Source organism: Methanobrevibacter oralis (assembly GCF_001639275.1).
GTDB classification, from domain to species: domain Archaea; phylum Methanobacteriota; class Methanobacteria; order Methanobacteriales; family Methanobacteriaceae; genus Methanocatella; species Methanocatella oralis.
This window is the reverse complement of the sequence record NZ_LWMU01000059.1, coordinates 57,672-115,342: the sequence shown is the minus strand read 5'-3', so window position 1 is coordinate 115,342 and position 57,671 is coordinate 57,672. Positions and strand designations below refer to the sequence as shown.

The window sequence follows — 57,671 nt, the reverse complement described above, 5'->3', positions numbered from 1 at the left end:
ATTTTTTCAACTACCTCAAGTATATGCCTTATTTATACCAATTCATATGTACACTCCTATTCACTTAAATCTTTTAATTCTATTTCTTCAAAAAGTCTAAATCCTTTATCCAAATTGACTACATAATCCAAATTATAATGATTAAATATTATGACTTGTGAGCAATCTATAAAACCTAATTTAAATTTATTTTTGTTGTATTTTTCAAAAATAGTAAATACATTGTCATTGTACATGTTGATTTCACTTTCATGAAGAATGGTGAAATTGTCCTTTAGATAATTGTAAATTATTCTAACCAATACAATATCTTTAGTTTTTTGCCCAATAATTGTTATTACTTCAGCCAATATCCCGTCAGTAATGTAGCATTCATGGTTATTTAGTATGTCCTTGTTTTCAATTGCCTTTTGGTGAAGCCCATCATTTCTTCTAAACAATGCAATGATAAATGATGAATCGATTAACAGTTTGCTCATTTGTACAAGCTCCTTTTTAGTTCAACTGCGTTTCTTGGATCATCATCTTCAATTATTCCTATTACATCTTCTAAACTTACCCTTTTTCTTGGTTTTATTACGATTTCATTGTTTTCATTGATGGACCAATCAATAACTGCATCAGTACTGTTCAATTCTTTAAATTGGTTGCGAATAACTTTTGGTATGGCCAATTGATAGTTTTTATATAATGTTGTTGTAGCTAGTATATTATCCATGATTTTCAGACTCCTTTATTCTAGTTGATTAAACATGTATTTTCAGAGAATATAAAATTATCTGAAATTTTAATTATACTAATTTTATTTAAGTAATATGTTAACCTATAATTTAAAAAGACAGTGCAAAACTATAAATTATTGAGTATTTAAAATTATTTATTATTCCATTTAAAGCTTTAAAATGAATTATAATTAAGTTTAAAGAATGAATACAATCTCATAAACCAAAAATAATATTATATACTCTGAGTTAAATAACAAAAAATGATTATATTAACCGCCTAAAAAATAAAATTTAAATCAATTTTTGTTGTGCATCAATATAGTTAGACTCTAAAAATTCTTTTACAACTTCTGCTTCTTTAACATCTCAAATAATAAAATGAGAATCAAGATTATGGAATTTCTGATTTTTTTAACCAGTTTCATGTTGTTGTTTGCATTACAATATAGAAAATGCCAAATACTTACCAAATATGATGCCAATAAATTTAAATTTATGAAAAAATGTTTAGCATTTATTTGATTAACATATTATCAACTATATAAATAGCCGAAACAATTCCTGAATCTCAAAAATAATTAACATCAATTGATATTTGATAATTGAAAAGACAAAATAGTTAAATAAATAAATTTGGCAACTTTATACAAAATCAGCTGTCCAATTTTCATAAAACTAAAAAATCTAAAAATTAAAGCAATTTAGTTTGTGTATCAATGTAGATAGGTTAGCTAACTTCTTTTACAGTATCACCAATTAAAAGTGGAGAATCGAGATTATGCAATTTATGATTCCTCTTGACCAACCCATGCCGAAATTCACATTGTACCACTGAAACTGACAAATACATACAGAAAAAACATTAAATTATATTATTATCAATTAAAAAATCAATCAAATTCAAATGTTCGATTCCATCATGGGACATATTAACCTCATCCATAGTTATAACATATTTCGGATAATTATCAGAAATATTCATTAATGGTTTAAGTTCCCTTTCAATTGTTTCTTCACTCGACAATAAATAAGAAACCTGAATATAAATTGGCTTATTTTGCTTTTTGCAGACAAAATCAACTTCCAGGTTATCAACTTTACCAATTGTAATTTCATAACCTCTTCTCAAAAGTTCCAAATAAACGATATTTTCAATCACACGAGTGATATCTCTCTGATTATTTCCGATTATTGCTTGTCTAAAACCTAAATCGCATAAATAATACTTTTCATCATATTTTAAAATTTTTTTGCCTTTTAAATCTTCACGTCTAACCTGATATATCAGGCAGGCATTTTCAAAGAAATTCAGATAATTGTAAATTGTATTTACAGATAAACTTACCATATCCTGCTTTAATCTTTTATGGATTTTATTTGCAGAAAAGGCTTGGCCAATATTATACATTACAAATCGCATTATCCTATCCAACAAATCAACATTTTTGACGTTGTTTCTCTGAATTATATCCTTAAGGACAATGGAGTTGTATAAATCCATTAAAACTAATTTTTTATTATTTCCCATGTAATCGAATGTTGAAGGCATTCCCCCATCTTCCAGGTATCTGTAAAAATGAGTTTTAAAGTCATGTGTAATTTTATAGTATTCAAGATATTCTCTAAAAGAAAAAGGATAAATGTTTATTTCAACATATCGACCAGACAAATATGTGGCAAATTCCCCAGACAATAATTTTGAGTTTGATCCAGTTATATAAATATCATATTTTTCTTTTGCAAAATAGGAATTGATTAGTTTTTCCCATTGGGGAATTATTTGTATTTCATCAAAAAACAGATAGATTTTACCATCAACATTTTCGGTTTTATTAGATATAAACACTTCAAGCTTTTCGATATTGTCTATTTCAAAAAAATCACTTAACTCAAAGTTCATCCAAACAATATTATTCTTTGGAATTCCTTCATTTATTAATGAATCTATAATCTGTTTTAATATTGTTGACTTTCCAGAACGTCTTGGTCCTATTAAAACTTTAATTATATGTTTATTTATAAAAGGAGATATTTTATCAATATACTCTTTTCTTTCAATAATCATAAAATCACCTTTTTTTATAATATTTATTATCAAAACTACAATATAAAGTTTTCAGTATACTGAAAAGTAAATAATAAAATTAATATTATTTTCAATTAAATGAAAAGTATAATGAATATTGAAAATAGATTTCATGCAAATGAAAATTAATAATATACAAATTTTATTTAATTAAATATTCCCCAATAAAATTATTGGTAAAAATAGAATTAAACTAATTTTTGTTGATAATTGATATAGCTAGGCTCATCAACTTCCCTTACAGAATCACCATAATTAACCTTACCAATTAAAAGCGGAGAATTGGAATTATGCAATTTCTGATTCCTTTTGACCAGATTCATATTGCGTTTGCATAATAGTATGGATATTATCTACTACAAATACGAATCTTGTTTCATATATTAAGAACAAAAATGATTAAAAAGCAGCGAAATTATCCGCTACTTTTTAGTGAAATCAACGTAAACATCCTATTGGAATTACTTTTACATCATCTTCTGTTGTATAGGCAAATTTACCTCCAGTAATAACTGCTAAAAATTTAGGTTCATTGAAATTTTTCTCCCTTAGCAAATTCTTTAATTTTAATAGATTTTTAGCTCCTTTTTTTATTTCATCATTACCTAATTTAAATTCAATTAATGCATAATCACCATTCTCTAAATGTATTACACAATCAGCTTCCAGACCATTTCTATCCCTATAATAAGAAATTTCCCCCAACTTTTTACTTGTATAAACTCTTAAATCTCGGATGCATAATGTTTCAAAAATAAAACCAAATGTTTTTAAATCATCCATTAAACTTTGTGGAGACAAACCCAATGCCGCAACTGCAATTGATGGATCAATTAATTCCTTTTTAGGAGTTGATCTAATGGAACTTTTGGAACGAATATTTGGTGACCATGCTGGAACCTCTTCTATGACAAATAATCTTTTTAAGGCATTAATATAATTATAATAAGTGTTTTTACTAATATTTTGAAACTCAGCGTTAATATCTGCTAGAATTGTTGAGTTTGATGCTAAAGTAGAAATATTTCGGGAATATGATTTTAATATGTTCCTTACTTTTTGAGGGTCACGTTTGACATCATCAAAAGAAGATACATTAATCTCACAAATATTTTTCACATATGATTTTGCAACAAACAATTGTGCCTTTTCGGATTTTTTATTTAGACTTTCAGGCCAACCCCCTCTACAAGCAGCAAATATCAAATCTTTAACACTTAAACTAGAATCAATACCATCAATGTTCATATCTGGGTTTTCAAACAGGTCTAGAATTGAAATTTTACCGTTAGATTCACCGCTTTCAAAAAGACTCATTGTTCTCATGAAAATCCTATGGATTCTACCTGTTCCTGTATGCATCACTTCCACCTCATCGATAGTGGTTGAACCTGTTAGAATATACAAACCGTCTTCGTGAAGTTCATCAACACTATTTCTCACTGCATCCCATAGAATCGGCGCCATCTGCCATTCATCAATAAGTCTTGGTTTTTCACCTTCAAGAAGTATGGATGGCTGAACTTTAGCCCATCTCAAATAGTTTTCTGACTGATCAGTATCTTGTAATTTAATACTGCTTTTTGCATGCTGTTCTGCTGTTGTTGTCTTGCCACACCATTTTGGACCCTCAATAAGAATTGCACCAATCATTTCCAAGTATTCATCAATTTCACTGTCAATAAGTCTAGGCTTATATTTAAAAGCCATAAGAACACACCTGTATTTATATATTAATTTTTATCACATATAAACTATTAGGCAACTTTGCATAAAATTACATGACTACTTTGCATTAAATTATTGGGCAACTTTGCAAAAAATCAAATTAATTTTTGTTGTGTATCAATATAGCTAGGCTCATTGACTTCCTTTACAACATCACTATCTTTAACTTCCCCAATTAAAAGTGGAGAATTAGGATTATGGAATTTTTGATTCCTTTTAACTAGCTTCATATTGCTGTCTGTATGGCTCCAAGCTCATATGCATCCTTTTGTGTGAAGGTTGATTCTTCTACTATTTTTTTGAGAGTTATTTCAACTCTTGCGCTGATGTTGGTTTTTTCAGGTAACATAATATATTATTTTATTATATATTATATATAAAATTATATTATGAAAAAAATATAAAAGTAATAATAAAATTATTATTACCTTTGACAATTAAAATAGTTTTTCTATAAGAGCTTATACAGGAGATATATATTTTAAAGTTTTTATTCTTCCATTTTGTCAAGTTCCTTTTGAAGGTCATGAATCTGCATTTCCTTGTAGAACCTTTCGAACTTTCCTACTTCTATAAGATATGCTGAAACTTCAAGAGCATCTCTATAGGTATAATTGGACTCTTTTATAATTTGCTTTTTATCTTCATCCATATAGGATGATGTATTATTAACGTTGGCCATAACTAATACAACCTGTATATAATGATTAATATAATATTTTATTATTTATTTTATATAAATTTTTCATATGTTTCAGGTCATGAAGTTTATCCGAAAACTCCAACGTTTTCAACATTATGTTTTCTCGAAGATATGGCCAACATTATCAATAGCTACTTTATTACTTTTAATTTAATGAATCCACATTAACATTAACGGAAGAGGTTTTGAAAATCAAATCTTATTTTAAATCCGGATATATATATGAAACTGTTTTTAAACATTGCTGTCAAGCTAAGTTTTTCAATATCTTATTTTTTTTAATTTTTGCCTTGTTTTATTTAAATTTTTTGTTTAATATTTTTGTTTCTTTTATATAAATTTTTAATTTACTTATATCTAATTTTAAGTATTTTTAATAGTTAGTTTTATTAATTAGTAATTATAAATATTTATTTAACAATATTAGTTTATTTTAACTGATTATAGTTGAATTAAAGGGTTGTTCTGTCATGGTTTTTGAAAATTTAGTTTGTGGAAAATTAGGAAATTTTAATAATTTTGTAAACAGAAAATATTTATTAAGTGGATGTTGCAATTTACTCGGAAAGGAAAATTAAGTTTATCTTCAGTGATTAAATTTCCTTTATGTAATCATAAAAAAAACGACTTCTTTGGAGTATAAAATCGTTTTTTAAGAACGGAAACAAAAGATAGGGGTGTTAGAATTAGTAAACAAGCAGGTTTCGGAAAAAAGGCAATTCATAGATCCACAAGTTTATATTGACATGAATGATGATTTAGTTTCGAGTATTTATGATCAAAATTAGATGAAATGCCTTCATTTAAAGGATTGCACGTAATGTGCAATTGATTCATCGATTATTGAAATACCAAATACGAAATTAACATAGAGATGATTTTGGAATACCTGAAAAAACTCAAACATACAAAGATACTTCTGTAGCTAGAATTTCATGCACGGGGTTAGATGCTCATTGGGACTTCATAATATCCTCAAATTTAACATCGAAGAATGTAGATGAAATAACAAATGCATTAATATCATTTAGATGATGCAAAAAACAAATTGGACTTAACAAAAACAATAACACTATACGATAGAGGATATAATTCCGTAGAATTAATGTTTAAAACCGATATTATTAAATTCATTCTACATAATACGTGGAAAAACATCCAACATTTAAAAAGAAACAACAAAAAATGGAAAAACATAAAAAAACAGATAAAACATTTCTTCATTAGTCTAGATTCATTAAAACGTAGAAATTTCAAAAACGAAGAACTAAAAGAAATGGCAAGATTAAAAGCAAATATAAAAGTAAGAATTGTAAAAGTAAAACTAAAAAATGGAAAAACATAAAATACTATTTTACCAATATCCCAAAAGAAATAGCAACACCATGAAGAATTAAAGCAACTATACGGCGATAGATGGACAATAGAAACAAATTACGACAGATTAAAAAACAAATTAAAAATCGAAAAATTCACAGGAAAAAAGAAAATAATAATAGAACAAGGACTTCTATAAGCCACACATACCTATTCAACATACTAATAGGACTCAAACACGACGCAGAAGAACAAATAACAAGAAAACCTAAAGAAACAACAAAATACAAATACATATACAAAACCAACATCAACACATTAATTGGAAACATAAAAGAAGAACTACCCAGACTACTAACAGACAACCAAGAAGAAATACAAATAATAGTTAAAGAAATAATTGACATGGCCAAAAAAGATTTGGTTTACACAAAAACTAAACCACCAACAAACGAAGAAAGAGATAAAAAGAATTTTTATCATAAAAAATGCAAATCAAACATACAAGATAGTTTTTAAAAAAATTAAAAAACCATTAGCTTGACAGCAATGTTTTTAAATGTAAGTTTTGAATAAGCAATTGTCGATGTTAATGTTAAAAAAAGAAAAAAGAGTTAACAAAATTGTTAACTAGAATACAAATCTGTGAAAATCCAGCTTGGATCATATGCTATAACGTTTCCATCTTCACACCAAATAGATCGTACATTTCCGGAAGTTGTATCTGCTACAGCTGCAGGATCTCTATTAATCCAGTTTCCTGATGTATGTTTTTTATGCCTTAACCTTAATCTGATATGGCCAGTACCACTAACACGACATTTAATATGAACAAACTGCACATCATAACCTAAGCTTTTAGCTATTCTGTAATATACCTGTCCCCAGTCAACACAATTGGAACCTTTACCTGCTTTGGCATCAGTTATTGTTTTCTTGTCTGTTTTTTGTGAATCAAAGTATTTCAAGTACAATTTTACTTTGGATATGATAGCTAAAGCCTCATCGATTGTATTTCCTTTGAAATTAAATGTTTTTATAAATAGCTTCATTGTTGAGTCATTGTAGGTCCGGCAATGTTGATTTCCTGTAGACTATTGTAGGTAGCCTTCCGTTTGCCCTGATGTATGCTTCAACTCTTATGGCCATGTCAACATATTCTGCCTTGTCAATTTGTTCACCATTCTTTAGTGTTACATAGTTTGGAAAGAAATTTAAAGAGATATTATCTTTAATTAAGGCAATTGTATACATTGACACTAGTTTATCGTTTCCTAATTTCTTTGCTTTCTTTTCTATATCGTTACAATTACCTTTTAATGTTAATATCTGGTAATGGTCACGTTTCTTATAATTCTTTTTGTTTTGGAGTAGCCAGTATGCTATGGAGTTCATAGCTTGGCAAAAACTTGTCCAACTAATATAATCTTCTGACATATATTATAATTTATATTATCTTATTTATTATATTTTTTATATATCATGGCAATTATATTTATTGCAACATCATCAACTGAAAAATTTTGTAATTATGAAACCAATCTTAAGTTAATATGCCATTTTACAGACATGCAGCTGATGTAAATGAATATTATCTATTACATGTTTTAGAAACAAGAAAATTATAGATTAAAAAATAAAATTTGTCAAACTTAATTATTTTAATGATGCCACCCATTCATTTAACCTAAATGCATCATTGGAACCATTTTTAATTAAAAAATCTAAAATTAACGAAAGATCATTCTGAATTTTAATATCTTTCATTATATTTTCTGAATTTAAACTAACATATTTTTTAACAAAATGGTCTAAGTTACTAATAGTTCCTTTTTCTATATCATTAAAATCATTTTTACCTAATATGATTATTATCCAAGTTAAACCAGATAAAATGAACTTATTTTTAATTACTATCTTTGAAATCGAATTTAAAATAAACTCATATTTTCCAAGTTCATTACAAACTCTTCTGTAAAATTGTTTTTCTATCTCAATAATATCTTCACTCAAATCAAAATCATTTTCTAATTGATAATTTATGACAAATTTAGTTAATACTTTTTCTAAATAATATTTTCCTATATTCTCATGATTTTTTAATATCTTTTCTAAAAATATCCACCAAATATCCCAGAATTCAACAATAACCTCATTTCTAACAACATTGACAAATGCATTAAACAATTCATATGCGCCTTCACTTATTCTAAACTGATTTAAAAAAAGCGAAATATATTCTTTCAAATTCGATTTATTCATTAAGGTTACATTGCAGAATCTCATTAAAAAGACATACCTAACAAAATAGTATTTAGAACTATTTAACTGAGAATCATTATCAAACAAATCATTTGCAAAAAGTTGGAAAACAAACTTAAACAACTCCAAATGCAATTCATCATTTGAGTTTTCAGGAATTGTTTGAAAAATTACATTTGCTGAAATTAAATTTAAACTTTCGAAATTAAATTCATTATAATCAGTGATGTGTTCCAATTCCGTCTTATATTTATCTAAAAATTTTTCTACAGCCCAAGCAAAAAGGTTATTTATATTTGAATTTCTATTTTCCTTTATAATTTTACCATAAATATCATCAAAATCTTGTTTAAACTTAGAATAACAACATAAAATATTGTTAACATAATTTGGGTGTTGAATATATAATTTTCTCAAAGCAATAATTGAAAAAGATGAAAAATAATTAGTTGCATCAATTTTCGCATCATTGAATAAAATCAACAACAAAATAACCATTAAATCTAATCTATCCTCAGGGAATAAATAAAATAAATAAAATAATGTGCTAACTCCAATATCTAATCTATCTGAAGTTTGGTAAAAATAATTTTCGTAAAATAATGGAACACAAATATTTTCTATTATTATATTTTTGCATAAATCTTTATCATCATCTTTTAGAGAATCAGAATAAAATTTCAACAAACAAAATGAAACCCTTACTGGAAGATTATCCGCATAAATATTCAATTTTAAATTATTTTCATTTAAATCAATTATAAATTGATTCAATTCATTTAAAACATTATTAATATCTTTGTCATATTTTAAAAGATTTTTAGGAACAGGTTTATTTTCTATTTTTGCATCCGCCCATTTGCTTAAATCAACATACTTAAAAATATCATTTAATTCCTTGAAAAAATTTTCTGAATCTTCTTTTAAATCATCATCATTAACATTCTCAAATGCTATTTGAACTCCTTCATCAGTTTCTTGTACTATTGGTTTAAGATTTCTTCGATCGATTCTAGACAATAATCTTCTATAATTTAAAATAGTTTCTTGGGTTATATTTTCAGAATTTAAATTCTCCATATACATATCAAGTAATTTTTGTATAGATTCCACCCTACATTTTGAAATTTCTTCAGGAATATTCTCATTTCTAAAATATTGATAATTAATAATCAATCCTTCCAAATTCATTTTTCTAAATTCTTGATTGCATGTATCCAGTCTTTCTTGAATTAAAAACCTTCTATTAATAGGTGCAATTGTATATAATGATTTAGCTTCAGATTCTTGATTCCATCTAACATTATCATACATAAATAAATCAAGTGTTTTAAATAAAATTAACGCAATATCAAAAAAATTATCCGGGTATGCTAATACTATACTGGTTACAACTGCAGTTAATGAAGCTGACTTTGATTTGAGTAAAACCTTCTTCAATATTTTTTCAACATCACCAAAATTATCATTTTCACATTCTTCAAGCAAAAATTTCTCTAATGCCATATGCATGATTTTTAACAATGTAGGAATTACTGGAAAACCAGATCCCCTATAACATTGCCATAACGAGTTTGAGATGTATTGTTTATTTTTTATTCCTTCAATTTCTAATTCAATTTCGTTGATACGATAAAAATCATCCTTTTCAGCAGGATAGTTTTCAACATGATGAATAATGGATGTATTCACAAAATTTATTATAAAATCTACTGTTTTTTCGGGATTATACATTAATAAATATAAGATAGGAGTTTCAAAAGGACTTGCATAAAAATACCTAGAAGTAGTATTTTGATCTATTAAAAAACTTTCTTCATATTCTGAAAAATAATATTTGGATTCATCATTACCCGTCCAAAATAGGTGAGCTAACTTCAATATTTCATTGGGTAAAACTTCGCATATGTGCCCATAATTTTCCATACTTAATATTCGAGTTGACAGCAGATAATAAGGATTTTGACTTTTTTTCCAATTATTTAATACTACATTATTTAAAATATCTTCAAGTTCATTTTTTATTTCTTTTGAACCTAAAAGGATAATAGAAATACAATCATTTTTAAGTTTATCCACATTGTAGTATCCCTTTTCTTCCAAATTTTCATAAAACTTTAATCCGATTAATGAAGATGTTTGGGTCGTATTTCCTTTATAATAATGATGATTCCAGTTTAATAAATAAGGTACAATTATTTCGATTTGAGATTTGTTCCATTTTTCCAAATTATCATATAAAAATGAAATAACTTTTTCCCAATAAGCTCCATAAGGTTTGTAAATAATATTATTAGTATGTTCTTTTATCAATTTTAAAAATTCAGAATCACTTTCTTTTCTAAAAATTGTTTGTAACCAGTACAATATTCTTTTTAGAATATAGTCATCAGTTACTATTTGAAATTTATATTTTTTCAAAAATAATTCAAATTTGTTTGAAATCATGACTGCAAAGATAGTTTCATCAATCCATAATTCTTCACATTGCCCATCCAGAATAACAAAATCTAAAAATTCAACAATACTTTCATAATTATTATTTAAATGATAAAGTAACCATTTTCTATAACCTACTTTAAATTTAATCGAATCATTAATTTGTTTAAAAAATATCTCATAATTTCCATTAGATTCATTAAAAGTTTTATTAATTATTCTATCCATGCCCCAATCTTCATAGATATCATGGCAAAAATGATACCTATCAGAAATGTTACTAATAATCCCTTCCCTTTGAAAATCATTTAATATTTCTTGACAAGTACTGTCAATGTCAAATTTAAAGTAAGGATTGATAGATCTTTTTTCAATGAATTTTAGAAAACACTCCTCTCTTTTATTAGGCGCATTTCCATATTCATAATGTGATTTTTTAATTATCAACTCCCATAATACATCTTTAATTTCGTTTTCATTATCTAAATCAATATTATCAATATTAGACAAATATGCATTTAAATAAAACAAATTTTGAAGTGAATTTTTAAATTTAAAATTATCTGGCAACTTTAAATTATTCTCTTCAAATAAATTACTTAACTCTTCTATTGATAATTCTTTTAAATTTATTTCATCTACTTTAAAGTTAAAATTTACTTTTAGATTCAATTTTAAACTATTAGAATAATTTATCCTAGAAGTGAAAATAATTTTCCAAGAATCTTGAATCATCAATTTTAAAAACTCATTAATGACTATCTGATTTTTTAAAGTACCTATTAATTCAGCAGAATCTATTAAAATAAATTTTTCATCATAATCATTAAAAAACTCCCTAAAGTCATTTAAAGACAAATTAAATCTATTAAAAAAGAATTGGATATGATCTACATCAAAATCATCTGGTTTGAACATCAAAATAGGACAATCTTCTTGTTTTAAGAATTCTTTTGCTAAAGCAGATTTACCGCATCCTGGATTTCCATTAATCAACAAACAATCATTTTTAGATATTTTTTCATCGATTTCATTTATATATGAATCCCTACTAATTTTAATTATATCTTCATTAAGATTTATATCATCTTTAATATAATCAAACAAAGAATTTGAATAAATAATCAACTCTTCAATATAATCCAAAAACGATTTTTCCTTACCAAAAAATTTATCATGAATTCGTTGGTTTTCAGGTTGGAATAAAATCACATCCAATTGGCCCTTTAAATACCATTTAATTTTTATACCTCTTTCATTTGCATATTTTTCTACTTTAATTTGTTCAAGAGGTTTATTACTACCATTTTTACGGCCTTGGCCATATTCAACATTTATATAAAATTCGATTTTAGAAATATTAGGATAATCTCTTTTTGCACATCTAATTGATTTTTTTAAATCTGGTGTGTGTTCTGACAATTTTGTTTTATAAAATTTTGCTTGAAAACCAATACATTCATCATTCACTTTAATGGGTCTTTTTTCAATACCTCTTTGATTAAAATAGCCAAAAATTCCTTCTTTTCTATCATATTTTGCACAAAATAAAAGATAAATCATTTCTTCAAAAGCTTTAGATTCATTACCTTCATTTTTTACATTAAATTGAGCCCAGTCAACCATTAAACCACCTTGATAAAAAAAATTGGAAATATAATAATAGTATATTAATTATTTTATTTAAAATACAACATTGAGTAATTTAATAATCTCAAATAAAGTTTTTAAATTCAATGAAAATAAATATTTATAAATCGAAAAAAAAATATATTGATAAATTATTCGAACAGATTTTGTTATCGAATTGAATAAAATTAGGCATGAATCTTTTATTAATTAATATTTCTATTATGAATCCATTCACGGTGTTTTCCAATAGCTACTCTAACAATAACATCAATAAGATCCACTTCATCTGTCTGTTTGAAATAATAATATGCTGGCCCTTCCAACATTTGTCTTAAATCATAGAATGGTCTTGGCTTAACTGCATCTGGATGCATCAACCCATAATTTTTTAATAGTTTAATGTTTTCTGTTTCGTATTTTTCTAATTTGGATTTCTACACTTTAGTAGCTACTGTCTTTTCTTTCTTGTCGAACAGCTTAGCTATTTGTGATGAATCAATTAAGATACTGGATTCTATTAACAGTAATGTTATTTCTTTTCTTTTAACTGTTATTGTTGTTGAATGTGAATTTTCATTATCTAGAATTAATTTCATTTTATAGCCTCATTTATATAATATGGCCATTTCTTAAATAAATAGTTGAAGTTGGGAGAGGGTCAATCCCAGCTTGTTAAGGAATTTAGAGTTATTAAACTCTTAGCAGAAGATGTTAGTGAAGAAAAAGCAATTGTAAAACTTCACTACCAATCCTTTTAGAGATTTAATATTCTTTAATCCCTACACGCTCTCCTTACGAAAGGGTCAAATATTTAGGAGATTAAATTATGGTTCTATGCTCTAAATTCACCTTTAATAATCCTATTTGGTGCGTTCATTAACACCCATACGCTTGAAAGTATGAATAGCTTTGTGTACATTGGCAATCCATCACGAATGTCTTTTCTCATGAATTCAATCAATGGATAGAAATCATACATCTCGCCGTCAGGTCCTAAAGGAGCAACAGTTGTTCCTGTAGTCCTTGAGTATAACAATTTCATTCCAGGATTGATGTAGTTCATACCGATGTAAGTTTTGTCACCCATTTCAGAACCACCATCACAGACAGCAGTACCTAAGATATCAATGTTGTCTACAACGTAATAGCTTTTGATTAATTCTACCGGTTCGACTTGTCTGTTGCTTGAGAATATATCTGATTTCAAGGTTGTTAATGATTTATAACTAACAGCCATTGAGTTTAAGTTGGTAAAGCTTCCTGCTGATTCTTTGAATTTTTCCTGAGCTTTAAGTATGGTCATACCAGTATCATCACCAGATTCAAAGTCATAGGTAGCTACTTTGGATGAATTCATTATCATGTCAATAGCTGCCCTTTCAATGCTTCTGCCTATAAGAATTCCCACGTCCTGTAACATGTCATTAACGGAGATTAAATTAGAATCCAACATTTGAGCAGAAACATTCAATACCCCACCAATAGTATCAATGGAGATAGTTTCACTGATTGGTTTTCTGATGTTTAATTCCTGAAGGGTTGCGCCAGGAGCAATATCTTTGGCCTCACCAAGCACGCCAGATTGAATAGCTTCCTCGATATTGACTCTTTGAGACATGTAAGTGTAATACTGACTATTTTCTTCAATTTCTTGCTTTGGAAGCAATCTGGTGAATTTCATCCATTTTGCTGAAGTGTCTGCAACAATCTGTGCCATTACTTCATTTTGTACTTTAGAATCATTTCCTTTGGTTAACATTAACATTTCCTCCTATGGTCTGCAAGTACCTTTCAAAGCAAGTCCAGGTTTATTTAATAATATTCCGACTTTACTTTGGATGAACAATTTTGTATATTGAGGTAACTCATCGTAAATGCCTTTTCTCATGATTTCAATGATTGGATAGAAATCTGCAATGTTTTCATCAGATGTAATTGGTGCAACGGTAGTTCCTGAACTTTTGGAGTATAGAACGGTTAATGGAGCGTTTCTTAAATCGAAACCGATGTATTGTTTTTCACCTATTAATGATCCGCCGTCAGCTTGGGTTGTTCCTAATAAATCGATATTGTCAATGCCATAGTATTCCTTAATGTCTTCTACAGGCTGAACCTATTTGTTGGATGAGTAAGCTAACTGTTTAACATATGATAATGTTTTGTAAGACTCTGCCATTATTGTTAAGTCTGCTCCTGAATCAGCATTGCCTTTGAAAGCTTCCTGTGCTTTAAGGATGAACTGGCCGTATGCTTCCATAGTATCTTCAGTTTGGGTAGTATTGTATACTTGAACATTTGGTGAGCTTAATAATGTATCGTGAATGTTATATTCAATACGATTTGCAATAACAGTAGCTACATCACCTAACAAATCTTCAAATGAAACAATATCGCTGTCAAAAATGTCTTTATTAACATTTAAGACTCCACCAACAGAATCAATAGAAATTGTGTCTGTTACCGGTTTTCTAATGTTTAACTCTTGCAAAGATGCACCTGGAGCAATATCTTTAGCTTCCTGAATACGGGGTCGGCTTCGTTGACGACCAGCGGGCTTGCAAAGATGCACCTGGAGCAATATCTTTAGCTTCTCCAAGCAAACCTTTTTTGATAGCTTCATCAAGATTAATGTTCTGTCTGAAGTAGGTATAATAATCTGAGTTCTCTTTGATTTCTTGTTTAGGAAACAATCTAGCTAACTTTAATCTTTTTGCGGTTTCATCAGTAATAGTTTGAGCTATTACTTCGTTTTGAACTTTAGTATCATTTCCTTTTGTAATCATTTTAAGCATCACCTATATCGTATGGTCTGAATACTTCAATGTAATTGTAATCATTTGAGTTGGTTACAGGATGCATTGCGATATATTCGCCGTCTTGGGATTTGATGGCTCCAGTGCTGCTTAAAGCTATTCTGTCATTAACGGCAATATTTGATAATCCACTAGCTAATTTTAATCTGAATAAATGTCCTAATACTAGTATTGCAGTTTTTCTTCTACCTCCAGTCATGGTAACTGGATCGTTGACTGCAATGCCTAAAATGATTTCACCTTCAGCTGCAGTGTATTTTTTAACTGTTGGTTTTCCAATGTCTGAGTTATCTGATAAGGTTACGGCATCATCAACTTTAACTTTGTCTCCAGCATACTCATATCCTGGAGTCTCTCCGGTTGGAATTGTTACAGTAGTTGCAGTGATAGTACCTTCATCCAATAAGAAAGTTGTAACTTCTTTTCTTTCTTCAAGTAAAATAATTGAATCTGCCATTAAATATATCCTCCAATTAATTCTTTATTATGTAATTTATTACTTATAATATATAAATATTTATATATAATGGCTACTTTTTAAAAATTTAATGAAAGTTGACATTAACATTATGGATTTATAGAAGATTCTTAAAAATAAGAAAAAATATTTAAAGTTGTATTAAGGAAGTAATTAAACTAATTATTTGATCAATATGTTGTGTCAATACATTTGCAGTAGCTGAAATTGCAATATCTTTAATAACAGATTTTATCGTATTGCTCGCATATTGTATTTTGCTTAAATCAAAGTTTTCCTTTTCTAATTCTTCTTTAATCACAACAACATTGTTTTGAATATTTATTTTTATGTCTTCATCAATATTCTCAGAATTTAGTATGTCTAATATGCCATTTAAATTATCCTGAATGTCTCCTTTTATTGAAATAATATTAGTAATCTGAGCATTATCCCCCATAATATTAAAATTATCAACATGATTAATTATAACATGAGAATCATTTCTTATTGCATCCAATTTTTCATCATTTGTAAATACATCTTGATTTTCTAATTCTATACACCATTCTAAAATAATATTTTTTACATTAGAGACTATTGCTTTAAGTTTATGCATTGGACATGTCCTATATATGTTAACTAACTCATTATTACTTTCTAAAATAGGTTTTTGTATCCTATAATCTAATGTTTTAATGAAAAAAGGATAATTTGAATTAATTAAATCAATTATTTGTGGAATTGATTCATATAAATGTATTGTATGTAATGAGTCATCAGGCAACCCATCCACTACTGTTGGAATATATTTTTCATATTTTGTATCTCCCATTAAAGTACATTCGAATATTCTATAATCCGGTAGTTCTTCAAATTCATCATAACCATCAAGTTCATTGCTAATAAAGATAGTAAAATCATCTAAATTTGATTGTTTTGATAAGATTAGTGCTTTACGTAAGATTTGTAAATCATCTTCTCCGTTAATTATATCATTTTGCAAATCGGATATTAACTTTGTCATATAATCACACAAAATCAATCTTTAAAATAAAATTGTCTAATCTATTAATTTTCAATAGACTAAACAATTCAAAGTATTTTTATTAAATAATTTAATTAAATTAATATTTGTAAGATATATTATTTATTCTCTCACTTAATGATAGATTACTTATCTCCATCCTTTCAGTCATGTTAATAGTTAATTCAAATTCATCGTAAGTTCTTATTTTTTTCATCAATCAATTTAATCACTGGTAATATTTAATCATGTAAGTAACTATTGTCTTCAACTTGTAATTCTACAAGTTCATAACAACATTCTTACAGGGCAAACATTATAACTTGTGTTTAATAAAGATAATTAATATAAGGTGATATCTCATGTATTTTAATGAATCTTTGTTAGAAGAATCATTTAAAACATTATTTGAAAATGAAGGGTATATTTGTAATCTTGGTGAAGAAATTGAATCAAGAAGTATAAAAGAAGTTATTATTAAAGAAGATTTAATTAAATTTATCAAATCAAAATATACGGAGTTATCAGATGAAGAAATTAATTTAATTGCAAATACTATTGAAAATATTTCTGATGATACACTATATGATTTAAATAAAAAATTTAACAAGTATCTAACTGAAGGAATGCTGTTTAAAAGAATGAATGCAGATGATAAAGATTTAATGATAGATTTAGTTGATATTAATGATATTAACTCAAATATTTTTAGATTTGTAAATCAAGTTGAAATTAAAGGATATGAATTCCGCATCCCTGATGGAATTATTTTTGTTAATGGTTTGCCATTAGTTGTATTAGAATTTAAAAGTGCGATTAGGGAAGAAGCTACAATTTACAATGCATATGAACAAATAACTATAAGATACATGAGAGATATTCCGGATTTATTTAAATATAATTCTTTTGTTGTTATTAGCGATGGAGTGAATAATAAATACGGATCCGTATTTGCTGATTATGATTACTATTATAGTTGGAGAAGACAAGATGATAATTTTGAAGAAGTTGATGGAATAGATTCAGCATTCAGTATGGTAATGGGCCTATTTAAAAAAGAAAGATTCATTGACATAGTCAAAAATTTTGTTTACTTTCCAGATAAAGCAAATATTGAAACAAAGATGATTTCAAGATATTCACAATATTTCGCTGCAACAAAATTACATGACAGCATTAAAAGGAATATGAAACCTCATGGCAATGGTAAAGGAGGAACATATTTTGGAGCAACAGGATGTGGAAAAAGTTTAACAATGCTTTTTTTAACAAGATTGCTGATGAGAGATATTGATTTAAAAAATCCTACAATCTTATTAATAACTGATAGAACAGATCTTGACAAACAACTATCAGAATTATTTATCAACTCTAAAAAATTCATTGGAGACGATAATGTTGTAAAAATCAAATCTCGTGAAGATTTAAAAGAAAAATTATATAAAAATGAAAGTGGATCAGTTTATTTAACTACCATACAAAAATTCACAGAAGATTTAGATTTATTAAGTGATAGAAGTAATATTATTTGCATTTCTGATGAAGCACATAGAACCCAAATAAATTTAGAATCAAAACAAGTAATCACAGATAAAGGTGTTAAAAAGAAATATGGATTTGCTAAATTTTTACATGACTCACTGCCTAATGCAACCTATGTAGGATTTACAGGAACACCAGTTGATAAAACTTTAGATGTATTTGGTCCTGTTGTAGATAAATACACTATGAAAGAATCAATAGAAGATGGCGTGACAGTTAATCTAATTTATAATGGAAGGGCAGCAGATATTATATTAAATCAAATCAAAGTTAATGATATAGAAGAATATTATCAGAAATGTGAAGAGGAAGGAGCAAATGAGTATCAAATTGAAGCTAGTAAAAAAGAAGTAGCAAAAATGAACTCATTAATTGGTGATGAAGATAGATTAAGACAAATAGCTAAAGATTTTATTAAATTATATGAGACAAGAGTTGAGGAAAATGCGACTGTTAAAGGTAAGGCATTATTTGTATGTGCAACAAGACCTATAGCTTATAAATTTTATAAGATTATTTTAGATTTAAGACCAGAATGGGGAGAACTTGCTTATTCTGATGAAGAAATTACAGATTATGAAAAAAGATTACTTAAGAAAATGCCTAAAGTCAAAATGGTCATGACACGAAACCAAGATGATGATAAAGAAATGTATGAATTATTAGGCAATGATGCTGATCGTGATGAAGCTGCAAGACAATTCAAAAATGAAAAATCTAATTTTAAAATAGCAATTGTAAGAGATAAATGGTTAACTGGTTTTGATGCGCCTTGTTTAGATACAATATTCATAGATAAACCTATAAAAGAACATAATTTAATTCAAACAATATCCAGAGTTAATAGAACATATGAAGGAAAAGAAAAAGGATTGATTGTTGATTACATTGGAATTAAAAAATATATGAATCAAGCTTTAGGTAAATATACAAATTTTGACTCAGAAGAATTTGAAGAAGTCGAAGAAGCTGTAAAAATAGTTAAAAATGAATTGAACATTTTACATAATATGTTTCACAATTTCAATGATAAAATGTTCTTCACAGGAACTCCATTAGAAAAACTAGAATGTTTAAATAATGCAGTAGAATATATACAAGCTACAGAAGAATTAGAAAAACGATTCATGAAATCCGTAAAAAGATTAAAATCATCATATAATCTTTGTATCAATCACAAAGATATAACTAATAAAGAAAGAGAATATATTCATTTTTACACTGGCATTAAAGCAGTACTATTTAAATTAACTAAAGGGGAAGCTCCAGATATTCATCAAATGAATAGGGCTGCAATGCAATTAATGGAACAAGCCATAGAATCAACTGGTGTTGAAGAAGTTGTTAATATTGAAGGTAACATTCAAGACATTGATATATTATCTGATGAGTATTTAGATAGGATTATGAAAATAAAACAACCAAATACCCGTATTAAAATATTAGAAAGATTATTAAAACAAACTTTAAATGAGTATGGTAAAACAAATAAAATAAAAGCATTATCATTCACTGAAAGATTAAATAATCTTATTGATGAGTATAATAATCGTATTGATGACAAAAAATTAGTTGAAGAAGTTATTGATGATGTAATGGAAGGATTAATAGATTTGATAAAAGATATCGAAAAAGACAAGAAATCCTATAAAGAAAAAAACATTGATTTTGAAGAAAAAGCTTTTTATGATATATTAGATTTAATTGCTAAAAAACATGATTTTGAATATCCTGAAGAAAAATTAATTAAATTAGCAAAAGAAGTTAAACAATTAGTATCTGATGTTACTAAGTATGTTGATTGGGACATCCGAAAAGATATAAATGCTCAATTTAAGGTAGACTTAATCATATTATTAGGTAAAAATAAATATCCCCCACAATTGAATAATGAAGTATTTGATGAAGTATTTGAACAAGCAAAAAATTTTAGAAGGAATATATAGGTGGAAAAATGGCTAAAGAAGTAAGTTTTGAAGAAAAATTATGGAAATCTGCAATAAAACTTAGGGGCGGTGTTGAAACTGCAGAATATAAACATGTTGTATTAAGTTTAATATTTTTAAAATATGTTAATGATCGCTTTGATAAACAGTTAAATAAGATTACAAAAGAGTTTGGTGAAGAATATATAGATATCCCTGAGTTTTATATTAAGGATAATGCCTTTTACATACCTGAAACCTCTCGTTGGTCTTATATAATGGAAAATGCCAAACAGAGCGACATTACTATTAAAATTGATACTGCATTACATGACATTGAATTAAATAATGAAGGATTGAAAGGTGCATTACCTAATAATTATTATTCCAGATTAGAAATAGATCATACAAAACTTGCATCATTATTGGATGTAATAAATACAATTAAAATTAAAGATGATGAAGAAGACAGTATTGGTAGAATATATGAATATTTTTTAGGTCAATTTGCAGGTAAAGAAGGACAAGGAAAAGGAGAATTTTATACACCAAAATCTGTTGTAAAATTAATAGCTGAATTAATTGAACCTTATGATGGTAAAATTTACGACCCTTGCTGTGGTTCTGGAGGAATGTTTGTTCAATCAATGGAATTTATTAAACAACATGAAGGAAATAGTAAAAATGTTTCAATTTATGGACAAGAAGCAATAGCCACAACCAGAAAATTAGGTATGATGAATTTAGCAATAAGAGGAATCTCATATAATCTTGGTGAAAAAAATGCAGATACATTTTTGAATGATCTACATAAGGATTTAAAAGCAGATTATATCATGGCAAATCCCCCATTCAATTTAGATAGTTGGAGAGAAGATAACCAATTAATAAATGATTATAGATGGTCAGGATATGAGATTCCACCAGTTGGAAATGCAAATTATGCATGGATTTTACATATGGTATCTAAATTATCTGAAAATGGAGTAGCAGGGTTCATTTTATCAAATGGCGCGTTAAATTCTGGCGGTGTTGAATATAACATTAGAAAAAAATTAATCGAAAATGGATTAATTGAATCAATAATGGTTTTACCTATGAAATTATTCTATTCCACTAATATCTCAGTAACATTATGGGTTATCAATAAAAATAAAATTGAAACATCAATTAAAAAGAATGATGAACTTAAAACATATAGAAACAGAAAAGATGAAGTCATATTTTTTGATTTAAGAAATATGGGTTCTCCATATAATAAAAAATATGTTGAATTAACTGATGATGATAGAAATAAAGTTGTGGAGACTTTTCATAGATGGCAATTAGATATTTCTGATTATGGAGATGTTCCTGAATTTTGTTATTCTGCATCTCTTGATGAAATTAAAGAAAATGATTATGATTTATCTCCTAGTCAATATATAGAATTTGTAAATAAAGATGAAACTATGGATTATGATTCTGAAATGACTAGATTAAGTAGAGAACTTGAAGAGTTACTTAAAGAAGAATCAAACTCTACAGATATTTTGATTAAATTGATGAAGGAGTTAGATTATGAAATTCGATTATAAAAAGTTAGGAAATTTGATTGAAATATCGGAAACAAAAAATAAAGATTTAACTGTAACAAAACTTGTTGGAATGAATATACATAAAGAATTTATACCCTCTGTCGCAAATACGATTGGAACAAATCTGGCAAGATATAAATTAATTAATGAGAATCAATTTGCTTGTAATTTAATGCACGTAGGTAGAGATAAATCAGTAGTTATATCTTTATTCACCTCGAAAAAACCAACTATTATTTCTCCAGCATATAAAGTTTTTGAAATAAAAAATAAAGAGATGATACTTCCAAAATTTTTGATGATGTATTTTCGAAGATCTGAATTTGACCGGTTAGGATGGTTTTATACTGATAGTAGTATTAGGGGTAGTTTAGATTGGGCAAAATTTTGCGATATTAAGATTCCAATTCCAACATTAGAAATACAAGAAAAAATTGTTAAAATTTATGAATTTTTAAATTATAGGATAAAATTAAAAGAAAGAATAAATAAAAATTTAATTAATATATGCAAAGCTATTTTTAGAAAAGATTTTATTAATTATGAAAATTACAATGATTTAAAAGATAGTGATTGTGGTTTAATTCCATCAGATTTTGAAGTAAAATCCATAGATGAAATTTCTAAAGAAGTTGTTTGTGGTAAAACGCCTCCAACAAAAAAAGAAGAGAATTATGGAAAGGACATGCCTTTTATAACCATTCCAGACATGCATAATAATGTTTTTGTAATAACAACTGAAAGAAAATTGTCTGAAATAGGAATTAAAAGTCAAATTAAAAAGACTTTACCCAAAAATAGTGTTTGTGTAAGTTGTATTGCTACTGCAGGTTTAGTTAGTTTAACTTATGAAAAAAGTCAAACCAACCAACAGATTAATAGTATAATATGTGCTGAAGATATAAGTCCATATTTTATTTATTTGTACATTGAAGAAATGTCTGAATACATTAAACTTCTTGGTTCTGGTGGAAGTACAACATTAAATTTAAATAAAAATGAATTTTCTAAAATAAAACTTGTGATTCCGCCTAAAAAAACTATGGATAAGTTTCATAATTATATAAAATCACTATTTGAAGAAATAAAATCTAATCAACTTGAAATTATAAAATTAACAAAATTAAGAGATGCATTACTCCCTAAATTAATGTCTGGTGAAATTGATGTTTCTAAGATAAATTATGATTTAGAATAATAATAGTTTTAAATATTATTATTTTATTTCCAATTATTGTGCTTTTTTTATAATATCATGTTAAATAACACTGTTATATTAATTTTCAATTGAATATCATAATATTTAATTTTGTTTTATCCAATGAATTTACGATGTGCAAGTTTAACATTGCTTTGGTTTACCATTGCATATTGCATAGTTGTATCAATTTGCACATGTCCAAGTAATTTTTGCACTTGTTCTATAGGCATTCCTTTATCAATGGCATTTGTTGCCATTGTTCTTCTGAATTTGTGGGGGTGAACTTTTTTTATATTACATTTTTTACCTAATTCTCTTATTCGAGTTTCAACACCACTTATTCCTAATCTTTTAAATGGTTTATTCAATGAAACAAATAGTGCAGGATTATTATCATTTCTTCCTTGTAAATATTCTATTAAATGTATTTTAGTTCTAGCATCAAAGTACACTACTCTTTCACTTTCTCCTTTCCCAAATACAACACATTCTCGCTCATAAAAATCAACATCTTCTATGTTTAATCGCACTAATTCTCCTACTCGGATTCCAGTTGATGTTAATAATTCTACCATTGATAAATCTCTTATTTCATCACAATTATCTCTTAAAATTTCTAAATTTTCATCTGTTAATACTTCCTTAACAACACGACCTGTTTTCACACGATGTATTCGTCTAACAGGATTTTTGAGTATATAATCTTCATCTTCTAACCATGAAAAGAAACTTGAGAATATTCTTCTTATATTGTCAATTGTTGTTTTTGATGAATTTTTAGCATATTTATGATCAAAAAGATATTTTCTTAAATCATCTGTTGTAATGTTATAAACTTGTTTTTTTAATTTTTCTAACATTTTTTCAATTGTTGATTTATAATAAACAATTGTCTTATCAGAACAACCTTCTACTTGTTTTGCAGATAAAAATAAATTTAATAATTTAAAATTATCTATTTCATTTAGCTCATTGTTATTATCAATCAATTCAATATCTTTAAGTGAATTTAACAAGGTATTTGTTAATTTTAGATATTGGTCTTGATTTAAATAAGGTTTCATTTTGTTTTGTATTTTTGATATTATTTTTGTTTTCATTTTGTAATCCTCAATATCAAATTTACAATTTTTTTGTATAAAATAACTAACATTATTTTCAAATCATAATTTATCTTAGAAACATCAATTTCACCCGACATGAGTTTAGGAAGTAAAATGTCTCTTAATTTAGTTAACTTTGATATTTCGCCTTGATTTATTTTAATCTGTTCAAAAATACTATTAAATAGTATTGATACAGAATTTAATTTTTCTTTTGAAGGAATTAATATCGGAATCTTTTTGACAATTTTAGAATTAATAGCTTTAGCTATTGATGATGTACTTCCCAATGACTCATAATTAAAATTTTTAAGATATAAATAAAGATACTCTGTTGTTATTAAATCGTTATTCAATTTAAAATGCGCAATAGCTTCATTAGTTACCATTTTTTCAGTAGTAATTCCCAATCTACCAACAGTAAGTTTAAAACTTAAAATCACAGTATCTTTTGGTATTAATTTAACATTAAATTTATAAATTGCTTCTTCAGTGAGATATTCCGATGTTTCAAAAACATATACTTCTGATTTTCCAAGGTCTTTTATTGAAATCCATTTTATTCCATTAGTCTCTGAAAACCATTGAGGTTCTTTACGTGGTGGTGTTTTTCCAATAGTTACATCAGATATTTTATCTAAAGAGACATAAAACCATTTTTTAGGAATTAATCCAAATTCAGAAGAATTCAAATTATTATTATCATATTCCTCAAAATTCAAAAACTCTTTTTTAAAAATTCCATTTGCAATATCCATTAAATTTTTATTTAGAATTTAAATATTACAAAATTGAGGATATTGGAGAAGTTGTTTCAGGAGGTACTCCTTCAACAAACAAAAATGAGTACTGGTATGGAGATATAAGTTGGATTACACCAAAAGATTTGTCTTCTTATAGTGATATTTATATTTCTAAAGGTGAGAGAAATATTTCCCAAGAAGGATTAAATAATTCTAGTGCAAGATTAATTCCTAAAAATACTGTTTTAATGACTTCTAGAGCACCAATTGGATATATTGCTATTGCAAATAATGAATTATCTACAAATCAAGGATTTAAAAGTTTAATTTGTAATGAGGATATTTGCTATCACAAATATTTCTATTATTGGCTTAAATTAAACATAAAATACATTATAAATAATTCTAATGGTTCAACATTTAAAGAAATATCTGGAGGAACTTTTAAAAACTTAGAAATATCAATACCTTCAATCAATGACCAAAAAAGAGTTATTTCAATTTTATGGAATGTGGATAAAAAAATTTCTATGTTGAAGAAAATAAATAATTTTTATAAATTTCATCACCTTCAGAAGACAATTCCATAATGTATCTTAATACATCATCTCTTGAATAGCTGAAGTAAATATCTAAAGTTTCATTAATGCCCATCAATTCCAATTGACGATTTAATAGTTCATTACAATACTTTAACACCCACTTCTGATCATTAGCTACATTAACAATAAAACCTGTAATAGCTGAATCGTTAATGTATTCAGCTACATTCTGATTAGACTTCTCATTACCTGCTTGAGACTGAGGAGTTACAAAAGTCCTTAAAATATTATTTCTAAAGATTTCAGTCTGCCTTGTATAGTCAGACCGGTAGTTGTTACCCCCAAGGATTTTACTTTCTATTCCCGGAGGTACAATAGCTACATTACTATCTGCTGTAGTTCCATAGTCAGCATACAAATTTTCTTTAGCGGTTGAGGATAATTCAGTAATTATAGGTTGGCCGTTAGCATCCAATGAAGGTTTAATTTCAATAATATTATCCTTATTAATTCTTTCCATCTGGTTTCTTTCCAAGTTACATTTATGATAAATATCATCAAGACAATTAAGGATGATGCTTTGCGCTTCACAGTAGATTTCATTGTACATGAAGTTAATGACTTCTTCAGGTTCATACTTTACCGTTAATGTTCCCTCTTCAACACTAACATAATTATTAAACTCTTCAGGAGATCCGTTAACAATATCTTTCGGCATCTCATGAAGAAATAGCTGCACTTCATTATCATCATTGAATTCTTTTTTAAGGCCATGGCCATGTGCACCAATTTCCAAAAATACAGGTTTAATGTATTTGCCTATGGATTTATCCCAACGTTGTACTGGTTTAATTAGACCTTCCCCATCAACCATTCACCTTGTAAGATATTTTTAGCTACTTGGCTGATGTCAATTTTTCTAGCCCATAAAATTAAAGTTAATTTCTGCTCTTTGGATAATTTATTTTCTTTATCAATAAGAACAATATTAACATTAGCTTTATCAATTCTATTTTTCAAAATACCTGAAGTATAACCGTCGAGTTTAACAGCATAACGTGCATTAGCTATTGTTTTGTTAATTACTGGCGGAAGTGCATCTGGAAGATCAAAGCCAGTGTTAATCCCATCAGTTCGGGGTTGTCTTTCATCCTCACCCCAATAGCTGCGCTTAGTATTATACTGTTCCACCCTATTGTTCAATAATCGGGTTTTAATATAATCCATAAGTTTCATATAATCCCCCCCTGTATTTTTTGATTACATATTTTTATTATATTTTATATTATATAATTTATATAAAATAAGTAATAAAATTTGTGTAATAAAATATTATGCCACTACTTTTAAACAGATTAATTTGTAAAAATCCAATCTATAAACTCAGTGTAAATTTATTGTAAATATGAATAAAAACCTTAGACTGTTTATTATTTAAAAATAAGATATGACGTGTGGTAAAAAAATATAATCGATATATATATATATATATATATATATATATATATGGGATTTTAAACCTAATACTTGAAGAGATATATGTATAACTTAATAATAATGAGTTAATAGAAATATGGAAGTATTATTTTATGGGCATTTATGAGATTATATTTAGAACCTGCGGTCATTTATGTCATCAAAAGTCTGAAAGAAGTTTCTTCATAGGAAACTATCAATTTCCATTTTGTGCTCGTTGCAGTGGAATATTATTTGGAGTACTAATTGGATTACCCATTTCACTTGCAGTACCATTTGAAAACTTTTATTTGATAATCTTTTTATGGATTCCAATGATTATTGATGGTTTAGTACAAAAACATACTTCATATTTAAGTAATAATCGAAGAAGATTAATTACTGGCTTATTATTTGGATTTGGATATATGTATGTATTTATGATGTTAGATAGGATGTTTTGGTGATAATATGGTTGCAATATTAGCATTTATTGGACTATTAGTATGTGTTGGGGTCTGTGCATCTTCTTGTTCAGATTTAAAAAAGTAAATGTAACTTTTAGATTAAGGTGATAAAATATGTTAGCTTTAATAGGATTAATTTTTGTATGTGGTATTGTATGGGTCGTATGTTCTGAATGTAATATGGATCAATAAAACAAAATCAAATTAAATATGTCATTTTAATTTTTAAAATAATACAATAAAATGGAGCAGATTTAAATGAGTTTAGGTGATTTTTAGTATCTAGTGTAGCAGGTGTTGATAAAAATTGGGTTGCGAAACTGAGGCATATTCATAGACTAATTGAACAATTACAGAGCGAAGGATGGTACATTAAATATCAATATGATAAGAATATGACTTTGATAATTCTATTTAAATTGTACCCTGAATCAGATGAAGTGTATTTAATCGAATATGAATATTTAGAAATTGATGAAGCCATTAGAATGGTTACTAAATGGAAAAGCGGTCAAAACGCATTTGAAACTATTGATGAATGGGAACCTTATAATATTGGTTTCTTATTTGAAGACCAAGTACCCCCTGATTTATAATCTTATAAGATTTTGTATCTCCATGAAAGCATATCCTAAACCATCCCATCCATTAGGAGAGGAATATCCTTTCATAATTATTATTTTCACATTGATTCTAATGAGTATTGTTTTGAATCTTTTTGTCCATTACAGCACGATTAATATTTCTTCATGATTAACCATCATTTCTAGTACTTAACCCATGTAAGAAATCTAAAATCATAAAACATCTTACCACATAATCTTTTTTACCATAATGAAAATTTTCCCCATGTAAAATTTTATTTCTACTGAAATGTATTGATGTTTTATAATCTTCCCTAGGTTCAGTGTTCTGGAGCAAAACATCAATAAAAACATCATTCATTACATCAAAAAATCCATCACCAGACGTTAATTCCTTATAATACTGATTAAACCAAATATTTTGTCCATGTTCATCTTTTAGTTTGTTACCTTCCAAATCAAAAACTTTTTTATGATCGACCACTAATCCATTTTGTTTCATAAATTCTTGTTGAATTCCATCAATTTGAGCAATTAATGTTGGAACAATCAAATTTGAAAAATTAACTCCCTTAGGACAGTTTTTAATAATATTTACACAATCTCTAATAATTTTCATTCTACCTTTAAAAATTGGATTTTTTCCCAATTTCTTACAAATTCATCAAGATTTCTACAATCATTTTCTAAAAAATAATTAACAAAAACTTTATTAATTTCATGATATTTATTTCTAGAAGGTTTTTTACAAGCAGAAAGAATATCTTTAACAATATAAGTATACATACTTGGACTAATAAACCAATGATACTTTTTTATACAGGTTAAAGCATTATCTCTTGAAATATTGTATTTTTCAAATACTTCATCCCAAAATATATCTAAATAATAAGTAGCTTGAATTAAATTTTTATTAACATTAAACCAATTTGACCACAAATTAATTTGTGGTTCAATAATCTTTTGAATAGATATTGCAGAGTATGCTGCGGACAAATCAAATAAACGAATATATTCATTGAGTTGAGGAAGAGATATTGATTGCTGAATTGTATTTACAGCGTTTGAAACCTCAACCATACTATCCATAATTAATTCTTGTGAATTAAGAATATATTTTGAAATTTGTTGAGGTATTGTAATTAAATCTAATGTTTGTTCTATTGAATCAATTATTTGGTTTCTATGAGCCAATATTGGTTTTAGAAGATGGTTTCGATAACTAATCAATCCATCTTTAAAGTTATCATAGACATTGCCTTTATTAAAATCAAAGTATTTATCAATATTGTTAATTTTTAAGTATTCCGAAAGAATAAATTTTATTTCTAAAGAATTTAATCCTTCTAAAACTTCCATTGTTATTTTAGGAGACATTAACTGGTTAAGAATAAACATATTACAAATGAGTTCAGAATCATCATATTCATTTAAATATTTAAGAATTATTTCTTCATCTTTTACTAAAAACATTCTAAAAGTCAATTTTCCTAATGTTGGACTTTTAATATAAATTGGTTTTTTGGACATTTCGATTATATCTTCTAATGTTAAAATCATTTTATCACCTGATATTTTTATATTCTTTGAAGTTCCAAAATGATTCAATGGAACAAATAAACTATATACTATTCAATTTGAATTTTAATAATCAAATAAAGTTGTCTGTTTAGGTTCAATAAATCTTATTACCTTTGTTTCAATTAGATTATCATTTTCTTTAAGGTGCCCAAGCAATAATGGTGACTTCTCATCATGCAGTTTTATAACATTTCTGGGAATTTCAGGTTTTCGGTTGGCGTAGCAATATTTACATTCACTTAAACAAGAATTATAAGCGCCTATGTCTCTTGATGGAATGCAGTGACAATTTTCCCTAATTCCACTTCCTTTAACATTTTTATACACTACATTGTGTGCCTGTTCCAATATTTCTCTGGTTGTGCAACCTGCAGCATGTATACCATATTTTTCATAGCTTTCATTTGTTGCACATGATTGAGTATATAGATTATATTTTTTTGATATCTCACCAATCCCTTTCAATAGCTTCACTTTATCTTCCTCAGTAAGTGGAATTATTTCAGGCATATTCTCTTTAACTTTTTTGTACATATCAACAAAGCTGAATATGCATCTGTAAACCAGAGGTGCAATTTCTGAAGCCATATATTCAAATGTTTCCAAATGTTTTTCAACAGTATATTTTTCAGTCAGAAGTATCGGATCATATCTCCAGAGAATCTTATTGCTACCAACAATATCAGATAATCTTTTCAACGTTTTAATAGATTGATTTATTGATGGGACTTTTGGTTCTATGTCATTGCCATATGCAGTAATCGCGTAGTTGCACAATATATTGTACTTTTCATCAATACTACCTATATGTTTCAGTATAGGTTGGTAGTTCTTGGAGCAGAACAATAAGCAATCCACATCTTCAGGCTTTAAGCTTAACTTGTATAAATTCTCTCTTGCAAATGGATTTCTTGAATATGCATATCCCTCTTCAAGTCTGTTCAGTAGCCATGGAGTGTAGTAGTTCACTATATCTGTTCTTCCGCCAACATTTATTATCATGTTATCACTTACTATATCTGGTGACATTAACATTTCCTATTTGTGTTTTGACCAGCATCATACAGCAACTCTGATAAATAATAACTGTTCAAGACAACATTTTTATTTCTATACATTCACTAATATTTTTATTTTATATTTGAATATATGTTAAAATTCTTCCGTTTGAACGAATTTGCAAAACTTTAATTACTGAGGAAAATAAAATTAGTATCTGTAGTGAGAGAAAAGTAGTAGATAATTTGTGACTATTAGCATAACAATAAATACATTCATGCATGCAAGTATTGTATGCTCCAATATCCCTTCCAAATAAACAATCACAATCACGAATTTTATAGTTTTCTTTTGGAACTTTTAAAGTATTTCCAATAGCTTTCTCAATTACTTTTTGATTCATACATCCACTACAGTCAAAACCGAATTGTTCAAGCAAATTGCCTTCAACATAGGTTTTAAGTTGAATATCATATTTTTCAGCTATTTTGGAGAATTCCTCACCAATGATTAACTGTTCAGAGATTGTAACTTCACGGGCTTCCTTGAAATTTCGTTTAACTTTAGCATATAAATCAATAAAGCTAATTGTACAGTCATTTGTATATTCATGAAGTTTAGAACAAATATCTTCAAATTTTTCCATGTGATAGTCTAAGCTATATTTATCTGATATAAAAATCGGATCATATCTCCAAGATACGCTATTAACTCCCAAACTATCTGATAATCTTTTAAAGCTTTTAACAACCTTTGTATGGAGGAACATTTCTTTCAATATCTTTTTCATAAGATGTAATAGTTACAAACCAAAATTGATTAAATTCAGCTAATTTGCCTAGGTTTTTAATCATAGGTTCTGGGTTTTTGCTGCAAAAGCTTAAACAATCAACAACATTTGGATTTATTAAGTATTTTGAAAGTTGATTATTATATGGATTTCTAACAAGAGCATAACCTTCATCAATTCTGTTAAAAAGACATTTTGAATAAAAGGCAGGAATATCTGTCCTAACTCCAGTATTAATTATCATAAAAAAAGAAAAAAAATAAGAGACTTAATTTCTGTCTCTTCCAAAAATATGAACTGCAGCAGTACCTCCAGTACCTCCGATGTTATGAGTCATACCGATTTCTGCTCCATCAACTTGGCGTTTACCAGCATCTCCTCTAAGTTGCCATACAACTTCAGCAACTTGTGCAATACCAGTAGCACCAAGTGGGTGTCCACGTGCTTTTAAACCACCTGAAGTGTTAATTGGGAAATCCCCACCAATTTCAGTTTGACCTTCTTCAATAGCTATTCCACCTTTACCTTTTTCAGCAAATCCTAAGTCTTCTACAGCTAAAAGACCATTAATTGAAAAACAATCGTGTACTTCTGTAAGGTCAATATCTTTAGTAGCTACTCCTGCCATTTCATAAGCTTTTCTAGAAGCTACTTTTGTAGATTCGATAGTAGTTATGTCTTTTCTATCATGTAATGTCAATGTTCCGGAAGCCTGTGCAGAAGCTTTTACATAAATTGGAGTATCTGTGTATTTTTTAGCATCTTCAGCAGGCACCATTATAACCGCAGCAGCCCCATCACTAACCGGAGAACAGTCAAGTAGTGTTAAAGGGTCAGCTACTTTTGTAGAGTTCAAAACTTTATCAACACTAATTTCAAATGGATATTGGGCATTAGGATTGTTAGATGCATTTTTATGATTTACAACAGAAAATTGGGCTAATTGTTCACGGGTAGTCCCATATTCATACATGTGTCTTTTTGCAATCATTGCATATAATGATGGGAAATTTGCACCTTGTTGTGCTTCCCATTCTTGATCAGATGCAGTAGCAATAGCTGGAGTTGCATCAACAACATCAGTCATTTTTTCTACACCTGCAGAAATCACAACATCATGAAAGCCAGATGCAACTGCCATAATACCTTGTCTTAATGCTAAACCTCCAGATGCACAAGCAGCTTCTACTCTTGTACATGGAATTGGATTAAGTCCTACATGATCGGAAATTAATGCAGCAATATGTTCTTGCTCTACAAATAATCCAGAAGACATGTTTCCAACATACATCGCTTCAATATCTGCACCTTCAACACCAGCATCACTAATAACTTTCACACCAGCTTCAGCTATTAAATCTCTAAAAGATGAATCCCATAATTCCCCAAATTTAGTTTGTGAAACTCCTATAATCGCAACATCTCTCATTTTAATCCCTCTACATTTTTATTTTACCTTTGAATTTAGCATAAACTGCATAATCAACATATTGTTTATCATTAATTATGTTTTGTGTTTTTGGAGCTAAATCTCTTCTTTCTTTGAGTTCTTCATTTACAGTTAATGTGAAAGCATCACTACCTGCACCAGATCCATATGAAACAACAAATATTTTGTCTCCTGGTTCTGCAACATCCAAAATATTAGATAATCCTAAAGGAACAGCACCAGAATAAGTATTTCCAATGTCAGGAGTTAAAAGACCATGTTTAACTTGTTCTGAATTAAATCCTAATTTCTTACCTGCCCTTAAGTAAAATTTACCATTTGGTTGGTGGAAACAAGCATGATCATAATCTTCTGCTTTTGAATCGGTTTTTTCAAATAAACCTTTAGCAGCATTTAAAACATGCTTAAAGTATGCTGGCTCTCCTGTGAAACGTCCACCATGAGATGGATAATCCTGACCTTCACGCCTATAGAAATCTGGAGTATCGGTTGTAAAACTGTAAGTTTCATTAATATCAGCTAAGGTGTCTTTTTTACCAATAATATAAGCAGCCCCACCAGCAGATGCAGTATATTCTAAAGCATCACCAGGTGCCCCTTGAGAAGTATCGGCACCAATAGCTAATCCATATTCAATCATGTCTGACTCAACAAGACCCATAGACATTTGAATACCTGCAGTTCCTGCTTTGCATGCAAATTCTAAATCAGCAGCAGTTAACTCAGGAGTAGCTCCTACAGCTTCAGCAACAATAGTGGCTGTTGGTTTAACTGCATATGGATGTGATTCTGAACCAACATAAACCGCACCAATTTTTCTTGGATCAATTTGAGCTCTTGCTAGAGCATATCTAGCAGCAGTTACTGCAATAGTAGCAGTATCCTCATCAGCAGAAGGAACTGACTTTTCATTAACAATTAATCCTCTTGATAATGCAACAGGGTCATCACCCCATACTTTTGCAATTTCTTCTACTTTAATTCTATATGAAGGCACATGTGCCCCATATCCTACAATTCCTACCATTAAATCACCTTAAAATATAATATTTAAACTAATCTATTATATTTAATATTGATTAGTAATATTATATAAAAGTAACTAAAAATGAATAAATTTAAACAAAATGATAATTTAATAAAAAATTTTAAAAAATAATGAACAAACATGCAGTTGCCGGGATTCGAACCCGGGTTGTAGGCTTGGAAGGCCCAAGTAATAACCAGACTATACCACAACTGCTAATGAATGCGGCGTCCGGGATTTGAACCCGGGTCTCTAACGTGGCAGGCTAGAGTCTTAACCAGGCTGGACTAACACCGCATTTACAAAATAAACAACAAATAAATTTATGTTTTCATAATATATAAAACTTATGATTTTGGCACATCACTAGAACTCAATAACTTATTATCTTATTATGCAATGTATACTTCTGCCTTAGCTTTATTGTTGAAAGAAGATATTTCTCCAGAAACTCATGAAGGAACTTTAAGGCAATTAGCTAAAACTTATTACTATCTTTATGATGCAAAAACAATTAGAAATAAATCTAGTTAGGATTATTCAATTGTCTTTAGTGAGAAATTAGCTAAAGAATTACTTCTTCAAGCTGAAATATTTATTGATGAAGTTGAAACTTTATTATAGTTCATTTATGTGAAAATTTATATTACTCATTGGTTGACAGGTGGTAAAAGAATAAAATTTCAATCTTTTCTTGCAGTTAAACAAATCCAGCCTTCATCCTTTTGAATATGGGCTTTAAATTCAACAAATCCTGCGTTTTCAAGAGATGCTTTTAAAACATCCTCAGAATAAATTTTCATATCTAATAATTCAACTAAATCATCATATTTATCCATTTTTCCTTCTTCATAGATTGCTTCATTACAAATGAATATAAACCCACCTTTTTTAAGAACCCTGTAAACTTCTTTCAAGTCATTAATAAAATCTGGCCAAAAATAAATTGTTTCAAAAGCTGTTGCAATATCAAAACTTTCATCTTCAAAAGGCATTTCAGAAACAGATCCTTGTATTACTTCAACTTTACCCTCATCAATAGCTTTTTGATTATGTTTAATTGATTTTTCAATACTGACTTCTGAATAATCTATTCCTACAACCTTACCTTCATCGGATATTTGTTTAGAGAATCTCTCTAAGTTTCTTCCACCACCACATCCAATGTCCAATATTTTATTTTCAGGAACAACTTTAAAATAACTTACTCCCCACCTAGCCATTAGTTCATGGGATTTATTCATTCTATCAAGAATTTGGTGACCTAATTCACCTTCGGGTTTTCTTGCATTTTTAATTAATTCTTTATCTTCAATATGATGTCCAGTATAGATTTTATCTTCATCTGTCATTTTATCACCTTATTTTTTCATTCCTTTACGTGTTTTAATAGCTTGTCCACTTTCAAATTCTTTAATTTCGCATGCAGATAAAAGAGATTTACCGTAAGCTAATAATTTATCCTCTTCATTTACAATCAAAACTTCATCACGAGCTCTTATATCATAATCACAATCAACTACAAATTTACAAAATACACTTTTTCCATCAAGGGCAAATGGTTCTGAGTCTTTATTAACAATCACCCTATTTAGTGGATATGGCATTTTATTATGAAGTCTTTTCGCTCCTTCTTTTGATAATATTAAATATGAATCAGAAGCTCGCATGTTTACAATTAAAACTTTTCCATCATAAACATGCCTAATTTTTCCTGTTTTTTTACTTTTCTCAACATTTATATTGCCAGTAAATAGCGCATCGCCTGCTCCGATACCAAATTGATAGTCAGCTATTGCTTTGAGCTTTTTAACATCATCCTTTTTGTATACAATGTCTAAATCACTTAAACATTTATTATATAATCCAATACCTAGATCTTTAATGATTTTTGAATGAATTAAAACTTGTTCATAATATTCAACAAATTCCGATAAAAAGTCCTCAATAAACTCAATACTGCTAACATCATGGATTTTAGGAGAATCATTTTGACTTAGTGGATAAATTTCATCAATATCAAGTGGCACAAGACCGAATGGAACATCTAAAACCATAAAATCAGTATTATCTAAATCAATCTCCTGTTCTGATCCATAAATATAAAAATCACCAAGTTTACCCCTTATAAATTTTGAGTAAGGTTTTCTAGATGGTGGAAGAACTATTAAATCACGTTTTTTAGGCATTTTTCGCAATTTTTTAATATGTCTTACTACTTCGCTTCTATATAATGATTCTGGTCCTGTATAGAAAAATGCTGATTTTTTACTTCTTGGATCGTATTTTTCTAAATCATCCTTGTAATTTCCAAGTTGCCTAACAGCTTCAAGAAGTTTTGGATGAGCTCTACAACGTTCTTCAACAAGTTCCATTAAACTACCATCATAAATAGCTTGTCTAATTAATCTTAACTCGGCAAATGAAACATTTAAATTATGTTGGGCTATTAAATCTCTTCTTTTTTCTTTTGGCATTGCCCGTAAATCATCAGGAGTGTACCTACAACATACTTCACAAGAACAAGGCATTTCTTTTAAGTTTTCCAATTTGAATGTTCCTCTTGTAGAAAGCAGCCGGTCATCTTCAGCATATAAAATATAGGCTGCTGAGTCAAATAAATCACATCCCATAGCTACTGCTAGTGCAAATATCATTGGATGGCCTGCACCCATCAAATGGCGAGGAACACTATCTGGTAAGTGTGAAACTGAATTCATTACAACATCAACTAATTCTTTGTAGTGATATGACTCCATTAGAGGCACCACTGCACCTATTGGATATAAATCTGCACCTAACTTAGTAAGTTCATCACCACACTTTTGACGTAAATCTAGAAATGTTGAACCTTGAACAACCGAATTTAAAAGCATTTCCATATTCTGCTTATTTTTATATTCAACTGCTTCTTTTGCTCTTTTAAGTGTAATTTCTAAGTCATCTTCAGCTTCTTTGCGAGTGACAAATGGTGCTGTTGGAACATCTAAACTAGTTCCAATATCTGTTTTAATTAATTCTTGAAACTCAATTACTTCTTTATTTGTAATTTCAACATCACCATAAACAGATAGTTGAAATGAACCTGAATCAGTCATTATTGGTCCGTCAAAATTAATTAGTTCATGTAATCCTTTTTCAATAGCTTCCTTTTTTAAATCTTCGTCTTTATAAATCAAATAAGCATTAGTAATTACAATATCAGCCCCATATTTAGCTACATCAATTACTTGTTTACGTGGATGAATTACTGGCATTAAATTAGGTGTTTTAACATCACCGTGCCTTGTTTTTAAAACACCAACTCTACCTCTATTATCTTTTGCTTTAATTTCAAACATTATATAACCTTATACAACAATTAATTAAAATTAAGTTTAAATTAGAAATTATATAAATTTTACTTATTTTTTAGTCAAAAATTAAAATTAAAATAATAAATTGATTTTTATTTGCTCTTAATTATTTATTCAGCCAGTAATACTCATTAAAACCTAAAAAATTGTTTATTAATAATATCTTAAATTTTTTATACTTTAAAATTTAAATGATAATTTGATAAAATGAATCATGAAAATATTTTTAATTTAGTTGATCAATATTTCGATGAAGAAAGAAGTGGTCGAAATAATGAATCTAGAGTTGATTTTTTTAACAGTTACAATGAACTTTTTGTTTTAACAGAAGATGGATCTTATTCTATTAACTCAAAAGAAATAAATAATAAAATTGAAACCTTACATACATCTACCGGAGCAATTAGTGAGTCATTTGAAAAATTTATTAAAGCAGTGAAGTTTGACTATGCAAAAGACATTGCCATTTTAGATATTTGTGCAGGACTCGGATATAACACATCAGCAGCTATTGGAAACTTTATTAAAAATAGTGACAATACAAATTTAAAGGTAGATATGGTTGAAATTTCAAAAGCCACCCTTGCATGTGGTCTTTTAGTACCATCCCCAATTAAAGAACATGATATTACTAAAAAAGCAATTGAAAACGAACTTATAAAAAGCAATTATGCAAGATTATCTCTAGAACAAAGCGAAATTCCAGATAACATTGAAATCAATGTATATATTGAAGATGCAAGACAGTGCATTCAAAAACTCAAATCAAAAAGTTATGATGCCATATTTCTAGATCCATTTAGCCAAAATATGTCACCAGAATTGTTTTCAGTTGATTTATTTAAAGAATTTAAGCGTGTGATAAAAGATGATGGAATTATAGCTACTTATACTTCTTCTGCACCGGTTAGAGCCGCATTTATTGAAGCTGGATTTTACATTGGTCTAGGCCCTATTTTTGGAAGAAAACAAGGTGGAACCCTCGCTAGTCCAAATCCATCAATGTTAGATACATCTCTACTAAAGAATGATGAAATAAGAATTGCACTATCTGATGTTGGAATTCCTTTTAGAGATCCTAATTTATCTAATTCAAGCGAAGATATCTTGAATAAACGACAAGAAGAACGTCACAATGCAAGACATAATACTAAAATATCCTCAGCAGTTAAAACTCCCATCTTTTTAGGTGATGAAGTAAGTGATAAAAAGTTAAAAAGACGTGTGGAGCGTAACTTAGCTAAAATGAATATAACATCAACAACATCAAAAGAAGCGTTTTATATTCTTGAAGCTGAAAAAGATTATACACAAAAGCAATATGCAAAAAACAATTCAAGAATTAGAATCATAAATTTGGCTAAAAAGCTAGAAGAAGTTAAAAATGGAAATCATGGAGCAATATAATTTCCACTTAATAATAAATATGCTTCTTCCTTACTAGATTTTTGAATTTTACCAATAAGAGTTAAATCTCTACCTGAACCATCATGATTATGACCAAATACACTCCAGTCACAGTCACAATCCTTACAGAAAATCATTCCCTCTGCACTTCCACTTTCTCTGTGGCCTGTTGCTGGGAAAATTCCTTTATCACTAGTTTCATCTCCTGCCCAGAAAATACTCCAATAAAGATCATGTCCTCCACAATAAGGGCATGTTCTTAAAAATTCGGCTTTATAGAAAGTATAACCATATTTACCTTCTTCTCCAGCAGCTGATGCTCTTCCAATGACTAAAATGGTTTTTCCATCTTCAGATACGCCATACTTATTATAGTGTTTACCCTGATTACTATCTAAAACCGTGATTTTATTTTTAAGCGTATAACCAGTATTTAAATCTTTTGAAATAACAGTATGAGAACCCTTTTTTAATTTAAAATCAACAGTAGCTATTCCTTTAGAATTAGTTTTAACCGTTTTTTCAACACCATCAATACTAACACTAAGTTTAGTATCTTTAGCAATGTTACCATTTTGTTTTAAAAGTTTAACTTGGAATGATGAACGTTGATTTTCACGAGCATACATATCGGTTGCTTTAAGAGAAGATAGCTTAACAGTTACCTTCTTATTTAAAGTATATCCAGTATATGGGTCAACAGATTTAAAATTATATGTTCCTTTAGATAATTTAAAATTAACACTAGCTACACCATTTGAATCTGTTTTAAGAGTTTTTTTAGCTCCATCAATATAAACATACACTTTAGCCTTTTTAGCTAATTTTTCGTTTTTATAAAGTTTCACTTTAAAAGTAGATGTTTTACCAGTGAAAACCCTCATTGACTTAGCAGATAAGGTTGGTAATACTTTAATCGTGTTTGTATGTTTTTCACTTGTAACTGGATTAATAGAAGTAATCTTAAATGTAGAAGGTTTTGAAATTACTTTTAAACTAGCAACACCATTTTCATTAGTCTTAACTGTATAAGTGTTTCCATGACATTTGAATTTAATGTACTTTTTAGCTAAAACTTTTCCATTTTTCATGAAAAACTTAGCTGTAAACTTTAAACTACTTTTATAATGTTTATTTAGGTTTTTTGTATAAATAGAACTTAAAACTTCAATATTGTTTTTAAGTTTATAAGCATTTGGATGAATCGAATAAATAAGATATTTGCCTGCTTTAAGATTAATAGCTAAACTTGCAATACCTTTTTTATTTGTTTTAACCTTGTATGTAATACCATTAATTTTAAACTTAACATAAGTGTTTTTTAAAGCTTTACCTTGAGCATTTAAAAATTTAGCTGTGAATTTTTCCGAACCCTTATAGTGTTTAGTTAAGTCTTTAGCAATGACAACTGGCATGACTTTTAATCTGTTATTTATCACAACATCTCCATGTGAAGCAGAGATAAGATAATTACCACTTGTAAGAGTGATTGGAAGATTGATTAAACCATTTTTATCAGTATTTTTAGTATAAATGTTACTGCCTATTTTAATTACAACAGAAGCATTCTCAACTGGAAGATTTCCCTTAGATAAACTAAGTTTATAATTACTTCCATCTTTATAATACATAGAAACATCACTACCACTTAAAACATAAGAACCATTTTGATTATGAGTGTTTAAAGCAGAAGTATTTTCATTACTTAACAGTGCCTCCCCACAGGATGCATTTGAGATAACCGACGGAGGTTCATCTCCTTCTTCACTAGCAATCACATCATCAGTAAAATTTCCATCATTTGCTGAAACAGCAGAAATTGATAATATGAATACTAGAGTTAATAAAATTAAACCAATTTTTTTATAAAGCATAGTCATAACCTCATTATAGTGCGATAAAAACTTATAATTTTTAATGTATAAAAAGCTTTTGATTTTTAAAAAAAACTCTAATAATCCTAATTTCAGAAAAATAAGCAGTTTAAAGCTTAAAAAAAATTTACGATGTTGAAAAGATTTTAAAATTCTTTTATGGTGTGTTGAAAAGCTAATATTGATTCATTAAAGAAAATAGGAAATACTATAACATTTCATCTGTAAAATTATTATAAAAACATTAATAGATAATCAATAACCAGTATTTGAATAATATAAACATTAATGAAGTTGTTTTTCAAAAATAAACTTATCTATAATTGTTATATCAATTTTAAACAACTGATTAACGAAATAAAAAAAAGTGGTGAAATTAAAATTTCACCTTATTTAGCTAAATTTTATACTTTTTTTAGCAGTATCCTTTTCATAAATAACCTGATAGGTGTATTTTTTACCATTTTTAAGTTTTTTATAAATACCTTTCTTAATATTAAAAGTTGCAAGACCTTTTTTATTTGTTTTTACTTTGAACGTTTTCTTATTAAACTTCAATGTAAGTTGTTTACCATTTAAATATTTGTTATCTACCTTTTTTAAGGCAATTCTTATTTTAATCGATTTTGCAGACTTTTTAAATTTCAAGTTCTTAGCATTTATAATACTCTTAACAGTTACTTTCTTAGATACCTTAATACTACCCCAACTAGCCATTACATTATATATTTTAGGAGCCAAGGATATTTTAACAGATGCATAACCATTAGCATCAGTTACAACCTTATAATTTCTTTTATTAATATTTATAATAATTTTTTTTCCAACTAATGGAATAGAACCCTGTGTTAATCTAACTTTAAACTTAACACCACTACTATACAACATAGACAAATCTTTAGCAGATAAAACTATTTTCTGAACCGTAAATGTAATTATTTTACTTGAACTACCATATACATTATCCCCTGAATAATATACAGTAGCACGATAACTACCAGGATTTAAACCATTAACCGTTATACTAACATGGCCATCTACTAGATTAGCATTGTAATTATTATTGTTTATATTAACACTTAAATTTCCACCAGCATTTGCTAAATCTAAGCTAAATGTTGACTTTCCATCAAATTTAACAAAATCAACAACATTAATATTAGATTTGACAACAAATGTAGTAAGTCTACTTGTTGAATTAAACCTCATATCCCCACTGTAATTAACCATTATACTATAAACTCCAGCACCTAAATTAGCAATTGTCCTAGTAACTTTTCCATCATTTACAAACTCATTATAATTAACACCACCGATAGTAAATGAAACACTACCTGTTGTTTGTGCATCTAAATTAATGTTAATTACTGCATTGTTTCCTTGAGTAATATTATTAATTGTAACAGTTAATTTAGGATCTTTTAAACCTGCATAAGTTAAAGCAATAACTTCATTATCATTGGTAGTTCCATATATCAAACCGTTCTTATCCATTATCGGATTACCAGTTATTTTATAACCAATATATGATTTATACAATATTTTTCCATTTGGATTTAATGCATAAAATGTTTTATCCGATGCAAAGTATAATATTCCATCATTTCCTATTAAAATTCCTGATGTAACTTTTAAATCAGACATTTTACTTTCTTTTCCAGAACCAAGGTCATATCTGTATAAAATTCCACCTGCATTAACATGATATAATCCACGATTATTATCCAATATCAAGCGATTTCCAACACCACCAGTTACTTTTGTTTTCCAAAGTTGAGTTCCTGAGCTTTTATATGCAACAATACTATCCTCTAAAACACAACAAACAACATTAGTGTTACTTATTACTGGTCGAACATTAATAAAATTACCATGTTTAATAGCATTACTCTTAAAAGTTTTAGCATCAAGAATGGTAAATCTATTTTCAGATAAAACAACAATAATCTCTTCACTAACAACCGGACTAGCTAATGGTTTAGAACCACCTAAAGCAATTAAAGTTGGTTCACCACCATTTTCCCATAATTTATATGGAACGATTACAAGTTTGTAATCAGAAGAATTAGTCTGATATTCACTTACAATATATAAACACGCATTAGAATCTATAATTGGAGCAAATAAACTTGATCCCTGATAAATATTAGAGTTTCCATATTTTTCACCACTACTTTGGTTGATAAAGTATAATGTATCTCCTGTTTTTGGTGAAATAACCACATCACGACCAATAGTAACACCAGAAAAGTTTCCAATCACATAATTAGCTGAATAACACCATAACTGACTAGTTTTATTATATGAATAAATTTTTGATGCAGTTGTTATGTAAAGATTACCATTACTGTCAATTGCAAGATCACCAACTATTGTTTCATTAATTGGAATAACAAATGCCACTTCGCCATTATTATTAGATTCATATGGTGATTCACCAGTGTTTTGTGTGTTTCCCCCTTCATTGGGCCATTGAGGAATCGGATATTCAATAACCTTAAATGAAGTTGAATTAGAAACAGTATTATAATTATTACCATTATAAACAGCAACATACTCATAATCACCAATCTTTAAATCAGAAACAACATATGTAACTTCACCAGAAAATGGTATGTTAATAACATTACCATCAATTGTAAAAGTACCCTTAGTCTTTGGAGGAACTTTAATAACAATTTTAGCATCTTTACCTATTCTAATATCACCAGATGTAATGTTAAAAGTAAAATTCGCTTTATTAATGGTGAAAGTGTGATTTTTAGTTAAATTAAAGTAATTGTTATCACCACTATAAAATACACATATATCTTTATTAATTCCAGCCTCTAAACCATGAATTAAAACTTGCCCCATACCTCCAACAACATTAGTAGTATTAGACACCCCATCAATTGTAACTGTTATATTACCACTAGCATCACTATTTAAAGCAATATTAATAATTGCAACTTCACCATATGTAATATCCTCTGCACTAATATTCATGGTTGCATTTAAATTGTCAACTTCAATTAATTTAGATACCTGACTTTCTAAATACTTATCATCACCATTATAAATCGCCTTAATTAAATAATCCCCACGTGGAACTTTTAACATTGTATAAGTTGCAGAAGAATTATTTAATATTAATGTATGCTCATTATTATTAATTAAAAGCGTAATATTACCAGTTGAAGTCATAGTAGTGGTGATTGTTAAATTAATGTCTTCACCTACTTCAATAGCACTAATATTCAAAGCAATTGTTGATTTGTATTTTTTAACCTTAACCATGTAATTAATTTCCTGTGCGAAATACTTTTTATCACCAGAATAATTAACAAGCAGAGTATAATTGTTAGCTTTCAAATTACTAAAAGTAAACTGAACAACAGTTGAATTGATAACTTTGTTTTGGGAAATATTACCAATATTAACCGTCACATTACCAGTACTATCTTTTGGAATTTTAATTTTAACTATTAAATCTTCACCATACATAATATCATAACTAACTAAAGATATTTTTGGATTAGATTTTAAAAATTCAAAAGACATATTAATTTTAAAATCATTATATTCAGCAATTAAAAAAGAATTACTAAAGGATGTTTGTTTGTATACAATTTTTGAGTTAATCAAGGTTATATTTTCACTAGAACTACCATTTAATGTTGTAATATTTAAATTAATATTAGGCAAATTAATATATTTTTTATTATTTAAATAAAAAGCAAATATAACATCTGCTGTTTGATTATTTTCTAGTGCATAAACACTTGCTGTTCCATTTAAAGTTACATATTTGCTAATGTTTAAATTAGGTAAAGCATCACCCCACCAATTATACTCTAAACTAACATTATTAGTATTTCCTTCTATAATCTTAGTATTATTTAACAAAATAGAATCATTAATAGATGTAAATCCATTATTATAAACAATAACCCCACCATTATTTGTGAAAATTGATTTTGAAACAATATTATGCTTTCCATTAATAATTTTTTCCACATGATTATCATTAAAAATACAATTAAAAACTACTAAATTACCATTGTCTTGATTAATAAAAGTATTTACATTTAATTTATTAATATTCATATTTTTTAAAGTAAAATTATTAGTATTTACAGTAAATGAAGTGGAATTACACAATGTAGCATTTCCTTCACCTTTTATAGTAACATCATAGTTTATGTTAATATTTCCTTCATCATAATCCCCATCCATCAATATAATATTTTGAAAAACCTTTGCAAGTTCCAATGCCTTTTTAATAGTATTTACTGGCGTATTTCGACTTAATCCATTATTATTATCGTTTCCTAAATGCTTAGAAACAAAAATATAATCACGAGTACTAATAATTGTAACTGCATTAGACAATCTATTAGATATTGTCGGAATTACATAAACATCACAAATATCATAATCACCATAATCAACCGTGAAAACCGTTGAATTCACCGTTTTTACATAATTATTATTCACATAAACATCAAACAAAGTCTTATTTAAAATATCCACATCATAACGACCAGGAGTAGCTAAACTAAGATTAATTTGTAAAGTAGCTTGTTCTTTACCATCACTTAATTTAGTAAGATTTAAACAAGAAAATACAATAGAATTACCATAATAATAATTATTAGAAATATTTAATATGGTATTTTTTACCCTAACATTTAAAACATCATCATGCCTTGTATGATTAATAAATGAATTATTTACAATAATAACATCAGGAGATCCATAACCATCAACATCAAAAGCAGATATTGCAGTTCCATAAGCAGCAGAATTAGCAATGAAAATATTATTTAACACAGTAAGTGAACCTTTATCCATCAAAGCAATAGCACCACCATAACCTGCAGTATTAGATAATGGATCAGAAGCCCAACAGTTATTTCTATTATTTTTAAATAAAGAATTTTCAATATAAATATGAGGATTACCTCCATATGCACATGCACCTATTGCACCACCACCAGAATTTGTAGTACAATTATTACCTACAAAAACAGAATTATAAATTTGCAGGTAACTATAAGTGTATAATGCGCCACCATTCCAACCAGCTACATTATCAGTAAAGTTAGAATCATAAATTGTAGTATTGCCTCCACTATGAGTATGAATTGCTCCTGCCCACCAATATGACCTATTTTTATAAAAGGTAGTATTGTAAACAGTTAATTTACCACAATTATTAATACAACCAGGTTCAGTTTTAGCATAATTATTTTCAAAATAACAATTACGAACAACCATATCTGTAGACTTAACACTTGCCGGATCAAAAATACCAATCACTCCAAAATCTGTAGTACAATTAACAAAACTACAATTGTCTATAATAGCAGATCCTTTTTTAAGATAAACAATTGTTGAATGACCCCAAATGGTGTTTATATTATGAAAATAACAATTCTTAATAACGCTAGTTAATGTACCTCCCATCTGAAGAAAAATACCATCAGGTTGATGATTAGTTTTTATCCATTTAAATGTAACATTATCTAATGTTAAGCTTTTACGAATACTATCTTCTACAATAATTGCCGTGTATTGAATTTTTGTTGGATTAGGCGAAGTATCACCAAAATATGAACCATTGCTCCCTATAATTTTTACATTGTTTTTAATTTTTATTTGATAATTAGCACTACTTGGATCTGTTGGATAAAAATTAGTATTTTCTTTAAGCTTTAAAACATAATTTCTATCACCTAACGAACAATAATACTGCAATTCATCCCAATTATTCACCACAATAACATCACTAGACCCTCTAGCTTGTATTGATTCTTGAGAAGACATTTGAAGCATATCTTCATTTAAATTATTATTATCTAAATCAACAGAATCATCAGTTGCTTTTATTGGCGAGTAATAATCTGTTGATGTAATATTATCATTTTTAATTTCATTTGCAGAAACACTACCCAGAGTTAGAATAAGTGCAAATAAAATAAAGATAAAAATGAATTTTTTATTCATAAAAATCAACTCCCAATTTTTAAAAAAAAAGATTAGAAGAGTTATTTATGTTTACTCTTCTTATTTAATTGTTATTTTTATTGTTTTGCTGCTTCCTTTGTATGTTTTATCGCCGTTAAATTTGATTTTTGCAGTGTATTTTCCTTTTTTACTTAGATTTATTTTAAATGTGGCTATACCTTTTTTGTTTGTTTTAGCTGTGTATGTTTTTCCCTTAATTTTTAGGGTTATTTTTTTTCCAGCTTTTAGATAGGTTTTACCATCATATGGATTTTTAACTGTTTTTAAATTTACGGTGACTTTTTTATTTTTTGTTTTTGTCTTAAATACTTGATTTGTTGCCTTTAATATTGTCATTTTTTTATTCAATATTACTTTTGAATATTTCATTGTTGCTGTGTTGTAGTTGTTGTCTTCTTGAAATGTTACTATGCATAAATATTTGTTAGCATTGGCTAAATTGATTTGTAATCCTGCTTTACCATTTTTATCCGTAGTTACATTATAAATCATGTTGTTTATGATAATTTGAACATTTTTGTTGGCTATTGGATTGCCATCAATATCTTTAAGGATTGCATAAAAAATTGCCCCTCTTTCACCTGCATAATAATCATTTGCTAAACTTATAAATTCAGATTCAACCTGAAGCATTGCATTTGCTTTATCAATTGTTAAATTGATACTTTTACTTGATTGTTGATAGTTGCCATTAACAATAGTTGTCATCTCAACAATATATTTACCAGCATCTAAGGTTGGTATTAAAATTTCTGATAAGCTACCATTAATGTTTACAACTTCAACACCATCTTTTAATACTCTAGCATTAACACCAGTAGCATTAATTGCGGTAACTGGAATTATTATACTTTGAGAGTAAATAAATTTCATATCTTCTGCGTTTAAATAAGATTCAGCAGGATCAACAGATATGGAATCGATTTTTTCACTGTAAGTGTATTTATCTGATCCACTGTATGAAATATTAATTAAGTAATTAGTAGCATTTAAATTACTAAAACCTATAGTCATTGTTTGATTTGCAGGTAAAACAACTGTATCATTACCAAATTTAATAGTAACTGTACCATTAACATCAGCTGGTAATTCAATAGATAATGTTGCATTTTGACCAACTTTAACAACACTAGGAACAATAACATTGAAATTATAATCACTAATTCTTGAAACAGTTAAAGTAGTAGCATTAAAACCATGAACATTAACCCCATTTAAAGTAACATTAACAGTATAAAACCCTTCTTTTAATACATCAGGTATAATATAAACAAATGAGCTAGAATTATTAACATCAACACTATAAGTCTTATTGAATTTATCATTATAAACAACAATAGATACACTACCATTAACTATTTGTGAAAAATTACCACAAATCTTCTCTTCATCACCATAATAAATACTAACGGGATTCAACATAATATTAGTAGTGTTAAAAGCTAATTCAATTAATTCGAAATTTAATAATGCATTTATTTTATGTTCTGTTGAATTACTAGTGTAAATAGTTCTAAAAGTACCATTAACTAAAGTTACATTTTCACAAATACTACCTGTAGTTGAAGTTAATTTAACAGTCATTGGATTGAAGTTTTCCATTCCATCACTATCATTAGTACCATTCCAAGTTAACCTACCAACAATTTCATACTTATTATCACCTAAATAGTTCTCACACACAGAAAATATAGCATACCTTGAAATAGGAATATCAACGTTAATATAATGACCATTAGGAAGAACTGCATCATGTGAAATAACATATGGAGGAAGATTATTTTGACCAAACCAAACACTATCCATTAAAATATCACAAGGGACAGAAATAGTGGATGCTAACATAGAACCTGTATAATTAAAATTACAATATTTAAATCTGTGAATAGTATTCTTTGCAAATCCATTATGATAATAAAAAAGCTTAAATGAATGGACATCGAAATAACAATTATTAAAATATGAATCATATCTCGAACCACAAATACCACTTAACTGACCATAATTTACAAATGAACAATTATTATATATTCCAGAATTAGCCATGCCACCAAATGGTAAAAACCAACATACCTCATCATAATTGGGTATTGTATAGTTAATTCCATCAAAAATTATGTTAGATATAGTGTAATTCACATTATTATAAGTTGAACCTAATGATTCATAAAAATCATAGTCATTATAAAAATTTTTAATAATTACTTTACCATTAATGCCTTTAACATTTAGATTTGGTGTATCAAATTTTAAGTAATGTTTAAATGTGTAGGTTCCATTGAAAATTTTGACTGTAACTTTTTCTTTACCACTTACATTATCACATGCTAATTTCAATGTAGCAAATGGATTGTCATAAGACCCATTTCCATTTTCTGTCTTATTTTGACCAACATAAATCACATAACCCTCATCATCATCTGATAATATTTCAGGATTACTATTTTTCAAATAACTATTATCTAATTCATTTGAAGCATCTTTAACCTTATCAATATCATTTAAAGAATCATGTATTTCGTTGTTAATATTATTGTTAAAATTCAATGTATCATTACTTAATTCAGTAGCTGCAATTGCATTAATTGATAAAAAAATCATTGAAATTAACAATAAAATCAGTAAATATTTCTTATTAAACATATTATCAAAAAAATAAAAAAATAAAAAAAATAAAAATTTTGTAGACTATTAAACAACATTTTTATATAAAATGTATATTAATTCGATTTCTACAAAATTTTAAATTTTTATGTATTGTTGCTAACTACGACATTAGATGGTGCAGATACGGCATTATTACCAGTATTAGTATTATTTCCATGTGTTGCAATTAAATTATTATACCTAACAAAACCAGAAACAAAATTACTATTAATTAAATAAACTGCATAATCCGCATTAACTACAGTGACATTATTATGATGAATATTATAATAATGATACTTTGGAGTAGATTGAGCATAGCTAATACCAAATGCATAGTTACCTGCAGCATAAGGTGCAATATTATTTACAAATATTTTGTTGCTATATACTACTGCATTAGTATCTTGTAGTTCCATTCCAGATACAAGTGACCATGGATCACTTCCAGCCTTACCAGTTACATTAATCTTATTACCGTATACTGTTAAATATGTATCACCATTATAGTTTTGGGAATAAATTCCTAAGTTAGGACCTTTATTTTTTGTAGTTAAAGTGTTATTAGATACAACAACACCAGTATAAGAACCAGTTAGTTGTATACAGTAAGCTGCTCCAGTACCGTTACCGCTATAAGTTCCACCTGAATTATTACCATTCATATTTACAGTATTGTTGTTAATAATCGTATTATTGCATCTGTAAACATCAATTCCATAGATATAACTGTATTGGTTATCTTGAGTTATAATGTCACTTTCATAGATTCTATTGTCTTCGACTTTGACATTATTAGAATCTGCAATCATTACCGCATCTAATGTAGGGAAGCTACCAACACGACGATTAGCTGTTATAGTTAAATTGTTTCTTTTAAAGTTTAAGTTATTACAATTTTGTATTGCCACACCCGCTACATAATCAGCTGAAATACCTGGATTACTCCAACTTACAGTTTTTAAAGGTAATGTTGCAATAATATTATTCCAATCAATTATTAAATTTTTACTATTTATAGCTTTAATTGCATAATTATAGTTTGCAGCATTATCATATGCACAGGCGTAGGTAATAGTTGTATGTGAAATTTTCACATTATTTGAATTTACCACATTAATTGCATAACAATCTGCATTGTTAGGTGCATTGAAAACAAAGTTTCCACCATCTAATTTTACACCACTAGTTAACATGTCAAAACCAATATTGTTAAATGTTGCATTATAAGCTTTTAAATAAACATTTTGGTTAATTTTAAAATTACCAAAAGGTTTTAAATTAAAATCTCCAACAAAATTTAAATTATTTTGTGAAGTTGTATAACCATTACTATCAAAGAAATTTCCATAGTTATCGTTTGTAACATTAACATAGGTTACTAATGGCATTACATTAACAGAATAATTCTGATAATCCATATTTTTTCGTTCAACCTTATCTACTGAAACTGAAACATCACCCTCTTCAATGACTGTTCCATCATCAGGTACGGCAATATCATTTACATCTGTTGCACTAGATGCACTAATACAACAAAGTAAAATACCTAATATTGCTAAATATAATACTATTTTATTTTTATTTAGCATTTATATCATACTCCTAATTTTTTGTTAAATGCAAATTTTTTTCTAAAAATCTGTAAAAAAACACATATTTATTCAAAAAGAATTCAAATACTAATTTTCAAATAAATAATATTTTATTTCTTTTTATTTTGAATAAACATAAATTTAAATAAAGATATTTATAAATTATTTAAATTAAATTTATTATAAATAAATCTTATTTACAAAAATATTTTTAATTTTCACATATATAAATTTTCCTAAAAGAGGATCATATTATAAACAAAATGCTATTTATTTTATTAATGATTTTTTTAATTCAATGAACTTTATTCATGGAAATAATACTTTTAGAGTCGATTTATTATGATAATAAAAAAAAGTTAAAAATGAATAAGAATCTCTCTTTTTAGTATTGCTATTATAAAACTTTAATTAGCAATTAAATAAGAGAATATATTTTTATAAGATATTAAAGCAATATTATCTTTAATTATATAATTTAAATATGTATTATCAATTATACAGTATTTAATGATTGTTTCTTAATAAACACTATAGAGAATATCTAAAACTTGTATTTAAAAACAGTATTAATACTAAAATAAATATAAAAAAGAGTTTCTCATTTAAAATGAGAAAATTAATAATAATATAATATAAAGTTTCCACTTAACAATTTGTAAGCATCTTCCTTTGTACATGGAATAGGATCACACAAAGGAGTCAATTTTTTAGTAGATCCTGCTATGTGTTCATTACCAAAAATACTAAAATCAGCGTCACAGTGAGCACAATATATTCCTCCCTCAGCACTCCCCCATTCAATTCTTCCTGTAGCAGGGAATCTTCCTTTACTTGTAACCTCATTTCCTGCCCAAAAAATACTCCAATAAAGTTCATTGCTTCCGCAATATGGGCAAACCCTTAAAAATTCAACCATATAAAAAGTATAATTATATTTTCCCATCTCTCCTGGAGCTGAAGCCCGTCCAATAGCTAGAATTGTTTTACCATCATCAGAAACACCATATTTATTAAAGTGTCTTCCGCTAGACGGATCAATTACTGTGATTTTATTTTGAATCGTATAACCAGTATCCATGTCTTTTGAAATAATTATATATTCTCCTTTATCAAAAGTAAAATTAACACTAGCTACACCATTAGCATCTGTTTGAACAATTTTTTCCGTGCCATTTATAGTTATACTAATGTTTTTATTTTGGGCAGCCCGTCCATTTTGATTAAATACTTTTACAGTAAATGTTGAAGTTTTATTTTCAAATGTTACTACATCATCTGCTTTAAGAGGCACTACCTTAACGGTTACTGTTGTTTTAATTGATCCACCAGTATATGGATCTACTGATTTGAATATGTAAGTTCCTTTTGCTAATTTAAAATTAAAACTAGCCACACCATTTGAATCTGTTTTAGCTATTTTTTTAACACCATTAATATAAGTATAAACATTTGCATTTTTAACTAATTTTTCATTTTTATAAAGCTTTACTTTAAATTTATTTTGTGTATCTGCAAATACACTCATTGAACTAGCTGAAAGTGTTGGTAATATTTTAACAGAATTTGTAGTTCTCTCACCAGTTACAGTATTAATTGATGTAATTTTAAGAGTCCCTGGTTTTGAAATAATTCCTAAACTTGCAACACCGTATTTATTAGTTTTTTTAGTAAAAGTATTGCCATTGCATTTAAATTTAATATATTTTTTAGCTAAAACTTTTCCATTTTTCGTGTAAAACTTAGCTGTAAACTTTAAACTACTTTTATAATGTTTATTTAAATCTTTTGCAGAAATTGATGATAGAACATTAATTGTATTTTTAAGTTCAAAGCCATTTGGATGAATCGAATAAATAATGTGCTTACCTGATTTAAGCTTTTTAATAAATAAAGTAGCCATTCCTTTTTTATTAGTTTTGACTTTGTATGTCTTAGAATCAATTTTAAAACTAACATGAGTATTTATTAATGCCTTACCTTGTTTATTTAAAAATTTAGCTGTGAATTTAGCTACATTAGCGTAATTGATTTTTAAATCTTTAGTAACGATTACTGGTAATATCTTTAATTTTGATGTGATTGATTCATTAGCATAATATGCTGAAACCGTATAAGTACCGCTTTTTAAATTATTAATTGGAAAACTAACTACTCCATCTTTATCTGTAACTTTTGTATAGTTAACTCCTGCAATACTAATAATAATTTTAGCACCTTTAACAGGTGAAGTATTATTTAATAAAGATACTCTATAATTACTTCCATCATTATAATACATTGAGATATCATTACTTGATAAAGTGTAATTTTCCTCTAAAGCTGACTGATTTTGAGGTAGAACAGTTGCATTATCTAATGAATTATTATTTAAATTACTTTCATTAGCCATATCTGTATCCTCTGCAACAACAGAAGACATTGATAAAATAAAAACTAATGAAAATAAAATTATGTAAAATCCCTTATTAAACATTTTATTCCTCGGTTGTGCTAAATACTTTTATTGCACAAGGTATAAAAAGTTTTACATTATAAAAAAATTGAATAATATATAAAAATACTATTCAACCGTTACACATTTAGCTAAATTCTTTGGTTTATCTGGATTGAAACCTTTTTCAATAGTAATATAATATGCAATTAATTGTAATGGTACAACATAAACTAATGGAGCAATAAGTTCTTTAACTTCACTATTAATTTTTATTATGTCACTAGCTTTTGATTCTAAAACATCATCATCACTAGAACCAATAGCTAACACATGTGCTTTACGAGATTTAACTTCTACTAAGTTACTCATAGTTTTTTTATGATTATCTCCTGGAGGTATAATAACAATAACAGGAACTCCTTCATCTATTAAAGCCAAAGGACCATGTTTAAGTTCTCCAGCAGCATATCCCTCACCATGAATATAAGTAATTTCTTTAAGTTTTAAAGCGCCTTCAAGGGCTGTTGGGTATGAATAACCTCTTCCTAAGTAGAAAAAGTCATGCGCATAATTAAATCTTTTAGATAAATCCTGAATATAATCAACATCCCCAAGTACTTCTGTAATATAATCAGGTACTTTATAAAGCTCATTAAGCAATTCTTCATTATTAGTCAATAGTCCAACAAATAAATAAATAGCAGTGAGTTGAGCTAAATAAGTTTTAGTTGCAGCAACACCAATTTCAGGACCTGCTTGAGTTTGAATTACATAATCCGCCCTTCTTGTTATAGATGAACCTACTACATTAACTATTCCTAATGTTTTAGAAATTTCATTAGCTACATCTAATGCTTTTAAACTATCGGCAGTTTCTCCTGATTGAGAAATAAATATAACTAAAGTTTCATCATTTAATGCATTTGCAGAATATTTAAACTCTGAAGCTAGAACAACATCGGTTGGAATACCTGCCAATGATTCTAATAAGTATTTTCCACTTAAAGAAGCATGGTATGATGTTCCACAAGCTACAAAACACACTCTTGAAATATCACCAATATCTTCAATTATGTTTTGAATATTTTCTTTTTGAGTTAAAGTTTGCTTAACCGCCATTGCTTGTTCGTTGATTTCTTTAATCATGAAATAATCGTAACCTTCTTTTTGAGCCATTTCTGGTGTCCAATCAATTCTTTCAATTTCTTTTTTAACTACATTATCAAATTCATCTTTTACAACAACACCACTTTTATCTAAAATAATTATTTCACCTTTTTCAGGAAAAATAATATCTCTTGCATAGCTTAGAATAGCTGGAGTATCCGAAGCAACAAAATAAGCCTCTTCTCCAATACCAACTATTAATGGAGAATCTTTACGAGTAGCTATTATTTTATTTGGCTCATCTTTACAAATTGCTGCAATTGCATAAGATCCTTCAATAATTTCGACAGTTTTTTTAAAAGCTTTTTCTAAATCAGCTCCTTCATCAATGAAACGTTGGATTAAATGAGGAATAACCTCAGTATCAGTATCTGATTTAAAAACATGCCCTTCTAATTCAAGTTTTTCTCTGATTTCAGAGTAGTTTTCTATAATTCCATTGTGAACAACAGCAATTGAGTTTTCTTCATCAAGTTGAGGATGAGCATTTAGTTTAGATGGAACACCATGTGTAGCCCAACGAACATGAGCAATTCCAAAGTTTCCAGGCATGCGAGCTAAATCCAATTTTTTATCAACCTCTTCAATTTCGCCTTTGTCTTTTTTAATATAAATCTCATTTTTATAATAAGTAGCTAATCCAATTGAATCATAACCTCTGTATTCTAATTTAGATATGCAATCAAAAAGAATGTTAGATACATAAGCATCATCCTTCTTTAATATACAACCTACAATTCCACACATATTAGCACCTCTTAATAATTATATATTTCTTTGTAAAGTTTTACAACTTCCCCAATAATCATGATAGCTGGAGTGTTTACATCTTTATCTGAAATATCTCCTAATGTAGCAAATACAATGTTTTCATCAGGTAATGTTCCACTTTCAATAACGCATACTGGAGTATCAGCTGAGCGATATTTCATAATTTCATTTGTATTTTCTTTAATATTTCCAATTCCCATCAATATGATTAGTGTATCTGCGGTATAATCCCAATGCACCTGATTTTCCACTTTAGTTGGATCCTCATGACCAGTTACAAGTGTTACAGAAGTAGCTATGCCTCTATGAGTTACAGGTAGCCCTAATGAAGTTGGTGCACCAATTGCAGAAGTAACGCCTGGAATTACTTTAAATTCGATATCATGTTCCATTAAAGCTAATATTTCTTCTCCACCTCGACCAAATATAAAAGGATCTCCTCCTTTAAGTCTAACTACATTTTCATGTTTTTGAGCTTGCTTTATAATTAATTCGTTGATTTGGTCCTGTGTTTTATAATGTTCACCTGCCTTTTTACCAACATATATTTTTTCTGCATCATCAGGAGCATGAGCCAATATTTCCTCGTTGGCCAAATAATCATATAAAACAACATCCGCTTTATTTAAAGCTTTAATTGCTTTAAGAGTAATTAATTCTGCATCTCCTGGACCTGCACCAATAAGATAAACTACCATTTAAATCACTTATAAAAACCCTCTAAAAAAGTTTAAACCATCATTCGAACCTAAAATTTCTTCACAGGCTCTTTCAGGATGAGGCATCATAGCACAAACAAGACCAGATTCATCACAAATTCCAGTAATAGCTTCCATAGAGCCATTAGGATTTTTATCTTTAAATTGTAAGACAATTTGATCTTGATCTTTCATTAAATCAATGTTTTCTGTGTAAAATCTTCCTTCAGCATGAGCAATTGGAATTTTAACGGTTTGTCCTTTTGTAAATTCTTTTGTAAATGGTGTTCTATTTGTAGTTACTTTTAAATCAACCCATTCACAATTGAACTTAGGATTTTCGTTTGTTATAAAAATTCCTGGAACAAGCCCAATTTCACCTAAAATTTGAGCACCATTACAAATTCCCAAAACAGGTTTTTCTTCTTTGACTAATGCTTTAATTCCATCAATAACTGGAGTAATCGAAGCCATAGCACCTGCTCTTAGATAATCACCATATGAAAATCCACCGGGAATTACAATTCCTTCATAATCAGTTAAATTCTCCTCATTCCACCAAACATATTCAGGAGTAAGACCAGCTAATTTAATAGCATGAGCAACATCCCTGTCACAATTAGTTCCTGGAAATCTGATTACACCAATTTTCATCTAAACACCACAAGCAGAGTTTTGTGGAATAACTGTAATTTTATAATCGTGTATTACAGGATTACAAAGTAATCTTTCACACATATCAATAACATTTTCACGAATAACTTCCCTATCTTCGCCTTCCATCTGGAATTTAATAATATCTACTGTTTTAGCATTTTTTACTTTATAACCAAGTAAATCCAGGGATCTTTCAATAGTTGTAGCTTCAGGATTTAACATACCATGTTTAAGAGAAATCTTTACTTCAATATCAAATATCATTTAAAACACCTAAAAATCAATTTTTTCCTCATCTGGAATAATTCTATTATAGACCTCAACATAAGCATCCATAACTTCACTGTCTTTGCCTTTTCTAAATAATTCTTTATCTAACATGTCTAAAGTTTCACTGTCCCATAATCTACAACTATCTGGGGAAATTTCATCACCTAAAAGAATATTACCATTTTTATCTTTACCAAATTCAACTTTAAAATCAACTAAAATAATACCTGCATCTAAAAAGAATTTTGATAAAACTTCATTAGTTTTTAATGCTTTTTCAGTTAAAATATCAATTTCTTCTTGTGTAGCTATTCCTAAAGCTTTAATAATAGAATCATTAAGCATTGGGTCATGGAATTCATCTGCTTTAAAATCCATTTGGACAATTGGAGGCTCTAATTTAGTACCATCAGCTATTGGATATTTACGAACTAAACTACCAGTAGCTATGTTTCTAACAATAACCTCAATTGGAATCATGTCCAATTTTTTTGCAATCATTACATTAGGCTTTGGAAGATTAATAAATTGTGTTTCAACACCATTCTCCTCTAATATTTTAAATATTTTAGAAGAAATAACAGCATTATAAGAACCCTTTTTACT

Annotated in this window: 47 protein-coding genes, 2 tRNA genes and 1 pseudogene (1 of these 50 only partly in view); 10 read left to right on the top strand and 40 right to left on the bottom strand. The window is 27.8% G+C overall.

What is annotated here, in order from left to right:
* Positions 1 to 56 precede the first annotated feature (56 nt).
* The 6 genes from MBORA_RS04875 to MBORA_RS04855 all read right to left on the bottom strand — a co-directional run bounded on the left by MBORA_RS04875 (position 57) and on the right by MBORA_RS04855 (position 5,191).
* A complete protein-coding gene (locus MBORA_RS04875; protein ID WP_042693953.1) occupies positions 57 to 479 on the bottom strand; it encodes a PIN domain-containing protein in 423 nt (140 codons plus the stop codon).
* On the bottom strand, positions 476 to 718 hold the full coding sequence (locus MBORA_RS04870; protein ID WP_042693954.1) for a hypothetical protein: 243 nt from the start codon (positions 716 to 718) through the stop codon (positions 476 to 478). The genes MBORA_RS04875 and MBORA_RS04870 overlap by 4 nt, the downstream gene beginning before the upstream one ends.
* An 869-nt stretch (positions 719 to 1,587) precedes the next feature.
* A complete protein-coding gene (locus tag MBORA_RS04865; RefSeq protein WP_231475933.1) occupies positions 1,588 to 2,790 on the bottom strand; it encodes an ATP-binding protein in 1,203 nt (400 codons plus the stop codon).
* Positions 2,791 to 3,249: 459 nt separating this feature from the next.
* The gene (locus tag MBORA_RS04860; protein ID WP_042693955.1) at positions 3,250 to 4,521 is read right to left on the bottom strand and encodes an ATP-binding protein; all 1,272 of its coding nucleotides are present in this window, start codon (positions 4,519 to 4,521) and stop codon (positions 3,250 to 3,252) included.
* 113 nt (positions 4,522 to 4,634) lie between these two features.
* Positions 4,635 to 4,769 carry a hypothetical protein gene (locus MBORA_RS11320; protein WP_261795627.1) on the bottom strand — a complete coding sequence of 45 codons (135 nt, stop codon included), beginning with the start codon at positions 4,767 to 4,769 and terminating at the stop codon, positions 4,635 to 4,637.
* Positions 4,770 to 5,029: 260 nt separating this feature from the next.
* The gene (locus tag MBORA_RS04855; RefSeq protein ID WP_231475935.1) at positions 5,030 to 5,191 is read right to left on the bottom strand and encodes a hypothetical protein; all 162 of its coding nucleotides are present in this window, start codon (positions 5,189 to 5,191) and stop codon (positions 5,030 to 5,032) included.
* Positions 5,192 to 6,290: 1,099 nt separating this feature from the next.
* Here MBORA_RS04855 and MBORA_RS04850 point away from each other — a divergent pair.
* A complete protein-coding gene (locus tag MBORA_RS04850) occupies positions 6,291 to 6,587 on the top strand; it encodes a hypothetical protein (protein WP_156482696.1) in 297 nt (98 codons plus the stop codon).
* 78 nt (positions 6,588 to 6,665) lie between these two features.
* Positions 6,666 to 6,758 (top strand): hypothetical protein, encoded by a 93-nt coding sequence (locus MBORA_RS11380; protein ID WP_331280282.1) that lies wholly within the window; start codon positions 6,666 to 6,668, stop codon positions 6,756 to 6,758.
* Positions 6,759 to 7,185: 427 nt separating this feature from the next.
* Here the strand turns inward: MBORA_RS11380 and MBORA_RS10270 are convergent, their stop codons facing one another.
* From MBORA_RS10270 to MBORA_RS04795, 10 genes are all read right to left on the bottom strand, one after another.
* On the bottom strand, positions 7,186 to 7,611 hold the full coding sequence (locus MBORA_RS10270; RefSeq protein WP_081738390.1) for a hypothetical protein: 426 nt from the start codon (positions 7,609 to 7,611) through the stop codon (positions 7,186 to 7,188).
* 7 nt (positions 7,612 to 7,618) lie between these two features.
* Positions 7,619 to 7,996 (bottom strand): pseudomurein-binding repeat-containing protein, encoded by a 378-nt coding sequence (locus tag MBORA_RS10265; protein ID WP_081738391.1) that lies wholly within the window; start codon positions 7,994 to 7,996, stop codon positions 7,619 to 7,621.
* Between the two features lie 219 nt (positions 7,997 to 8,215).
* Positions 8,216 to 12,886, bottom strand: a complete 4,671-nt coding sequence (gene avs4, locus MBORA_RS04835) for an AVAST type 4 anti-phage nuclease Avs4 (RefSeq protein ID WP_042693958.1) — start codon at positions 12,884 to 12,886, stop codon at positions 8,216 to 8,218.
* Between the two features lie 209 nt (positions 12,887 to 13,095).
* Positions 13,096 to 13,266, bottom strand: coding sequence for a hypothetical protein (locus tag MBORA_RS10560; RefSeq protein WP_155930825.1), 171 nt, complete (start codon positions 13,264 to 13,266; stop codon positions 13,096 to 13,098).
* A gap of 60 nt (positions 13,267 to 13,326) precedes the next feature.
* On the bottom strand, positions 13,327 to 13,488 hold the full coding sequence (locus MBORA_RS10815) for a hypothetical protein (RefSeq protein WP_169805464.1): 162 nt from the start codon (positions 13,486 to 13,488) through the stop codon (positions 13,327 to 13,329).
* Between the two features lie 236 nt (positions 13,489 to 13,724).
* Entirely contained in the window at positions 13,725 to 14,651 is a 927-nt protein-coding gene (locus MBORA_RS04830) for a phage major capsid protein (RefSeq protein WP_231475938.1), read from the bottom strand.
* Positions 14,652 to 15,005: 354 nt separating this feature from the next.
* Positions 15,006 to 15,461: a hypothetical protein gene (locus MBORA_RS11130; RefSeq protein ID WP_231475940.1), complete on the bottom strand. Its 456-nt coding sequence runs from the start codon at positions 15,459 to 15,461 to the stop codon at positions 15,006 to 15,008.
* Positions 15,403 to 15,675, bottom strand: coding sequence for a hypothetical protein (locus tag MBORA_RS04810; protein WP_042693960.1), 273 nt, complete (start codon positions 15,673 to 15,675; stop codon positions 15,403 to 15,405). Before MBORA_RS04810 ends, MBORA_RS11130 begins: the two co-directional genes overlap by 59 nt.
* 1 nt (position 15,676) lies before the next feature.
* Positions 15,677 to 16,162, bottom strand: coding sequence for a hypothetical protein (locus MBORA_RS11125; RefSeq protein WP_231475942.1), 486 nt, complete (start codon positions 16,160 to 16,162; stop codon positions 15,677 to 15,679).
* 151 nt (positions 16,163 to 16,313) lie between these two features.
* Positions 16,314 to 17,189 carry an AbiTii domain-containing protein gene (locus MBORA_RS04795; protein WP_042693962.1) on the bottom strand — a complete coding sequence of 292 codons (876 nt, stop codon included), beginning with the start codon at positions 17,187 to 17,189 and terminating at the stop codon, positions 16,314 to 16,316.
* 362 nt (positions 17,190 to 17,551) lie between these two features.
* Between MBORA_RS04795 and MBORA_RS04790 the strand changes: the two genes are divergently transcribed.
* From MBORA_RS04790 to MBORA_RS10260, 3 genes are read left to right on the top strand one after another with little or no spacing between them, the layout of a single operon-like run.
* On the top strand, positions 17,552 to 20,677 hold the full coding sequence (locus tag MBORA_RS04790; protein WP_042693964.1) for a type I restriction endonuclease subunit R: 3,126 nt from the start codon (positions 17,552 to 17,554) through the stop codon (positions 20,675 to 20,677).
* An 8-nt stretch (positions 20,678 to 20,685) separates the two neighbouring features.
* Positions 20,686 to 22,233: a type I restriction-modification system subunit M gene (locus MBORA_RS04785; RefSeq protein WP_042693967.1), complete on the top strand. Its 1,548-nt coding sequence runs from the start codon at positions 20,686 to 20,688 to the stop codon at positions 22,231 to 22,233.
* Positions 22,217 to 23,431, top strand: a complete 1,215-nt coding sequence (locus MBORA_RS10260) for a restriction endonuclease subunit S (protein ID WP_082853384.1) — start codon at positions 22,217 to 22,219, stop codon at positions 23,429 to 23,431. The genes MBORA_RS04785 and MBORA_RS10260 overlap by 17 nt, the downstream gene beginning before the upstream one ends.
* Before the next feature lie 116 nt (positions 23,432 to 23,547).
* Here MBORA_RS10260 and xerA read toward each other — a convergent pair whose 3' ends face one another.
* Entirely contained in the window at positions 23,548 to 24,534 is a 987-nt protein-coding gene (gene xerA, locus MBORA_RS04775) for a site-specific tyrosine recombinase/integron integrase (RefSeq protein WP_063720310.1), read from the bottom strand.
* A complete protein-coding gene (locus MBORA_RS04770) occupies positions 24,531 to 25,295 on the bottom strand; it encodes a restriction endonuclease subunit S (protein WP_063720309.1) in 765 nt (254 codons plus the stop codon). The genes xerA and MBORA_RS04770 overlap by 4 nt, the downstream gene beginning before the upstream one ends.
* Between MBORA_RS04770 and MBORA_RS04765 the strand changes: the two genes are divergently transcribed.
* On the top strand, positions 25,283 to 25,870 hold the full coding sequence (locus MBORA_RS04765) for a restriction endonuclease subunit S (protein ID WP_042693969.1): 588 nt from the start codon (positions 25,283 to 25,285) through the stop codon (positions 25,868 to 25,870). The genes MBORA_RS04770 and MBORA_RS04765 overlap by 13 nt on opposite strands.
* Here MBORA_RS04765 and MBORA_RS04760 read toward each other — a convergent pair.
* Positions 25,809 to 26,696: a hypothetical protein gene (locus tag MBORA_RS04760; RefSeq protein ID WP_042693970.1), complete on the bottom strand. Its 888-nt coding sequence runs from the start codon at positions 26,694 to 26,696 to the stop codon at positions 25,809 to 25,811. The two genes, MBORA_RS04765 and MBORA_RS04760, sit on opposite strands and share 62 nt — an antisense overlap.
* Positions 26,675 to 27,058 (bottom strand): hypothetical protein, encoded by a 384-nt coding sequence (locus MBORA_RS04755; protein WP_042693971.1) that lies wholly within the window; start codon positions 27,056 to 27,058, stop codon positions 26,675 to 26,677. The genes MBORA_RS04760 and MBORA_RS04755 overlap by 22 nt, the downstream gene beginning before the upstream one ends.
* Before the next feature lie 353 nt (positions 27,059 to 27,411).
* Here MBORA_RS04755 and MBORA_RS04750 point away from each other — a divergent pair, with 353 nt between their 5' ends.
* Entirely contained in the window at positions 27,412 to 27,744 is a 333-nt protein-coding gene (locus MBORA_RS04750; protein ID WP_042693972.1) for a DUF2085 domain-containing protein, read from the top strand.
* A 395-nt stretch (positions 27,745 to 28,139) separates the two neighbouring features.
* Positions 28,140 to 28,340: a hypothetical protein gene (locus tag MBORA_RS04745; RefSeq protein ID WP_042693973.1), complete on the top strand. Its 201-nt coding sequence runs from the start codon at positions 28,140 to 28,142 to the stop codon at positions 28,338 to 28,340.
* Positions 28,341 to 28,497: 157 nt separating this feature from the next.
* On the opposite strand, the gene MBORA_RS04740 is transcribed toward MBORA_RS04745, so the two are convergent.
* From MBORA_RS04740 to MBORA_RS04700, 8 genes and pseudogenes are all read right to left on the bottom strand, one after another.
* The gene (locus MBORA_RS04740) at positions 28,498 to 28,947 is read right to left on the bottom strand and encodes a hypothetical protein (RefSeq protein WP_147659510.1); all 450 of its coding nucleotides are present in this window, start codon (positions 28,945 to 28,947) and stop codon (positions 28,498 to 28,500) included.
* A complete protein-coding gene (locus MBORA_RS04735; RefSeq protein WP_042693975.1) occupies positions 28,944 to 29,888 on the bottom strand; it encodes a hypothetical protein in 945 nt (314 codons plus the stop codon). Before MBORA_RS04735 ends, MBORA_RS04740 begins: the two co-directional genes overlap by 4 nt.
* 84 nt (positions 29,889 to 29,972) lie before the next feature.
* The gene (locus tag MBORA_RS04730; protein WP_198643695.1) at positions 29,973 to 30,938 is read right to left on the bottom strand and encodes a DUF1848 domain-containing protein; all 966 of its coding nucleotides are present in this window, start codon (positions 30,936 to 30,938) and stop codon (positions 29,973 to 29,975) included.
* Positions 30,939 to 31,044: 106 nt separating this feature from the next.
* Positions 31,045 to 31,942: pseudogene (locus MBORA_RS10255) on the bottom strand (DUF1848 family protein).
* Positions 31,943 to 31,966: 24 nt separating this feature from the next.
* Positions 31,967 to 33,127 (bottom strand): thiolase domain-containing protein, encoded by a 1,161-nt coding sequence (locus MBORA_RS04715; protein WP_042693976.1) that lies wholly within the window; start codon positions 33,125 to 33,127, stop codon positions 31,967 to 31,969.
* Positions 33,128 to 33,137: 10 nt separating this feature from the next.
* On the bottom strand, positions 33,138 to 34,175 hold the full coding sequence (locus tag MBORA_RS04710; protein ID WP_042693977.1) for a hydroxymethylglutaryl-CoA synthase: 1,038 nt from the start codon (positions 34,173 to 34,175) through the stop codon (positions 33,138 to 33,140).
* A 142-nt stretch (positions 34,176 to 34,317) separates the two neighbouring features.
* Positions 34,318 to 34,391: transfer RNA gene (locus MBORA_RS04705), tRNA-Gly, on the bottom strand.
* 7 nt (positions 34,392 to 34,398) lie between these two features.
* Positions 34,399 to 34,472, bottom strand: a tRNA-Gly gene (locus tag MBORA_RS04700).
* A gap of 102 nt (positions 34,473 to 34,574) precedes the next feature.
* Between MBORA_RS04700 and MBORA_RS11315 the strand changes: the two genes are divergently transcribed.
* On the top strand, positions 34,575 to 34,709 hold the full coding sequence (locus MBORA_RS11315) for a hypothetical protein (RefSeq protein ID WP_261795628.1): 135 nt from the start codon (positions 34,575 to 34,577) through the stop codon (positions 34,707 to 34,709).
* Between the two features lie 149 nt (positions 34,710 to 34,858).
* Here MBORA_RS11315 and MBORA_RS04695 read toward each other — a convergent pair whose 3' ends face one another.
* On the bottom strand, positions 34,859 to 35,527 hold the full coding sequence (locus tag MBORA_RS04695) for a class I SAM-dependent methyltransferase (RefSeq protein ID WP_042693978.1): 669 nt from the start codon (positions 35,525 to 35,527) through the stop codon (positions 34,859 to 34,861).
* A gap of 9 nt (positions 35,528 to 35,536) precedes the next feature.
* Positions 35,537 to 37,516, bottom strand: coding sequence for a tRNA guanosine(15) transglycosylase TgtA (gene tgtA / locus MBORA_RS04690; protein WP_042693979.1), 1,980 nt, complete (start codon positions 37,514 to 37,516; stop codon positions 35,537 to 35,539).
* A 222-nt stretch (positions 37,517 to 37,738) separates the two neighbouring features.
* On the opposite strand from tgtA, the gene MBORA_RS04685 reads away from it, so the two are divergent.
* A complete protein-coding gene (locus MBORA_RS04685) occupies positions 37,739 to 38,938 on the top strand; it encodes an MnmC family methyltransferase (protein WP_042693980.1) in 1,200 nt (399 codons plus the stop codon).
* Here MBORA_RS04685 and MBORA_RS04680 read toward each other — a convergent pair.
* From MBORA_RS04680 to purC, 10 genes are all read right to left on the bottom strand, one after another.
* Positions 38,923 to 40,812: an MSCRAMM family protein gene (locus MBORA_RS04680; protein WP_063720306.1), complete on the bottom strand. Its 1,890-nt coding sequence runs from the start codon at positions 40,810 to 40,812 to the stop codon at positions 38,923 to 38,925. The two genes, MBORA_RS04685 and MBORA_RS04680, sit on opposite strands and share 16 nt — an antisense overlap.
* Before the next feature lie 393 nt (positions 40,813 to 41,205).
* Positions 41,206 to 46,803, bottom strand: a complete 5,598-nt coding sequence (locus tag MBORA_RS04675) for an Ig-like domain repeat protein (RefSeq protein ID WP_042693984.1) — start codon at positions 46,801 to 46,803, stop codon at positions 41,206 to 41,208.
* A gap of 60 nt (positions 46,804 to 46,863) precedes the next feature.
* On the bottom strand, positions 46,864 to 49,425 hold the full coding sequence (locus tag MBORA_RS04670; protein WP_063720305.1) for an Ig-like domain repeat protein: 2,562 nt from the start codon (positions 49,423 to 49,425) through the stop codon (positions 46,864 to 46,866).
* Between the two features lie 149 nt (positions 49,426 to 49,574).
* Positions 49,575 to 51,062, bottom strand: a complete 1,488-nt coding sequence (locus tag MBORA_RS04665) for a hypothetical protein (RefSeq protein ID WP_052331835.1) — start codon at positions 51,060 to 51,062, stop codon at positions 49,575 to 49,577.
* A gap of 622 nt (positions 51,063 to 51,684) precedes the next feature.
* Positions 51,685 to 53,541, bottom strand: coding sequence for an Ig-like domain-containing protein (locus MBORA_RS04660; RefSeq protein ID WP_042693987.1), 1,857 nt, complete (start codon positions 53,539 to 53,541; stop codon positions 51,685 to 51,687).
* Positions 53,542 to 53,628: 87 nt separating this feature from the next.
* A complete protein-coding gene (glmS, locus tag MBORA_RS04655; RefSeq protein WP_063720304.1) occupies positions 53,629 to 55,416 on the bottom strand; it encodes a glutamine--fructose-6-phosphate transaminase (isomerizing) in 1,788 nt (595 codons plus the stop codon).
* 11 nt (positions 55,417 to 55,427) lie between these two features.
* The gene (gene cobA, locus MBORA_RS04650; RefSeq protein WP_042693989.1) at positions 55,428 to 56,138 is read right to left on the bottom strand and encodes a uroporphyrinogen-III C-methyltransferase; all 711 of its coding nucleotides are present in this window, start codon (positions 56,136 to 56,138) and stop codon (positions 55,428 to 55,430) included.
* 9 nt (positions 56,139 to 56,147) lie between these two features.
* Positions 56,148 to 56,792: a phosphoribosylformylglycinamidine synthase subunit PurQ gene (gene purQ, locus MBORA_RS04645; protein WP_042693991.1), complete on the bottom strand. Its 645-nt coding sequence runs from the start codon at positions 56,790 to 56,792 to the stop codon at positions 56,148 to 56,150.
* Positions 56,793 to 57,059, bottom strand: a complete 267-nt coding sequence (gene purS / locus MBORA_RS04640) for a phosphoribosylformylglycinamidine synthase subunit PurS (RefSeq protein ID WP_042693992.1) — start codon at positions 57,057 to 57,059, stop codon at positions 56,793 to 56,795.
* Between the two features lie 9 nt (positions 57,060 to 57,068).
* On the bottom strand, positions 57,069 to 57,671 hold the 3' portion of the coding sequence (gene purC, locus MBORA_RS04635) for a phosphoribosylaminoimidazolesuccinocarboxamide synthase (protein WP_042693994.1). Its footprint extends 129 nt past the window's final position; 603 of the gene's 732 nt are visible here — the last part of the coding sequence; its start codon lies beyond the right edge, outside the window; it ends in the stop codon at positions 57,069 to 57,071.

Excerpts from the sequence above, each read along its gene's own strand:
- MBORA_RS04875 (WP_042693953.1), bottom strand. The coding sequence starts at position 479 with ATGAGCAAACTGTTAATCGATTCATCATTTATCATTGCATTGTTTAGA.
- MBORA_RS04870 (WP_042693954.1), bottom strand. The coding sequence starts at position 718 with ATGGATAATATACTAGCTACAACAACATTATATAAAAACTATCAATTG.
- MBORA_RS04865 (WP_231475933.1), bottom strand. The coding sequence starts at position 2,790 with ATGATTATTGAAAGAAAAGAGTATATTGATAAAATATCTCCTTTTATA.
- MBORA_RS04860 (WP_042693955.1), bottom strand. The coding sequence starts at position 4,521 with ATGGCTTTTAAATATAAGCCTAGACTTATTGACAGTGAAATTGATGAA.
- MBORA_RS11320 (WP_261795627.1), bottom strand. The coding sequence starts at position 4,769 with ATGAAGCTAGTTAAAAGGAATCAAAAATTCCATAATCCTAATTCTCCA.
- MBORA_RS04855 (WP_231475935.1), bottom strand. The coding sequence starts at position 5,191 with ATGGATGAAGATAAAAAGCAAATTATAAAAGAGTCCAATTATACCTAT.
- MBORA_RS10270 (WP_081738390.1), bottom strand. The coding sequence starts at position 7,611 with ATGAAGCTATTTATAAAAACATTTAATTTCAAAGGAAATACAATCGAT.
- MBORA_RS10265 (WP_081738391.1), bottom strand. The coding sequence starts at position 7,996 with ATGTCAGAAGATTATATTAGTTGGACAAGTTTTTGCCAAGCTATGAAC.
- avs4 (WP_042693958.1), bottom strand. The coding sequence starts at position 12,886 with ATGGTTGACTGGGCTCAATTTAATGTAAAAAATGAAGGTAATGAATCT.
- MBORA_RS10560 (WP_155930825.1), bottom strand. The coding sequence starts at position 13,266 with ATGCATCCAGATGCAGTTAAGCCAAGACCATTCTATGATTTAAGACAA.
- MBORA_RS10815 (WP_169805464.1), bottom strand. The coding sequence starts at position 13,488 with ATGAAATTAATTCTAGATAATGAAAATTCACATTCAACAACAATAACA.
- MBORA_RS04830 (WP_231475938.1), bottom strand. The coding sequence starts at position 14,651 with ATGTTAACCAAAGGAAATGATTCTAAAGTACAAAATGAAGTAATGGCA.
- MBORA_RS04810 (WP_042693960.1), bottom strand. The coding sequence starts at position 15,675 with ATGATTACAAAAGGAAATGATACTAAAGTTCAAAACGAAGTAATAGCT.
- MBORA_RS11125 (WP_231475942.1), bottom strand. The coding sequence starts at position 16,162 with ATGGCAGATTCAATTATTTTACTTGAAGAAAGAAAAGAAGTTACAACT.
- MBORA_RS04795 (WP_042693962.1), bottom strand. The coding sequence starts at position 17,189 with ATGACAAAGTTAATATCCGATTTGCAAAATGATATAATTAACGGAGAA.
- MBORA_RS04790 (WP_042693964.1), top strand. The coding sequence starts at position 17,552 with ATGTATTTTAATGAATCTTTGTTAGAAGAATCATTTAAAACATTATTT.
- MBORA_RS04785 (WP_042693967.1), top strand. The coding sequence starts at position 20,686 with ATGGCTAAAGAAGTAAGTTTTGAAGAAAAATTATGGAAATCTGCAATA.
- MBORA_RS10260 (WP_082853384.1), top strand. The coding sequence starts at position 22,217 with ATGAAATTCGATTATAAAAAGTTAGGAAATTTGATTGAAATATCGGAA.
- xerA (WP_063720310.1), bottom strand. The coding sequence starts at position 24,534 with ATGAAAACAAAAATAATATCAAAAATACAAAACAAAATGAAACCTTAT.
- MBORA_RS04770 (WP_063720309.1), bottom strand. The coding sequence starts at position 25,295 with ATGGATATTGCAAATGGAATTTTTAAAAAAGAGTTTTTGAATTTTGAG.
- MBORA_RS04760 (WP_042693970.1), bottom strand. The coding sequence starts at position 26,696 with ATGGTTGATGGGGAAGGTCTAATTAAACCAGTACAACGTTGGGATAAA.
- MBORA_RS04755 (WP_042693971.1), bottom strand. The coding sequence starts at position 27,058 with ATGAAACTTATGGATTATATTAAAACCCGATTATTGAACAATAGGGTG.
- MBORA_RS04750 (WP_042693972.1), top strand. The coding sequence starts at position 27,412 with ATGGGCATTTATGAGATTATATTTAGAACCTGCGGTCATTTATGTCAT.
- MBORA_RS04745 (WP_042693973.1), top strand. The coding sequence starts at position 28,140 with ATGACTTTGATAATTCTATTTAAATTGTACCCTGAATCAGATGAAGTG.
- MBORA_RS04740 (WP_147659510.1), bottom strand. The coding sequence starts at position 28,947 with ATGAAAATTATTAGAGATTGTGTAAATATTATTAAAAACTGTCCTAAG.
- MBORA_RS04735 (WP_042693975.1), bottom strand. The coding sequence starts at position 29,888 with ATGATTTTAACATTAGAAGATATAATCGAAATGTCCAAAAAACCAATT.
- MBORA_RS04730 (WP_198643695.1), bottom strand. The coding sequence starts at position 30,938 with ATGTCACCAGATATAGTAAGTGATAACATGATAATAAATGTTGGCGGA.
- MBORA_RS04715 (WP_042693976.1), bottom strand. The coding sequence starts at position 33,127 with ATGAGAGATGTTGCGATTATAGGAGTTTCACAAACTAAATTTGGGGAA.
- MBORA_RS04710 (WP_042693977.1), bottom strand. The coding sequence starts at position 34,175 with ATGGTAGGAATTGTAGGATATGGGGCACATGTGCCTTCATATAGAATT.
- MBORA_RS11315 (WP_261795628.1), top strand. The coding sequence starts at position 34,575 with ATGTATACTTCTGCCTTAGCTTTATTGTTGAAAGAAGATATTTCTCCA.
- MBORA_RS04695 (WP_042693978.1), bottom strand. The coding sequence starts at position 35,527 with ATGACAGATGAAGATAAAATCTATACTGGACATCATATTGAAGATAAA.
- tgtA (WP_042693979.1), bottom strand. The coding sequence starts at position 37,516 with ATGTTTGAAATTAAAGCAAAAGATAATAGAGGTAGAGTTGGTGTTTTA.
- MBORA_RS04685 (WP_042693980.1), top strand. The coding sequence starts at position 37,739 with ATGAATCATGAAAATATTTTTAATTTAGTTGATCAATATTTCGATGAA.
- MBORA_RS04680 (WP_063720306.1), bottom strand. The coding sequence starts at position 40,812 with ATGCTTTATAAAAAAATTGGTTTAATTTTATTAACTCTAGTATTCATA.
- MBORA_RS04675 (WP_042693984.1), bottom strand. The coding sequence starts at position 46,803 with ATGAATAAAAAATTCATTTTTATCTTTATTTTATTTGCACTTATTCTA.
- MBORA_RS04670 (WP_063720305.1), bottom strand. The coding sequence starts at position 49,425 with ATGATTTTTTTATCAATTAATGCAATTGCAGCTACTGAATTAAGTAAT.
- MBORA_RS04665 (WP_052331835.1), bottom strand. The coding sequence starts at position 51,062 with ATGCTAAATAAAAATAAAATAGTATTATATTTAGCAATATTAGGTATT.
- MBORA_RS04660 (WP_042693987.1), bottom strand. The coding sequence starts at position 53,541 with ATGTTTAATAAGGGATTTTACATAATTTTATTTTCATTAGTTTTTATT.
- glmS (WP_063720304.1), bottom strand. The coding sequence starts at position 55,416 with ATGTGTGGAATTGTAGGTTGTATATTAAAGAAGGATGATGCTTATGTA.
- cobA (WP_042693989.1), bottom strand. The coding sequence starts at position 56,138 with ATGGTAGTTTATCTTATTGGTGCAGGTCCAGGAGATGCAGAATTAATT.
- purQ (WP_042693991.1), bottom strand. The coding sequence starts at position 56,792 with ATGAAAATTGGTGTAATCAGATTTCCAGGAACTAATTGTGACAGGGAT.
- purS (WP_042693992.1), bottom strand. The coding sequence starts at position 57,059 with ATGATATTTGATATTGAAGTAAAGATTTCTCTTAAACATGGTATGTTA.